Here is a 57,671-nt window from a genome sequence, read left to right on the forward strand (position 1 = left end):
TGGAAGAGGTTAAACTCGGACCCATGCGCGTGTACCTCGGCTCGGATCATGCCGGCTACGAACTCAAGAACCACCTCGCCGAATGGCTCAAGGCCCATGGGCACGAGCCCGTGGACTGCGGCCCCCACATCTACGACGCCCAGGACGACTACCCGCCGTTCTGCCTCCGCGCCGCCGAGCGGACGGCCGCGGACCCGGACGCCCTCGGCATCGTGATCGGCGGCTCCGGCAACGGCGAGCAGATCGCCGCGAACAAGGTCAAGGGCGTCCGCTGCGCCCTCGCCTGGAGCGAGCAGACCGCTGCGCTCGGCCGTGAGCACAACAACGCGAACGTGGTGTCGATCGGCGGCCGCATGCACACCCTCGACGAGGCGACGAAGTTCGTGGAGATCTTCCTGTCGACGCCGTACTCGGACGAGGAGCGGCACACGCGCCGCATCGAGATGCTGTCGGCGTACGAGACGACGGGCGAGCTGCCGCCGATTCCGGCCCACCACCCGCAGTCGTAAGTCCGAGGTCGCCTCGGGCACCGTCGATCGCCCTCCGGGCTCGTCCTCAAGCGCCGGACGGGCTGGATTTGCCGGCCGGGCCCGCGAATTTCAGCCCCTCCGGCGTTTGAGGAGGCCCGTCCGGCAGGACTTTCGGGAAGGGGCGGGGAGGGGGTCGAACCCGCGCCACGGAGCCGCACCCGTACACGAACGTGCAAGGAGACCGCCGTGCCCGAGGGGCACACCATCCACCGCCTGGCGGCCGACCACCGAGACCGCTTCCTCGACCGGCAGGTCCGGGCATCCAGCCCCCAGGGCAAGTTCAGCGACGCGGCAGCCCTCCTCGACAACCAGCTGATGGACACCGCCGACGCCCACGGCAAACACCTCTTCCTCGGCTTCGGCCCGGCCGGCCACGTCCACATCCACCTCGGCCTCTTCGGCAAGCTGAACTTCGGCGCCGTACCCGCCCCGCCGCCCACCGACACCGTCCGCCTCCGCCTCGTCGGCCCCACCGCGTACGCGGACCTGCGCGGGCCCACGACCTGCGCGCTCATCACGGACGCCGAGAAGCAGGCGATACACGAACGCCTCGGCCCCGACCCGCTGCGCCCCGTCGACGGCACCACGAACGACCCGGACAGGGCCTGGCGGCGGATCTCCCGCTCCCGTACCACCGTCGCCGCGCTCCTCATGGACCAGAAGGTCATCGCGGGCGTCGGCAACGTCTACCGCGCCGAGGTCCTGTTCCGGCACGGCATCGACCCGTACCGCCCGGGCCGGGACCTCGCGTACGCGGAGTGGACCGCGGTCTGGGACGATCTCGTCGGGCTGATGCGGGAGGGCGTGCGCCACAACCGCATCGACACCGTCCGCCCCGCGCACACCCCGGAGGCGATGGGCCGCCCGCCGAGGGTGGACGACCACGGCGGCGAGGTGTACGTCTACCGCAGGGCGAACCAGCCCTGCCACATCTGTGGCGGCGAGATCCGCACCGCCGATCTCGCCGCCCGCAACCTGTTCTGGTGCCCGGACTGCCAGCGGACGTAGCAACTCCGCGTGAGCGAGGGGATGTTCGCCCGTCATATCCGGGCCCGCCACCCGCTCGACCGAGGGACAACCGGGACCTCCCGTGCGCATCTCCACCCAGGCTGTATAGAGTCCGCGAGCAATGGCGGTACGACATCGGAGCCGCCGCGACCCCGAGCGGCGCGCGGCGGCGGAGACGTTCCCGGCCCGGTTGCGCAAGCGTCTGCACCGGGCCCGCATCGGGCTGCGCAGATCCGGTGTCGACTACTTCCGCGGCGACGGCTCCGACTGGATCGCCCTGGCCGGGCTGCTCCTCACCGTCCCGGTGATCGCCTTCGGCACGCTCGCCGTGCCGGTCTGGTTCTCGCCCGCCCTGCTCGTCCTGCCGATCGTCGCGGGCGGCCTGCTGCTCCGCCCGGCCAGCCTGCTCGGCCTGTACGCGGCGGCCGCCGGCGCGCTGATCGTCGAGTCGGTGTGGCTCGGCCCGTACACCGAAGGGCCCTCGCGGGTCACCCCCGGCATCATCCTGACCGTCGCGGCCTGCGGGTTCTTCGGGCTTGTCATCGCCCAGTTCCGCAGCCGGGTCGGGGTGCCGTGGCGGCGCGGCGGCACGATGCTGTTCGACCTGCGTGAACGCATCAAGACCCAGAGCAAGCTGCCCAAGCTGCCGCCCGGGTGGCACCGCGAGATGGCGCTGCGCCCGGCCGGCGGCCAGTCGTTCTCCGGTGACTTCGTGGTGGCGGCGCGTACGAGCGGCGGGCGCACCCTCGAAGTCGTCCTCACCGACGTGTCCGGCAAGGGCATGGACGCGGGCTCCCGTGCGCTGCTGCTGTCCGGCGCGTTCGGCGGGCTGCTCGGCTCGCTGCCGCCGCACCGCTTCCTGCCCGCGGCCAACGGCTACCTGCTCCGCCAGGACTGGGACGAGGGTTTCGCGACGTCGATCCACCTCGCGCTCGACCTGGACTCCGGGGACTACGAACTCCTCTCCGCCGGCCACCCGCCCGCCGTCCAGCTGCACGCCGGTACCGGCCGCTGGGAGGAGAAGTCCGCCGAGGGGCCGCTGCTCGGGGTGTACGACGGGGCGCAGTTCGACCCCGTGAAGGGGTGCCTGCGCCCCGGCGACGTGCTGATGCTGTTCACCGACGGCCTGGTGGAGACGGCCGAGCGGGATCTCTCCGAGGGGATCGACCGGCTGACCGGCGAGGCCGACCGCTACGTTGCCGGGGGCTTTCACGGGGCGGCGTGGCACCTCATCGAGGCCGTGGCGAAGGATGTCAACGACGACCGGGCGTTGCTGCTGATCTGCCGGGACGCGTAGGCGGATTGCCGTCCGCGGGGCGCTGTTCCGTCGCCGGGAGGGGGGGGCGGATTGCCGTCCGCGGGGCGCTGTTCCGTCGCCGGGTGCGGGCCTTCCCGGGCGGGCGGGACTCACACCCCGGCGCCGACCCGCTCCTCGGCCGGCCTCGCAGGAACCCCGCGCCGGCCGGGCAGAACCCGCGCAAGCAACGGCGACCGCCCCGCCGCAAGGGGCCCGAGAACCGCGAGCAGCAACACGTACCCCGCGATGAACGGCGACAGCCGCTCGTCCAGACCCGCGGCAGCGGCCATCGTGGCGAGGATCAGCGCGAACTCCCCACGCGCGAGGAGCGTCGTCGAGATGTTCGCCGCGGGCCCGGGCCCGAAGTCGTACACCTTCGCCGCGGCGAGCCCCGCGAGGATGTTCATGACCAGCGTCAGCACCACCGCGGCCAGCACCGGCCACAGCACCGTCGGCAGGTCGCCGGGGTCGATGGAGAGGCCGAAGGCGAAGAAGAAGATCGCACCGAAGGCGTCCCGCAGCGGGTGCACCAGCTTCAGGATGCGCTCGCCGGACGTCGTGGAGCCGAGCATCAGGCCGACCATGAACGCCCCGATCGCGTCCGCGACCCCGAACCACTCGGAGACCCCGGCGACGAACACGGCCGCGCCCAGGAAGGAGATGACAAGGAGCTCGTCGTCCCGGGTGTTGATGAACCGGCCGACCACCCGCGTGCCGAACCGCGCGGCGAGCGCGAGCAGCAGCAGGAAGCCGAAGGCCTTGCCCCCGTCCATCAGCGCCGAGGCGAGGCTGTCGGCGCCGGACAGGATGGGCTGGAGCGCGGCCAGGTAGAGGGCGAGGAACACGTCCTCGACCACGATGATCCCGAGGATCGGCTTGGTCTCCGGGTTGCCGAGCCGGCCCGTGTCCACCAGGACCTTGGTGACGATCGCCGACGACGAGATGCCGAGTACCCCGGCGAGGACCAGCGCCTCGGAGGTGCCCCAGCCGAGGGCGAATCCGAAGCCCAGGCCCGCGCCGACGTTCAGCACGAGGTACGCCCCGCCCGCCAGGGCCATCTTGCGGCCGCCCGCCTTGAGGTCGTCCAGGTGGAATTCGAGGCCGAGGTAGAAGAGCAGCAGCACCAGGCCGAGCGCCGAGAGCATTTCCAGGTCGTGCGGGTCGGAGAGCAGCACCACGCCGGGTGTGTGCGGGCCGAGGAGGATCCCGGCCAGGATGAACAGCGGGATGGTGGGCAGTCCGATCCGGCCGCCGAGCCGGGCGAGGACTGCGGCGGCGAGGAAGGCGCCGCCCATGGCTATCAAGGTGTCTGCGTGTCCGATGGGCCGTACCTCCGTGTCGGGTCGTGCGCGGTCGGGTCGCCGCATGCGAGACGCCCCCTCGGCATGGCAAAGGGAGCGTCAAGAACGCGTCAATATTTAGGTTACCAAACGATCGAGGGGAAACTGTTTGAAGGTGAAACTGAGGGACCGGTGCCGGGCCGCTCCGCCGCGTACGGGAGAATGCCCGGCAGGGATGCGCAGCAGGGCCTGCGCGGGAGGGGGACGGGGATGGAGCGGCAGCAGCGGCGGCTGAGCCTCGCCGAGGTCGAAGCCCTCGCCCGGGACGCCCACGCCACCCAGACCGACAAGGCAGGCCGCCCCTACACCGAACACCTCGCCGCGGTCGCCGAGGGGGTCCGCGCCCGGGGCGGCGACGACGAACAGATCGCCGCGGCCTGGCTGCACGATGCGATCGAGGACGCCGCCCTCACCGAGCAGTGGCTGGCCGACGCCCCGCTCGCGGCCCGTACGAAGCAGATCGTCCTGGCCCTCACCAAGCGCCCCGGCGAGACCCCGCAGCGCTACGCCGACCGCATCCTCGCGACCCCCGGCGCCACCCTCGTCAAAACCGCCGATCTCGCGCACAACGCCGATCCGGCCCGGCTCGCCGCCCTGGACGAGCCGACACGGGCCCGGCTCACTCGCAAGTACGCGGACATGCGCGGCCTGCTCGGCCTCCGGGACGACGTATGACATTCCCGGAGAGGTTCCCGCGCGTGGTGAACGTGGTGGGTGGGGTGGACGCCTCGGCGGAGCCGCACGACGACATGACCGCGGCGGCCGGGCGGCTCGACCTGCGGTCCTGGCGCTGGCGCCCCGCCGCGCGCCGTCCGGTCGCGGCCGTCGCCGGCGTCCTGTTCGCCGCCGTCGCGGCCCTGTTCGCCCGCGCCGCCTACCCGGCGGGCCCGGTGGCGTACGGACTGCTCGGCGCCGCCCTCGTCATCGCCGCCGTCGGCGCGCTCACCGCCCGGCTCGGGCCCGGCCCGGTCGACGGGGCCGTCGCCGCGCGCGGCAACCGCGCGCTCGCCGCCGTACTGCTGCTGATCGCGGGCCTGTTCGCCGTGGCGGGCGCCTGGACCGCGGCCGACGCGCACGCGCTGCCCGGCCCGGCCCGGCTCGCCGTCACCTCGGCCGCCCTCGCGCTCGGCCTGCTGCTGCTCGGGCTCTGCACGCCGTTCGCGCGCGCCGGACTCGTCGGCGCGGGCGCCGCCGCCGGGCTCACCGCGCTGTGGGAACTGGCCGCGCTCGTCGTCGGCGGCGACCCGGCCCTGCTCGGCGCGCTGCTCGCGCCCGCCTCGCTCGTCCTGCTCGGCCTGCTGCCCCGCCTCGCGCTGCGCGCCACCGGCCTGACGGCCATCGACGACCGGCGCGCGGCGGGCAGTTCGGTCAGCCGCCACCACGTCGCCGACGCGCTCGCCGACACCCACCGCGGCCTCGTCGCCGCCACCGTCCTCACGGCGGCCTCCGCGGCGGCAGCTGGCTGGCTGCTCACCTCGGCCGCGCCCACGCCGTGGACGGTCCTGACCACCGCGGTCACCGCCGTCGTCCTGCTCGCCAGGGCCCGGGCGTTCCCGCTGGCCGTCGAGGTCGTCGCGGTGTTCGCGGCCGCCGCCGTGCTCGTCGTACGGCTCGCGCAGCTGTGGCTGCGCGGCACGGACGGGGCAGGGCCGCTGCTGCTCCTCGGCCTGGCCGCGGCCCTGCCGCTGCTCGCCCTCGTGCTGCAGCCCGCGCCGCCGCTCGCGCAGCGGCTGCGGCGCGCGGCCGACCTGGTCGAGTCGATCGGAGTGGTCGGCCTGTTGCCGCTCACGGTCGGAGTGTTCGGTGTGTACGCGCACCTGCTCGGCGGATCCTGAACGGGCAGCAGGGGAGAGGGACATGATGCCGAACGGAGACCAGGACCGGCCCGAACTGGGCACGGGTACGGAGACGGGTACGGGTACGGAGACAGTGCGCGGGCGCGGGCCGTCCTTGGCGAAGGCCACGGACCGCCCGGGCGCCGCCCCGCCCGTACTGGACGACTTCGCCGAGCCCGCACCCGAGCCTGCACCCGCGCCCGAGGCCGCGCCCGAGCCCGCGCTGGCTCCTGCTCCTGCTCCTGCTCCTGCTCCGGTGTCCGCCGCGCTGCCGCCCGTGCGGGCCGTCGGCTCGGAGGAGGTGACGGCGGTCATCCCGTCCGTCCCGATGCCGCCCCCGGCCCCGTCCCCCGCGCCGGACGTCTCGCCCACGCCCCCGCTCGGCCGCCCCACGGAACCCCTGCCCGCACCGGCACCGCCCCAGCCCGCACGGCCCCAGCCCGCACCGCCCGAGCCCGCAGCCCCACAGCCCCAGGCGCCGACCCCGTACGCCACGCCCGGCAGCACCCCCGCGTCCGGCACCTTCAGTTCGCTGCCGGTCGTGGACGACTCGCTCGCCGGGACCCGGCGCAAGCCGCGGCACGGCGAACCGCTGGTCGGCCGCGCCCTGCGCGCCGTGCGCCGCACCGTCTCGTCCTCGGCGGCGCGCGAGGTCGCCGAGGCGTCCCGTACCGCCGAAGTGCTGCAGCAGCCGGTGGCCACGGGGCGGCAGATCGCCGTCACCTCGATCCGCGGCGGCGCGGGCAAGTCCACGGTCGCCGCGCTGCTCGGCCGTACGTATGCGCACTACCGGCACGACCCGGTGCTCCTCGTCGAGGCCGACCCGGCGCTGGGCACGCTGCCGTTCCGGCTCGGGGCGCCCTCGCTGCGCTGGACGGTGCGCGACCTCGCCGGGATGCTCGAACCGTCCATGTCCCTGCTCGACGTCACCGGCTATCTCGTCCAACTCCCCGACAACGCCTGGCTGTTGCCCGGCAGCAAGGGCGAGGTCGGCGCGATGCTCGACACCAAGGCGTACGAGAAGGCCATGGTGGCGCTGCGCCGCTACTTCGGCGTGACCGTGGTGGACTGCGAGACGCTGCCCGCCGAGGTGGCCCGCACGGCGCTCTCCGCCTCGCACTCCCGGGTCCTGGTCGCGCCCGCCACGTTCGAGGGCGTGGCCAGCACGCACTCCGTACTGAAGTGGATGTCGGGCCTGCCCCGGCAGGTCGTCGCGGGCACGGTCGTCGTCCTCACGGAGGCGGTGCCGCACGGGGGCCTCGACGTGGACAAGGCGGTCCAGAAACTGCGCGCCACGGGAGCGGCCGTACATCTCCTGTCGTACGACCGACACCTCGCGGCCGGCGGCGAGATCAGCACGGAACTGCTCGCCCACACGACCCGGGAATCGGTCACGCAGATCGCGGCGGAGGCGCTGGCGCTGTCGCTCAGGCGCCCGTGAACATCTAGCGCGTCGGGCCGCAGTCGACGGTGCGGGCCGTCCTCCGCAAGACCTACCGACGCGACCGCGCCACCGCCGCCGCGTCCCGCTTGAACGCCCACTCCATCTTCGGCTCCATCGCGAACCGGAACGCCCGCTGCACCGGCGGCGTGCACAGCACCGTGACGACGGACGCCGCGACCAGCGTCACGAAGATCTCGCCGAGCGGCGTGTGCAGCCACTCGTAGTCGTCGAACCAGCCCCAGAAGCGCGAGCCCTTGGCGAGGAAGCCGTGCAGCAGGTAGCCGTAAAGGGTGCCCGCGCCCAGGATCGTGAACCACATCTTCCGCTTGGGCACCCAGGCGAAGAAGCAGGCCACGAGGGCCAGGGAGCAGACGAGCAGTACCAGCGTCATCACGGCACCGCTCCACCACGGCGCGCCCAACTCCTGCGCGCTGTCGCGGTGGTAGAACCACGCCGACGTCATCCGGGGCGCGGCCCAGTACGCGAGCACCAGCGCGCACACGAACACCGGGATCGAGAGCAGCTTCACCTCACGGCGCCGCGCGAGCTGGAAGTGCTCCGGCTTCATGAACAGGCCGATGACGAAGAACGGCAGGAACTGCAGGACGCGCTGCAGGTCGAGGTCATTGCCGATCTCCGGCGAGACCGAGGCGAGCACCGCGATCGCGATAGACAGCGGAATCGGCCAACGCACCAGCTTCCACAGCGGAGTGGTCATTCGCCACACGAACAGCGCGGCCAGGAACCAGGTGAGATACCAGGGGTCGAGCAGGCTGATCGGCTGCGTCGGATCGTCGTCCGCCCACCTCTTGAAGAAGGTGTACGCGACCTCGAAGATCACGAATGGCACGAGCACGCCCGTCACCAGGCGCTTGATCCGGTCCGCGCGCATGTCGAAACTGCGCGAGAAATAGCCGGAGATCAGGATGAACGCCGGCATGTGGAACGTGTAGACGGTCATGTACAGCGCCTCGGCGGCGCGACTTCCGTCCGTCAGCGGCTCCCACGCGTGCCCCATCGCGACCAGGACAATGGCCAGATACTTCGCGTTGTCGAAGAAGGCGTCACGCTGTTTCGCCGGCTTCGCGCCGGACGCGTTCTGCGTGTTCGCGGCGGTGGGGGTGTCCGTTCCGCCCTGCGACGGCCGCGGGCCGGGCATCGAGTGCGCCGATTCGCGCGCCGGGGGCAGCGGAGTGGAGGAGGCAGCGTGGAACATCTGAGGCACCCTAGCGGCGGATGAGTGTTTTCGTAAAACCCTCTGAGGACTCCCGGCGCAATTTCCGCTTATGCCTGTCCGAGTATCCGCACTTGAGGTGACGTACGGTCGACGGTGACGAAGTCGCCTTGGTGATCGGTCTCACCAATACGGCCTCAAATGGCGCCCGTTGCGACCCATACATCCCGTTTAATTGGGGCATAACGCCCGCAGGTGACTCTGGGGAAATGTCGTGGCCTTGTACGCGCAATTCCAATTACCTGTGAACGCGCTGTGCGCCCCGCGCCCCGCGCCCCGCGCCCCGAACTCCGAAACGATCAAGCCGAAATCCGTAACCGGCACACAGGTCGAATTCCGGCCAGGGAGTGGACTTTTGGCCCTTGCCGTCCCGCGCGCCCCGGCCGTTCCCATACGCCCCGGGGGTGCGCCGGTGCCGCGCAGGGCCGTGCGGGCGTGCGTGTCATTGGCCAACGATGTGTCACCCGCCGCATAGCAAGGGCCCGTTGGTGGCACCATGGTTCTGGCGGGGGTGTGCGGGGTGCGTGCCTCCGAGCGGGAGTGCGGACCGACCTAGGGTGTGATCAGTGTGGCGATTTCGCTGTCTGTGGTGCTTCTGTTGGCGATCATTCTTGTAGTGATGATCCGTGCGGGCTCACTCAAGGCGGGCCCGGCGGTCGTCGCCGCACTCTTCGGCTTCTTCCTGGCCTCGACCGGCATGGCCGACGACATCCAGCGCTTCCTCAGCTCGATAGCGGAGACCATCAACTCCATCCAGTTCTGACGGCCCGCTCCACCCGGTTCTCACGGCACCCGGTTCTCACGGCACCCGGTTCTCGCAGCACCCGGTTCTCACGGCCGGGCCGCGCCACCCGCGCAAAAGCCTCCGGCCCGGTCCACGCCCCGCGCACGCACGCGAAGAAGGACCGGGCCGGAGGCCACAGAGCGGGCGACGGGAATCGAACCCGCGTAGCTAGTTTGGAAGACTAGGGCTCTACCATTGAGCTACGCCCGCAAGCACCGCACCGCAGGTCACACCTACGGCGGCACGAAGAGCATCGTAGCGGGTCGGGCCCCCGCGGCGCACACCCCCGTCCGTTCCCGGTCTCGTCCCCGGTCCGCCCCCGGCCCGTACCCGGTCCGTCCGAGGCCCCCGCGAAGCCCTCCCCGCGCCCCCGCGAAACCCCACCGAACCCTTCGCCGTACCCCCATGAACAACCCGGGAGCCGCATGCTCGGCGGGCATGTACCCTACGTGTCGCACCGACGGGGTGTGGCGCAGCTTGGTAGCGCGTCCGCTTTGGGAGCGGAAGGCCGTGGGTTCAAATCCCGCCACCCCGACCAGCACTGATTCCCTCCGCGTCTCTCCCGTGGCCCGCCATGGAGCCCGGTGGCTCTCCGCTGTCGCACGGGTACGGGCGCCGCTCGGCGTGGTCCGCCAAGATCGCCTTTTGGGGCGCGTACCTGCTGCGGTTACTATGCAAGCTGCGCGCCCGTGTGTCTCACGTCTGATGAAGTTCTCCCGGGCGACCAATCCGCTGAAGCCCTCTCCACCGCCCAGTCGCGGCGGGGACCGGCCGAGGCAGAACCCCAGAAGTCAGCCACCAAGGAGACCGAACCGTGAAGAGCGCCGTGGAGACCCTGAACCCGACCCGGGTTCGGCTCACTGTCGAGGTGCCCTTCGAGGAGCTCAAGGACAGCCTCGACGCGGCGTACAAGAAGATCAACCAGCAGGTCACGGTCAAGGGCTTCCGCAAGGGCAAGATTCCCGCGCGCGTCATCGACCAGCGCTTCGGCCGCGGTGCGGTCCTCGAAGAGGCGGTCAACGACGCGCTGCCGAAGTTCTACACCGAGGCGGTCAACGAGGCCGAGCTCAACGTCCTCGGCCAGCCCGAGGTCGACATCACGGAGCTGAAGGACGGCGAGACGCTGAACTTCACCGCCGAGGTCGACATCCGCCCCGAGATCGAGATCCCGGACTACTCCGGCATCGAGGTCGAGGTCGACGCGGTCGAGGTCACCGACGAGGACGTCGAGAAGTCCGTGGAGCAGCTCCGCGAGCGCTTCGCCTCGACCTCCCCGGTCGAGCGCGCCGCCGCCGAGGGTGACGTGCTGACCATCGACCTGGAGGCCAAGGTCGAGGGCGAGGTCCTGGAGGACGGCGTGGCCAGCGGTGTCTCGTACACCGTCGGCTCCGGCGAGCTCCTCGACGGCATCGACGAGGCCGTCACCGGTCTTGAGGCCGACGGCGAGGCCACCTTCACCTCGCAGCTCAAGGGCGGCTCCGCCGAGGGCAAGGACGCCGAGGTCACCGTCAAGGTCACGCAGGTCGCCGCGCGCGAACTGCCCGAGCTCGACGACGAGTTCGCGCAGCTGGCCTCCGAGTTCGACACCCTGGACGAGCTCAAGGCGGACAGCCGCAAGCGCCTGGAGAACATGAAGCAGTACGACCAGGCCACGCAGGCCCAGGAGCGCGTCCTGGAGAAGCTGCTCGAACTGGTCGAGGTGCCCGTCCCCGAGAAGCTGCTTGAGGACGAGGTCCAGACCCGCAAGCACAACCTTGAGAACCACCAGCTCGCGCAGATGGGCCTCGACCTGGCGAAGTACCTGGAGATCCAGGGCAAGTCCGCCGAGGAGTTCGACGAGGAGACCCGCGAGCAGGCGGTCAAGGGCATCAAGACGCAGTTCGTCCTCGACGAGCTCGTCAACAAGGAGAAGCTGAACGTCAACCAGGAGGAGCTCACCGAGCACCTCATGCGGCGTGCGCAGTCCTCCGGCATGTCCCCCGACCAGTTCGCCCAGGCCGTCGTCGAAGGCGGCCAGGTCCCGATGCTGGTCGGCGAGGTCGCCCGCGGCAAGGCCCTCGCGGTCGTCGTCGAGGCCGCCACCGTCAAGGACACGAACGGCGAGGTCGTCGACCTCTCGGACGAGGACGAGACGGAGGCCGCCGCCGAGACGGTCGAGGCGGCCGTTGAGGGCGCCGAGGCCGAGGCCGAGGAGAAGCCGGAGGCCTGAGCCTCCGACCCGCGTAGCGGTACTGAGCCCCCGGGACCTTGCGGGTCCCGGGGGCTCAGTCGTGCCCCCGACGGGGCACCCGGCGCGTACCCCCGACCGCCCCTGACGGGGCACCCGGCGCGTACCCCCGACCGCCCCTGACGGGGCACCCGGCGCGTACCCCCGACCGCCCCTGACGGGGCACCCGGCGCGTACCCCTGACCGCCCCTGCGAGGAACCTGCGCTCACAGCGAACAGTTCCCTCTCCGGGATTCCCCGAAGGGACCCGCGCGTTAGGGTCCATAACTACGAGGGCAGGGGAGTCCCCGAAAGAGGCTCCTGGCCCGCAGAAGACGTGAGACGGCCCGGCGCCGTCGCAAGACGAGCAGGTGGATACGTGACGAATCTGATGCCCTCCGCCGCCGGCGAGCCTTCCATCGGTGGTGGCCTCGGCGACCAGGTCTACAACCGGCTGCTCAACGAGCGGATCATCTTCCTCGGTCAGCCGGTCGACGACGACATTGCCAACAAGATCACCGCGCAGCTGCTGCTCCTGGCCGCCGACCCGGAAAAGGACATCTTCCTTTACATCAACAGCCCCGGCGGCTCGATCACGGCCGGCATGGCCATCTACGACACCATGCAGTACATCAAGAACGACGTGGTGACGATCGCCATGGGCATGGCCGCTTCCATGGGCCAGTTCCTGCTCAGCGCGGGCACCCCCGGCAAGCGCTTCGCCCTGCCGAACGCCGAGATCCTGATCCACCAGCCGTCCGCGGGCCTCGCCGGCTCCGCGTCGGACATCAAGATCCACGCCGAGCGGCTGCTGCTCACCAAGAAGAAGATGGCCGAGCTGACGGCCTTCCACACCGGCCAGACCGTCGAGCAGGTCACCCGCGACTCGGACCGCGACCGCTGGTTCGACCCGCAGGAGGCCAAGGAGTACGGCCTCATCGACGACATCATGCCCACGGCCGCCGGAATGCCGGGCGGCGGCGGCACCGGGGCCTGAGCCCCGACCAGCCCCAGCCGACCCAGCTCACTCCAGGAGAACCCCAGTGAACGAATTCCCCGGCAGCGGCCTCTACGACCGCATGCGCGCCGAGCAGGCCGCCGGCCAGTACACCGGCCCCAGCGCCGAGTCCCGCTACGTCATCCCGCGCTTCGTCGAGCGCACCTCGCAGGGAGTGCGCGAGTACGACCCGTACGCGAAGCTCTTCGAGGAGCGCGTGATCTTCCTCGGCGTGCAGATCGACGACGCCTCCGCCAACGACGTCATGGCGCAGCTGCTGTGCCTGGAGTCGATGGACCCGGACCGGGACATCTCGGTCTACATCAACAGCCCCGGCGGCTCCTTCACGGCGCTCACCGCGATCTACGACACGATGCAGTTCGTGAAGCCGGACATCCAGACGGTCTGCATGGGCCAGGCCGCCTCGGCCGCCGCGGTCCTGCTCGCCGCCGGTACGCCCGGCAAGCGCATGGCCCTGCCGAACGCGCGTGTCCTGATCCACCAGCCGTACAGCGAGACCGGCCGCGGTCAGGTCTCCGACCTGGAGATCGCCGCCAACGAAATCCTCCGCATGCGTTCGCAGCTGGAGGAGATGCTGGCCAAGCACTCCACGACGCCGATCGACAAGATCCGCGACGACATCGAGCGCGACAAGATCCTCACGGCCGAGGACGCCCTGTCGTACGGCCTGATCGACCAGATCATCTCGACGCGCAAGATGAACAACGCGTCGGTCGCCTGACCCGAGCGCAGCAGTATCTGCAGCCCCTTGGCGCGGTAGCCGGAAGAAGCGAACCGCGCCAAGGGGGGCCCGAACGGGGGGCCCGGCAAGGTACCGTCGGATATGAGGCACCAGGAGCCGTCCGTCACGGGCGTCTCCCAGGCGAAGGGGAAGCACCTCGTGGCACGCATCGGTGACGGCGGCGATCTGCTCAAGTGCTCGTTCTGCGGAAAGAGTCAGAAGCAGGTCAAGAAGCTCATCGCAGGCCCCGGTGTGTACATCTGCGACGAGTGCATCGACCTCTGCAACGAGATCATCGAGGAAGAGCTGGCGGAGACCAGCGAGGTCCGGTGGGAGGAACTCCCCAAGCCTCGCGAGATCTACGAGTTCCTTGAGGGTTACGTCGTAGGTCAGGAATCGGCCAAGAAGGCCCTCTCGGTCGCGGTGTACAACCACTACAAGCGGGTCCAGGCCGGTGAGAACGGCGGGGCCCAAGGGCGCGACGACGCCATCGAGTTGGCGAAGTCCAACATCCTGCTGCTCGGCCCCACCGGCTCGGGCAAGACACTCCTCGCCCAGACCCTGGCCCGGATGCTGAACGTCCCGTTCGCGATCGCGGACGCCACGGCGCTCACCGAGGCCGGCTATGTCGGCGAGGATGTCGAGAACATCCTCCTGAAGCTGATCCAGGCCGCGGACTACGACGTCAAGAAGGCCGAGACCGGCATCATCTACATCGACGAGATCGACAAGGTGGCTCGCAAGTCCGAGAACCCGTCGATCACGCGTGACGTCTCCGGCGAGGGCGTGCAGCAGGCCCTGTTGAAGATCCTGGAGGGCACCACCGCCTCCGTACCGCCGCAGGGCGGACGCAAGCACCCGCACCAGGAGTTCATCCAGATCGACACGACGAACGTGCTGTTCATCGTGGGCGGCGCCTTCGCCGGTCTGGAGAAGATCATCGAGGGCCGGGCGGGCGCCAAGGGCATCGGCTTCGGGGCGACGATCCACTCCAAGCGGGAGCTGGAGGAGAAGGACCAGTTCGAGGACGTCATGCCGGAGGACCTGGTGAAGTTCGGGATGATCCCCGAGTTCATCGGCCGCCTCCCGGTCATCACGTCCGTGCACAACCTCGACCGCGAGGCCCTGCTGCAGATCCTGGTCGAGCCGCGCAACGCGCTGGTCAAGCAGTACCAGCGGCTGTTCGAACTCGACGGCGTGGAGCTGGAATTCGAGCGCGAGGCCCTGGAGGCCATCGCCGACCAGGCGATCCTCCGCCAGACCGGCGCCCGCGGCCTGCGCGCCATCATGGAGGAGGTCCTCCAGTCGGTGATGTACGAAGTCCCGTCCCGCAAGGACGTGGCCCGCGTCGTCATCACCCCGGACGTCGTCCACTCCAACGTCAACCCGACGCTGGTCCCGCGCATCGTCGGCAAGAACGACGGACGGCACGAGAAGAGCGCGTAACGCGACGCGGTTCGTACGCGAAGCCGCGGTTCGTACGCGAAGCCGCAGTTCGTACGCGAAAGGGCCCGGCCGGAGCGATCCGGCCGGGCCCTTCTTCGTGCGTGGTCGTTGCGACTCTTCGTGCGTGGTCAGTGCGACCGAGGCGTCACTTGGCCTCGACGCGGACCTCGTCGCGGACCTTGGCGGCCGTGGCGGCCGCCTCGTCCAGCGAGGGGCTCTCGCCCGAGAGCATGGCCTTCGCGTCCGAGGTGATGACCACGGCGAAGGTGCTGTGGTCGCTCCACATGCAGATCGGCATCTTCATCACCTGCTTGCTGGAGCCGCCCGTGTCGCCGCCCAGGCTCGCACCCAGATCGACCTCGGTCTCCTGGCACTTCATGGCGCCGCCCTCGAAGCCCGCGGGGCTCATCTCCTGCGGCTCACCGATCAGCTTGCCCTGCGACGGGTTCTTGCCGGCCTCCTCCTCCATGCCGGTGAAGGCCGCGTCGAGGAAGGCCTCGGGGTCCTCGATCTCCCCGTAGGCGCCGTTGAACTGGATCAGCTTCTGCGACATCCCGCTGCCGGCCATGTACTGCGAGCCGACCTCCTTGCCGTTCTTCAGGCCCCACTTCTCGGCGTCGCGGATCTGGCCGGAGGACTCGGTGCCTTCCTTCTTCTTGTACTCACCCAGCAGCGTCGCCGGAGTCGTCAACTCGTACGTCTTCCCGTCGTCCGCGACCGTGCTGCCACCGCCACCGCCGGACGTGAAGAACCACACGCCGCCCGCGACCAGCGCGACCGCCACGACCGCCGCGACGATGATGCCGGTCTTCTTGCCGCCGCCACCGCCCGGCGGCGGCGGCGGAACCTGGCCGTAAGGCGCCTGCTGCTGGCCGTACGGGCCGGGCTGCTGCTGTTGCGGATAGCCGTACCCCTGCTGCGGCGGGACGCCCTGGGGGGCCTGCTGCGGATAGCCGTAGCCGGGCTGCTGAGGCTGCGGCTGCTGGCCGTAGGGGCCGGGCTGCTGCGGCTGCTGACCGTACGGTCCGGGCTGCTGGGGCTGGCCGCCGTACGGGCCCGGCTGGTTGTAGCTCATTCCTTGGTCCCCTCCAGAACTTATGCGTACCGAACATCCTGACCGAAGCCGTCGCGGAGCGGGGCGCCGGGGGTCACACCGTTACCAAGGAATCTGGTTTCGGTACGGGACCGTGACGGCTCTAAACTGTCCGTCGTGACCGAGAACACTCAGCATCAGAACAGCAGCGTCCCCGAGCCCGAACTGCCGAAGACCTACGCTCCGGCCGAGGTAGAGGGGCCGTTGTACGAGCGCTGGGTAGACCGCGGTTACTTCGCCGCCGACGCCAAGAGCGAGAAGCCGCCGTACACCGTCGTCATCCCCCCGCCGAACGTCACGGGCAGCCTGCACCTGGGTCACGCCTTCGAGCACACGCTCATCGACGCGTTGACGCGCCGCAAGCGCATGCAGGGCTTCGAGACGCTGTGGCAGCCCGGCATGGACCACGCGGGCATCGCCACGCAGAACGTCGTGGAGCGCGAACTCGCCAAGGAGGGCAAGTCCCGCCACGACCTGGGCCGCGAGGCGTTCGTCGAGCGCGTCTGGCAGTGGAAGAACGAGTCCGGCGGCCAGATCTCCGGCCAGATGCGCCGCCTCGGCGACGGCGTCGACTGGGACCGTGAGCGCTTCACCATGGACGAGGGCCTGTCCCAGGCGGTCAAGACCCTCTTCAAGAAGCTGTACGACGACGAGCTGATCTACCGCGCCGAGCGCATCATCAACTGGTGCCCGCGCTGTCTGACGGCCATCTCGGACATCGAGGTGGAGTACTCGGAGGACGAGGGCGAGCTCGTCTCGATCAAGTACGGCGAGGGCGAGGAGACGCTCGTCGTCGCCACCACGCGGGCCGAGACGATGCTCGGTGACACCGCGGTCGCGGTCCACCCCGACGACGAGCGGTACGCGCACCTCATCGGCAAGCGGATCAAGCTGCCGCTGACCGACCGCTCCATCCCGGTCGTCGCGGACACGCACGTCGACCCGGAGTTCGGCACGGGCGCCGTCAAGGTCACCCCGGCCCACGACCCGAACGACTTCGAGATCGGCCAGCGCCACGACCTGCCGAACATCGCGGTCATGGACGAGCACGCCGTCATCACGGCGCACGGCCCGTTCCAGGGCCTGGACCGCCTGGAGGCCCGCTCCGCGATCGTCGGCGCGCTGCGCGCCGAGGGCCGGATCGTCGCCGAGAAGCGGCCGTACACCCACTCCGTGGGCCACTGCTCGCGCTGCAAGACGACCGTCGAGCCGCGCCTGTCGATGCAGTGGTGGGTCAAGGTCGGCCCGCTCGCGAAGGCCGCCGGTGACGCGGTCCGCGACGGCAAGGTCAAGGTCCACCCGCAGGAGATGGAGAAGCGGTACTTCGACTGGGTCGACAACCTCCACGACTGGTGCATCTCGCGCCAGCTGTGGTGGGGCCACCGCATCCCCGTCTGGTACGGGCCGAACGGCGAGGTCGTCTGCCTCGGCCCGGACGACGAGGAGCCGACGGGCGAGGGCTGGACGCAGGACACCGACGTCCTGGACACCTGGTTCTCGTCCGGCCTGTGGCCGTTCTCCACGCTCGGCTGGCCCGAGCAGACCGAGAGCCTGGAGAAGTTCTATCCGAACTCCGTCCTGGTCACCGGATACGACATCCTGTTCTTCTGGGTCGCCCGGATGATGATGTTCGGCCTGTACGCGATGGACGGCACCCCGCCGTTCCACACGATCGTGCTGCACGGCATGGTCCGCGACCAGTTCGGCAAGAAGATGTCCAAGTCCTTCGGCAACGCGGTCAACCCGCTCGACTGGATGGACAAGTACGGCTCGGACGCCCTGCGGTTCACGCTGGCCCGCGGCGCCAACCCGGGTACGGACGTGCCGATCGGCGAGGACTGGGTCCAGGGCTCGCGGAACTTCGCCAACAAGATCTGGAACGCCACGCGCTTCGCGCTGATGAACGGCGCCACGGTCAAGGGTGAACTCCCGCCCGCCGAGCGCCTGTCGGCGACGGACCGGTGGATTCTGTCGCGGCTGGGCTCGGTCGTCGCCGAGGTGGACGCGTACTACGAGGACTACCAGTTCGCGAAGCTCTCGGACGCGCTGTTCCACTTCGCCTGGGACGAAGTCTTCGACTGGTACGTCGAGTTGACGAAGACCACGTTCCAGGAGGGCGGTCAGGCGGCCGAGGACACCAAGCGCGTCCTCGGCGAGGTCCTGGACGTCACGCTGAAGCTGCTGCACCCGGTCGTCCCGTTCGTCACGGAGACGCTGTGGACGACGCTCACGGGCAACGAGTCCCTGGTGATCGCCGAGTGGCCCGCGGACAGTGGTTTCCGGGACGAGGCCGCCGAGCGGGAGATCGAGACGCTTCAGCAGGTCATCACCGAGGTCCGCCGGTTCCGCTCCGACCAGGGCCTGCAGCCCGGCCAGAAGGTCCCGGCCAGGCTCACGCTCGACGGCACCGCACTCGCGCCGCACGAGGCGGCCATCCGCCAGCTGCTTCGCCTGCAGCCGGAGGGCGAGGGCTTCGCCGCGACGGCGACGCTGCCGGTCTCCGGTGCCACGGTCGCGCTCGACCTCTCCGGCACGATCGACGTCGCCGCCGAGCGCAAGCGCCTCGCGAAGGACCTGGCGGCGGCCGAGAAGGAGATCACGGCCGCGGACGCCAAGCTCACCAACGAGGCGTTCCTGGCCAAGGCCCCCGACCACGTCGTGGACAAGATCCGCGGCCGCCTCACCAAGGCCGAGGCCGACATCGAGCGCATCAAGGGCCAGCTGGACGCGCTGCCCGCGGCGTAAGGCCTGGGACACCACGCGAAGGCCCCGGAACCGTCACGTCACGGTTCCGGGGCCTTCGCGCGTACGGGCCTTCCGGCGGGCGCGCGGGGTTCTGACGACCGCGGCGCGGGATTTCTGACGGCCGCGAGGACCGGGGTCAGGCGGCCGACATCAGCCGCTGCAGCGCGTCGAAGTCCTCCACGCACCTGCCGCAGCCCAGGGCCACCGAGTCCAGCGGGTCGTCCGCCAGGACGACCGGGATGCCGGTGGCCGCCGCGAGCCGCAGGTCCAGGCCGGGCAGCAGGGCGCCGCCGCCGGTCAGGACGATGCCGTGCTCCATGACGTCGCCGGACAGCTCGGGCGGACAGTCCTCCAGGGTGGTGCGTACGGCGGCGATGACCGCCTCGACCGGCTCGTCGAGGGCGGCCCGCACCTCCTTCACCGTCAGGTCGACGGTCTTCGGCAGGCCGCGGATCTTCTCCCGGCCGCGGACCGGATACGACCGCATCTCGAACGCCTCCCTGCCCGGCACCGGCCACGCCGAGCCGATCGCGACCTTGATGTCCTCGGCGGTGCGATCGCCGATGAGCAGGCCGTGTTCCTTGCGTACGAAGTCGGCGATCGCGGCGTCCAGGCGGTGGCCGCCGACCCGCAGCGACTGGGCGGTGACGATCCCGCCGAGGGAGATCACGGCGACCTCCGCGGTGCCGCCGCCGATGTCCACGACCATCGAGCCGCGCGGCTCGGACACCGGCAGGCCCGCCCCGATCGCCGCCGCCATCGGCTCCTCGATCAGGTGCACGGCCCGCGCCCCGGCCCGCCGCGCGGCGTGCACGATCGCGCGCCGCTCGACCGGCGTGACCCCGCTGGGCACGCAGACGACCAGGCGAATCCGGGGGCGCCTGCCCGGCACGGCCTTGCGGACGAAGTGCCGGATCATCTCCTCGGCCGCCTCGAAGTCGCTGATCACGCCGTCCTGCAAGGGGCGGATCGCGGTGATCGAACCCGGCGTGCGGCCGATGGTCTCCTTGGCCTCCGTGCCGACGGCGAGGGCTCCGCGTACGCCCTCGCGGACGGCCACGACGGAGGGTTCGTTGAGCACGATGCCCTGGCCGCGGGCGTAGAGCAGGGTGTTGGCGGTGCCGAGGTCGATGCCTATGTCCATGATCGCCAAGTTTGCCCGCCGGATGCGGAGACCGGGGGGCCGAAGGTCCCGAACCGGGCGGGTCGAACGTCCTGTCACACCCGCTCCGTAGACTGGACGGCGTGAGTGACCTCCCCCCGGCCGGCGGCCCGAACGACGACAGCGAACCCGACTCCTTCGACGACCAGGAGCGCGAGCCCGACGCGTTCGACGGCATCGTCGAAGCCGAGACAGACCGAGACCCCGACCTCGCGGTGATCGAGGCCGGCAGCCGCACCCTGCGCGCCCAGACGGCCCCTCCGCAGGCCGAGGTCCCGGCGCGCCCCGAGGACCCCGAGGTGGACCGGGCGCTGCGCGAGGTGGAGGGCGAGCTCGCCACCCGCTGGGGCGAGACCAAGCTCGACCCGTCGGTCACCCGCATCCAGGCCCTGATGGACGTCCTCGGCGACCCGCAGCGGGCGTACCCGTCGATCCACCTGACCGGCACCAACGGCAAGACGTCCACGGCCCGCATGATCGAGGCCCTGCTCGGCGCCTTCGAGCTCCGCACCGGGCGGTACACCTCGCCCCACGTCCAGTCGATCACCGAGCGCATCAGCCTGGACGGCGCCCCGATGTCCGCCGAGCGCTTCATCGAGACGTACCAGGACATCAAGCCGTACGTCGAAATGGTCGACGCCAAGGAGGAGTTCCGCCTCTCCTTCTTCGAGGTCCTGACCGGCATGGCGTACGCCGCGTTCGCGGACGCCCCGGTGGACGTCGCGGTGGTCGAGGTCGGCATGGGCGGCACCTGGGACGCGACGAACGTCATCGACGCCGACGTCGCCGTGATCACCCCGATCGACCTGGACCACACGGACCGCCTGGGCGAGACGCCCGGCGCGATCGCCGCGGAGAAGTCCGGCGTCATCAAGCAGGACGCCACGGTGATCCTGGCCCAGCAGCCGGTGGACGCCGCGCAGGTGCTGCTCAAGAAGGCCGTCGAGGTCAACGCCACGGTGGCCCGCGAGGGCATGGAGTTCGGCGTGGCCTCCCGGCAGATCGCCGTCGGCGGCCAGCTGCTGACGCTGCGCGGCCTCGGCGGTGCGGCCACCGAGTACACCGAGGTCTTCCTGCCGCTGCACGGCGCGCACCAGGCGCACAACGCGGCGGTGGCGCTCGCGGCGGTCGAGGCGTTCTTCGGCGTCGGCGCGCAGCGCGCCGAGCCGCTGGACATCGAGGTGGTCCGGCGCGCCTTCGCCTCGGTCGTCTCGCCGGGCCGCCTGGAGGTCGTCCGCACGTCGCCGACGGTCGTCCTGGACGCCGCCCACAACCCGGCGGGCGCGCGCGCCGCGTCGGAGGCGATCAGCGAGGCCTTCGACTTCAGCCGGCTGATCGGCGTGGTCGGCGCGAGCGGCGACAAGGACGTACGCGGGCTCCTTGAGGCCTTCGAGCCGATCTTCGCGGAGATCGTCGTCACGCAGAACTCCAGCCACCGCGCGATGGACACGGACGCCCTGGCCGCGGTCGCCGTCGAGGTCTTCGGGGACGAGCGCGTGCAGGTCGAGCCGCGCCTGGACGACGCCATCGAGGCCGCGATCACCCTCGCCGAGGAAGAGGGGGAGTACGCGGGCGGCGGGGTCCTCGTCACCGGTTCCGTCATCACCGTCGGCGAGGCCCGACTGCTCCTGGGGAGGGGCTGAACTTCATGCGCACGCTCTGTTCGTCCACGTTGATCGGCGAGTTCTTCATCATCGGCTTCGCCGGTCTCGTCGCCATGAAGGACCCGGAACTGACGATGGGCACGGTCTGGACGACCTGCGGCATCCTCATGGCCCTGTCGGTGCTGCTGTGCGGCATGGTCACGCGCCCCGGCGGGGTGCAGCTTGGCTGGGCCCTGCAGCTCGGCCTGGTCCTCGCCGGGTTCGTCGTACCGACGATGTTCTTCCTCGGCGCCTGCTTCGCGGCCCTGTGGTGGTGCTCGGTGCACTTCGGCCGCAAGGTCGACGAGGCGAAGGCGCGGTTCGCGGCGCAGCAGGAGGCGGGCGCGGACCCGGCGTAGCCCGTCGGAGGGTGGGCCATGCGGCGGGCTTGACGCTGAGTAACCGATGCTGCTCGTGGCCCTGTAGCCTCTGCGTACCGCCCTCCCGTATTTGCACTTGAAGGAGCCGACACCGTGAGCCAGCGCACCCTCGTCCTGCTCAAGCCCGACGCCGTACGCCGTGGTCTGATCGGCGAGATCATCGGCCGCATCGAGCGCAAGGCGGACTGGACCATCAGTGCGCTGGAGCTGCGCACCCTGGACCGCCAGATCCTGGAACAGCACTACGCCGAACACGTCGGCCGCCCGTTCTACGAGCCCCTGGTCGAGTTCATGTCCTCCGGCCCCGTCGTCGCCCTCGTCGTCGAGGGTGAGCGGGTCATCGAGGGCGTGCGCGCGCTCACCGGTCCGACCGACCCGATCGCCGCCGCGCCCGGTTCGATCCGCGGTGACTTCGGCACGATCGTGCGCGAGAACCTGATCCACGCCTCGGACTCGGAGGAGTCCGCGGAGCGCGAGTTGAAGATTTTCTTCCCCTCGTTCGCCTGAGGCTGCACCTGAGTTTTCGCCTGTCAGGGCCCGGCGCACCTGCACTGACGCGCCGTCAGAAAGAAATACGTCCAAGGGGCGGCCGAGAATTCCCGGTCGCCCCTTGACATATGCAAGCCAATCGGGGGAACGCATCCTTCCGTCGGCTCGTCCCCATTAGCGGGGCGGCGAGTCATCTGCTGACAATGGGCGGAGACCCTCGCGCCGTGTCCGTGCAGGCGAGACTACGATGTAAGCCTTCACGCCACGCCACCCACCTCGCCGACCTGACAAAGCCATTGACGCTCGACTTTGGGAAGGCCAGACGCATCCTGATGGGAACCAACATGTCGTTCATCGGCCGTGACATGGCTGTCGACCTCGGGACCGCCAACACGCTGGTGTACGTCAGGGGCCGCGGCATCGTACTCAACGAACCGTCCGTCGTTGCCATCAACACGAACACGGGTGGCATCCTCGCGGTCGGCGCTGAGGCGAAGAAGATGATCGGCCGCACCCCTGGCAACATCGTCGCGGTCCGCCCGCTGAAGGACGGCGTGATCGCCGACTTCGAGATCACCGAGCGGATGCTCCGCTACTTCATCCTCAAGATTCACAAGCGCCGCTATCTGGCCCGGCCGCGCGTCGTGGTCTGTGTCCCCTCCGGCATCACCGGCGTCGAGCGCCGCGCGGTCATCGAGGCCTCCACGCAGGCCGGTGCCCGTCAGGTGCACATCATCGAGGAGCCCATGGCCGCGGCCATCGGCTCCGGCCTCCCGGTCCACGAGGCCACGGGCAACATGGTGGTGGACATCGGCGGCGGCACCACCGAGGTCGCCGTGATCTCCCTCGGGGGAATCGTCACGGCGCAGTCGATCCGCGTCGCGGGGGACGAGCTGGACAACGCGGTCATCCAGCACATCAAGAAGGAGTACAGCCTCCTCCTCGGCGAGCGCACCGCCGAGCAGATCAAGATCACCATCGGTTCGGCATACGACATGGACGCCGACGAGCACACCGAGATCCGCGGCCGCGACCTGGTCAGCGGCCTGCCCAAGACCGTGGTGATCTCCGCGGCCGAGGTCCGCAAGGCCATCGAGGAGCCGGTCAACGCGATCGTGGACGCGGTCAAGACCACCCTCGACAAGTGCCCGCCGGAGCTCTCCGGAGACGTCATGGACCGCGGCATCGTCCTCACCGGCGGCGGCGCCCTGCTCCGCGGCCTCGACGAGCGGCTGCGCCGCGAGACCGGCATGCCGATCCACATCGCCGAGGACCCGCTGGACTCCGTGGCGCTCGGATCCGGCAAGTGCGTGGAGGAGTTCGAGGCCCTGCAGCAGGTCCTCGACGCCTCGCCGCGCAGATGAACCAGTTCAACGATCCGCCGTACAGAGTTTCGTTCCGTACGGCGGATCGTTGACATAGAGGCATAAACCCGAGCCGTAGGGCAGGTTCGGCCGACAACAAGAGCGCCCCCGCAGGCGCTACATAAGCAAGAGGCACAACCATTCCGACGAGGAAGGCACGGCCGCCGCACGTGAGGGACACACGAGAGAGCCGGCTGCTCCTGGTGCTGCTGATCGCCATCGCGTTCGCTTTGATCACGGTGGACATCCGCGGCGGGGAGGACTCCCCGGTCGACGGTGCCCGACAGGCCGCCGCGACGGTCTTCGGCCCCGTGGAAAAGGGCGTATCGGCCGCGGTGAACCCGCTCGGCAACGCGATCGAAGCGGTCCGCGACTCGGGCGAGCGGCACAGCCGCATCAGCGAACTGGAGCGGGAGAACGCCGCGCTCAAGGCGAAGCTGGGCAGCGACGAGCGCAACCGCAGCCGGGTCCGCCAGCTCGACGAGCTGCTGAAGAAGGCCGGCGCCGGCCAGTACGGCATCAAGGGCGCCGAGGTCATCGCCATCGGAGCCGCACAGGGCTTCTCCTGGACCGTCACCATCGACGCGGGCGCCAAGGACGGCCTGCAGCGCGACATGACCGTAATCAACGGCGACGGCCTGGTCGGCCGCGTCACCACCGTCGGCCCCGGCACCTCGACCGTACTGCTCGCCACCGACCCGGACTTCACCGTCGGCACCCGCATGGAGAAGACCGACGAGCTGGGCTTCGCCACCGGCCGCGGCGACCGGAACCTCGCCGTGCAGATGCTCAACGGCAAGGCCAAGGTCAAGAAGGGCGACCGCATGGTCACCTTCGGCTCGCACGCCGACAAGCCGTTCGTGCCCGGCGTCCCGATCGGCGAGGTCGTCAAGGTCGACCCCTCGGGCGGCGACCTGACCCGCACGGTCCACGTCAAGCCGTACGTCAGCTTCTCCAAGCTCGACATCGTCGGCGTCGTCGTCCAGCCTCCCCGCACCGACCCCCGCGACAAGGTGCTGCCCGAACCCGTGAAGCCCGAGCCCACGCCGACCGTCACCGTCACCGTCACCCCGCCGGGCCCCGGCCAGGAGGGCGAGGCCCAGCCCGGCGAGGACGGCCAGGCCCCGCCCGCCGACGGAGACGGAGCCGCGCAGAACGGAGCCGCACAGGACGGGGCCGCGCAGAACGGAGCCGCACAGGACGGAGCCGATCCAGGCGCCGGTGACGGCCGGCCCCAGAACGACCAGGAGTAAGGCCCATGCGTTTCAACCGGATGCTCCTGGCCACCACGCTGGTGGTCGTCGCCCTCGTCCTCCAGGTCAGCGTGCTCGCCCGGCTCCATCTGCCCGGCGCCGTACCGGACTTGATGCTCCTGACCGTCCTCGGCCTCGCCCTCGTCTACGGGCACACCGGCGGCGCCCTCGTCGGCTTCGGCGCCGGGCTCCTCGCCGACCTGGCGCCGCCCGCCGACCACGCGGCCGGCCGGTACGCCCTCGTGCTGTGCGTCATCGGCTATCTCGCGGGCCTCGTGAAGCCCGACTCCGGCCAACTGCGCTCCGCCACCGGTCCGATGGCCGTCGTGGTCGCCGCCGCCCTCGGCTCCACGCTCCTGTACGCGGGCGTCGGCGCGCTCGTCGGCGACACCGCCGCCGCCCACGTCGGCCTCGGCAGCCTGCTGTTCACCGCCACGCTCTACGACCTGCTGCTCGCGCCGTTCGTCGTCCCCGCGATCATGGCCCTGGCCAGACGCGCCGAGCACGACCCGCTCTCCGAGAGCAGCAGCGGCTCCGGCAAGAGCAGCGAGGTCTCCACCGGCTGGCTCTCCGCGGGCACCTCCCTGCGCACCGGTTCCCTGCGCATCGGCAGCCAGCGCGGCGGCGGGCTGCGCAGCGGGGGCGGCATGCGCATCAAGTCGGCCAAGGCGCGCGTCGCCCGCTCCGGACGCCTCAAGGGGGTCAAGCGCCTGTGACCAATATTCCTGAGACCGGACGCACTCCGCGTGTCCGGATCCGGCTCGTCGTCATCCAGGTCCTCGTCTTCTCCCTCCTCCTCACCCTCGGCGGCCGCCTCTGGTACCTCCAGGTGCGCAACGGCGACGAGTACGCCGACGAGGCCAACGGCAACCACGTGCAGCGCGTCGTCGACCCCGCCGTCCGCGGATCGATCCTCGACGCCCGGGGCGTGCCGCTCGCCGACAACGAGACCCGGCTCGTGGTCTCCGCGTCCCGCACCGAGCTGATGAAGATGGACGACGACGGGGACGCCGTCCTCGCCCGGCTCGCCGGAGTGCTCGGCATGACGCCCAAGGAGGTCGGCAACAAGGTCCGGCTCTGCAACGACGAGACCCCGCAGCCCTGCTGGAACGGCTCCCCGTACCAGCCCATCCCGATCACCGACGAGGCCACGCCGCGGCAGGCCCTGCAGATCCGGGAGCGCGCCGAGAAGTTCCCCGGCATCACCGCCGAACCCACCGCCGTCCGCCGGTACGCGGCCCCGGGCGGCGCCCGGACCTCGCAGGTGCTCGGCTACCTCTCGCCGGTCACGGACGAGGAGATCAAGGCCGCCGAGAACACCTCCTCGCCGTTCCTCCGCTCCGACCAGGTGGGCCGCTCCGGCCTGGAGCGGACGTACGACAAATACCTGCGCGGCAAGGCCGGCGTCACCTCGTACGAGGTCGACAAGCTCGGCCGCGTCATGGGCAAGACCCAGGCGGACCCCGGGACTCCCGGCTCCAACGTCGTGACGAGCATCGACGCCCGGGTCCAGCGCGTCGTCGAGTACCAGCTCGACAAGGCGATGAAGGAGGCCCGCAAGAAGTTCGACGACAACACCGGCGAGAACTACAAGGCCGACGCGGGCGCCGTCGTCGTCATGGAGTCCAAGACCGGCCGCATCGTCTCCATGGCCTCCCAGCCGGACTACGACCCGAACGCCTGGGTCGGCGGCATCTCCGGCAAGGACTACGCCAAGCTCACCGGCAAGGGCTCCAACTACCCGCTGCTCAACCGCGCCACCCAGGGCCAGGCGGCCCCCGGCTCCATCTTCAAGGTCGTCTCGGCCTCCGCCGCCGTCAACGCGGGCAACGACTTCAACGGCAGCTACCCGTGCCCGAGTTCGTACTCGATCGGCGGCCAGGTCTTCAAGAACTACGAGTCCAAGGGGTACGGCTCGATCTCCCTCGGCCAGGCCCTGGAGGTGTCCTGCGACACCGTCTTCTACAAGCTCGCCCACGACCAGTGGCGCAAGGACGGCGGCAACAAGCCGAAGGACCCCAAGGACTGGTTCTACAAGACGGCCCACCAGTTCGGCCTCGGCAAGAAGACCGGCATCGACCTCCCCAACGAGGTCACCGGCCGCGTCCCCGACCGCCAGTGGAAGAAGGACTACTGGAAGGCCAACAAGGACGTCTGGTGCAAGCAGGGCAAGAAGAACGGCGACTACGTCGAGCGCATCGCGTACGAGAACTGCCTCGAAGGCATGAAGATGCGCGCCGGTGACGCCGTCAACTACTCCATCGGCCAGGGCGACACCCTCGTCACACCCATCCAGATGGCCACGATCTACGCGGCGATCTCCAACGGCGGCACCCTCTACGACCCCACCGTCGGCAAGGCGATCATCAGCCCCGACGGCAAGAAGGTCGAGATGATCGAGCCCGAGTCGCACGGCAAGCTGCCCATCGACAAGAAGACGCGCGACGACATCGACGGCGCCCTCGCGAAGGTCGCCACGCAGGGAACGGCCGCCTGGCGCTTCGGCGGCTGGCCGCAGAAGAAGATCCCCATGCACGCCAAGACCGGTACCGCCGAGGTCTACGGCAAGCAGACCACCTCGTGGTTCGCGACGTACACCGACGACTACACGATCGTCATGACCATCTCCCAGGGCGGCACCGGATCCGGCGCCTCCGGCCCCGCGGTCCGCAACATCTACAACGCGATCTACGGCCTCGACGAGGAAGGCAACCAGGACCTCAAGAAGGCCCTGCTGCCCGAGCCGCAGTCCGAACTGCCCGAGATCCAGCAGGACGGCTCGATCTACGCACCCGAGGTCAAGCCGTACGAGCCGCAGGAGGAGCCGCCCGCCGAGCAGGAACTCGCGGCCGCACTCGGCGGACCGGCCCCGTGGAGGCGTGACTGATGACAGGCGGCTTCTCCGTCTCCGGCTACGGGCCCGACCGGAGCACCTGGTCCAAGCTGTTCGCCCGCGACGCGGTCACCCGGCGGCTCGACTGGCCGCTGCTCCTGGCCGCGGTCGCGCTCTCCCTGATCGGCTCGGGCCTGGTCTGGTCGGCGACCCGCAACCGCACCGAACTCGTCGGCGACGACCCGTACTCGTACCTCCTCAAGCACGTCCTGAACATCGGCATCGGGTTCGCCCTGATGATCGGCACGATCTGGCTCGGGCACCGCACGCTGCGCACGGCCGTGCCGATCCTGTACGGCGTCTCGGTGTTCCTCGTACTGCTCGTCCTGACGCCGCTCGGCGCGACCATCAACGGCGCGCACGCATGGCTCCACATCGGCGGACTCTCGCTCCAGCCCTCCGAGTTCGTGAAGATCACGATCATCCTGGGCATGGCGATGCTGCTCGCCGCGCGCGTCGACGCGGGCGACCGGGACCACCCCGACCACCGCACCGTCGTCCAGGCCCTCGGCCTCGCCGCCGTGCCGATAGTGATCACGATGCTGATGCCGGACCTCGGCTCGGTCATGGTGATGGCGCTGATCGTGCTCGGCGTGCTGCTCGCCTCCGGCGCGTCCAACCGCTGGGTCTTCGGCCTCCTCGGCGCGGGCGCCGCCGGTGCCGTCGCCGTGTGGCAGTTCGGCCTGCTCGACGACTACCAGATCGCCCGCTTCGCGGCCTTCGCCAACCCGGCCCTCGACCCGGCGGGCGTCGGCTACAACACCAACCAGGCCCGGATCGCCATCGGTTCCGGCGGCCTCACCGGCGCCGGCCTCGGCAACGGCTCGCAGACCACCGGCCAGTTCGTGCCCGAGCAGCAGACCGACTTCATCTTCACCGTCGCCGGCGAGGAACTCGGCTTCGTCGGCGCCGGACTGATCATCGCCCTGCTCGGCGTCGTGCTCTGGCGCGCCTGCCGGATCGCACGCGAGACGACCGAGCTGTACGGCACGATCGTCGCCGCCGGCATCATCGCCTGGTTCGCCTTCCAGTCCTTCGAGAACATCGGCATGACCCTCGGCATCATGCCGGTCGCCGGTCTGCCGCTGCCGTTCGTGAGTTACGGCGGTACGTCGATGTTCGCGGTCTGGATCGCCATAGGACTGCTCCAGTCGATCCAGGTGCAACGGCCCATGTCGGCGTGAGCGGTCCGCGGGGGCTGCCGAGCGGCGGGCTGCGCGACTAAATTCGATGCATGGCGGAGACGAAGCGCGAGATCGAGCGAAAGTACGAAGCCACCGAAGCCACCGGTACCGGCGCACCATCCGACGGCCCCGGGCTGCCCGACCTGACGCGGGTGCCCGGGGTCGCCGCCGTCCAGGACCGCGGCGTCCACGACCTCGACGCCACCTACTACGACACCGCCGACCTCCGCCTCGCCGCCTCCGCGCGCACCCTGCGCCGCCGCACCGGCGGGGACGACGCGGGCTGGCACCTCAAGCTCCCGGTCGCCGCGGGCGTACGCGACGAGGTGCAGGCCCCGCTCTCCGACCGCGTCCCCCGCGCCCTGGCCGGCCTCGTCCGCTCCCGGGTCCGCGACGCCGAGCTGATCCCCGTGGTCCGCCTCCGCTCAGCCCGCGCCGTACGCCACCTCGTGGACGCCGACGGGGCGCTGCTCGCCGAGGTCAGCGTGGACTCCGTACGGGCCGACCGGCTGGCCGGGGGCGAAGGCAGCGCCGGGTGGACCGAGATCGAGGTCGAGCTGGCCGAGGGCGGGGACCCGAAGTTCCTCGACCAGGTGGAGAAGCGGCTGCGCAAGGCGGGCGTCGTCCCCGCGGGCTCGGCGTCCAAGCTGGCCCGCGCGCTCGCCGAGACGGGCACGAGCCCGCGCGTCCGGTCGACGGAGCCCGCGCCGCCCGTCACCTCGGGCGATCACGTCCTCGCGTATCTGCGCACCCAGCGCGACGCCGTCGTCGAGCTCGACCCGGCCGTGCGCCGCGATCTGCCCGACGCGGTGCACCAGATGCGCGTCGCCACCCGCCGGATGCGCAGCGCGCTGCGCTCGTACCGCAAGGTCCTGGACCGCGCCGTCACCGACCCGATCGGCGACGAGCTGAAGTGGCTCGCCGGTGAGCTGGGAGTCGACCGGGACCGCGAAGTGCTGACCGAACGCCTCCGGGAGGCCGTCTCGGCGCTGCCGCGCACACTGGTCGACGGGCCCGTGCGGGGACGACTGCGCACCTGGTCGGCGGCGCGCCGCGGCGGGGCGCGGCGCCGGCTGACCACCGTGCTCGACGGCCGGCGCTACCTCGCGCTGCTCGACACCGTCGACGCGCTGCTCGCCGACCCGCCGCTGCGCCCGGCCGCCGCGAAGCCGCCGAAGGCCGTCCTCGCGAAGGCCGTGCTCCGCGAGTTCGCGCGGCTGACCGACGCCGTCGACGCGGCGCTCGCCGCCGACCCGGGCACCGAACGGGACCAGGCTCTGCACGAGGCCCGCAAGAAGGCCAAGCGCACCCGGTACGCGGCGGAGGCCGCGAAGCCCGCGCTCGGCAAGCCCGCGAAGCGCCTCGCCAAGCGCGCGAAGAAGCTGCAGAGCGGGCTCGGCGAGCACCAGGACAGCGTGATGACGCGGGCCGCGCTGCGCGATCTGGCCGGGCAGGCGCACGCGGCGGGGGAGAGCTCCTTCACGTACGGACTGCTGTACGGCAGAGAGGAACGGACCGCCGAACGGTCCGAGGCCGGGCTGCCCGGGTGGTGGGGGCCCGCGGTGAAGGCGGCGGAAGCGTTGCGCCGAACGCGTTAGTCTTGAGGGTCACCCTTCCCTCCGAGCCTTTGGCCGGGGGTGCCCGCAAGCCAGCTCACGAAGGTCGTAGTGATGCCTGCCGAGTCCGTCTTCCCTCAGCTTGAGGCGCTGCTCCCGCACGTGCAGAAGCCCATCCAGTACGTCGGTGGCGAGCTGAACTCCACCGTCAAGTCGTGGGACGAGTGCGACGTCCGCTGGGCGCTCATGTACCCGGACGCGTACGAGGTCGGCCTGCCCAACCAGGGCGTCATGATCCTCTACGAGGTGCTGAACGAGCGCGAGGGTGTCCTCGCCGAGCGCACGTACAGCGTGTGGCCGGACCTGGAAGCGCTGATGCGCGAGCACCAGGTGCCGCAGTTCACGGTCGACAGCCACCGCCCGGTGAAGGCCTTCGACGTGTTCGGGCTGAGCTTCTCCACCGAGCTCGGCTACACCAACATGCTCGCGGCCCTGGAGCTCGCGGACATCCCGCTGGAGTCCAAGGACCGCACGCTCGACGACCCGATCGTGCTCGCGGGCGGGCACGCGGCGTTCAACCCGGAGCCGATCGCCGACTTCATCGACGCCGCGATCATCGGTGACGGCGAGCAGGCCGTGCTCGACATGACGGAGATCATCCGCGCCTGGAAGGCCGAGGGCCGTCCGGGCGGCCGCGAGGAGGTCCTGTTCCGCCTGGCGAAGACCGGCAACGTCTACATCCCGCGGTTCTACGACGTGGAGTACCTGCCGGACGGCCGCATCGGCCGCGTCGTGCCCAACAAGTCGGGCGTCCCGTGGCGTGTGTCGAAGCACACGGTCATGGACCTCGACGAGTGGCCGTACCCGAAGCAGCCGCTGGTCCCGCTCGCGGAGACCGTGCACGAGCGCATGTCGGTGGAGATCTTCCGAGGCTGCACGCGCGGCTGCCGTTTCTGCCAGGCCGGCATGATCACGCGCCCGGTGCGTGAGCGGTCGATCACCGGCATCGGCGACATGGTCGACAAGGGCCTGAAGGCGACGGGCTTCGAGGAGGTAGGTCTCCTCTCCCTCTCCTCCGCGGACCACTCCGAGATCGGCGACATCGCGAAGGGCCTCGCGGACCGGTACGAGGAGGACAAGATCGGCCTGTCCCTCCCCTCCACCCGCGTGGACGCCTTCAACGTCGACCTGGCGAACGAACTCACCCGCAACGGCCGGCGCTCGGGCCTGACCTTCGCGCCGGAGGGCGGCTCCGAGCGCATGCGCAAGGTCATCAACAAGATGGTCTCGGAGGAGGACCTGATCCGGACCGTCGCCACGGCGTACGGCAACGGCTGGCGCCAGGTGAAGCTGTACTTCATGTGCGGCCTGCCGACCGAGACCGACGAGGACGTCCTCCAGATCGCCGACATGGCAACGTCCGTGATCGCCAAGGGCCGTGAGGTCTCCGGCAAGAACGACATCCGCGCGACGGTCTCCATCGGCGGCTTCGTCCCCAAGCCGCACACCCCGTTCCAGTGGGCCCCGCAGCTGTCCGCCGAGGACACGGACGCGCGTCTCGAAAAGCTGCGGGACAAGATCCGCGGCGACAAGAAGTACGGCCGCTCCATCGGCTTCCGCTACCACGACGGCAAGCCCGGCATCGTCGAGGGCCTGCTCTCGCGCGGCGACCGCCGCATCGGCTCGGTCATCCGCGCGGTCTACGAGGACGGCGGCCGCTTCGACGGCTGGCGCGAGCACTTCTCGTACGACCGCTGGATGCAGTGCGCCGAGAAGACGCTCCCGTCGTACGGCGTGGACGTCGACTGGTACACCACCCGCGAGCGCACCTACGAAGAGGTCCTGCCCTGGGACCACCTGGACTCCGGCCTCGACAAGGACTGGCTCTGGGAGGACTGGCAGGACGCCCTCGACGAGACGGAGGTCGAGGACTGCCGCTGGACCCCGTGCTTCGACTGTGGCGTGTGCCCGCAGTTCGATACATGGCCACAACTGAGTCCCACCGTCGGCAAGAACCTGCTCCCGCTGACTCCGGTCAACACCGGCAGGGAGGGTAAGTGAGCAGGTCGGGAAGGCCGTTACCTGCCCCTGAGAGGGCTCGCGAGGCAGTAGCCGAGGCGCTGGCCACCTTGACCGAAACGGAGCGGGAGCAAGCCGTGCAGGCGCTCTCTCGGATGGGTGCTCGACGGCGTCAGCTGACACCCCTGACACCCTCCCCTAACCCTCGTACGCCTCTGCCAACCGAAGTGGACGGGGCGAAAGTGTCCGTCTCGACCTCGGTCGAGTGGGTGTAGGCAGGTATGACGAAGAGCCCCGGCTCAGCCCTCCTCGCGAGGGTTGGGCTGGGGCTCCGTGCGTTCAGAGCTGTGTCGAGTGGTGGTCGGTTGGTTGTTGGGCCGTGATGGACGGCCCAACTCTGCTCGTCGTCCGTCGGCAGGCGAGCCGCGCTCGTCCTGCCTCTCGCTCGCGTCGCCGAGCGGCTGTCTCCCGGCGTGCCGCGAGTCGGCTGGAGTCCTTGGCCTGAGTCGTGCCGTCGTCGCTCCCGCAGTCGCGGGGCTGTGTGCCTGCCCACGTCCGTGGCCGTCCGTGTGCGGCGAGTCGAGCCGTGAGGGTGGGGGATGACCCTCTTGGCGCGCACTCCCTCACCGCCGTGTCTTAGCGGCCAAGATCGTGCCACGGTTTCGAGGTCGATCAAGACCTGACGATCTGCTCCAAGAACTTGCGGTCTAGGCGCTCCAATTCCGCAATCATGGCTGTGCTGGTGGGCCATTTATCCAGGTGGCCGGCCCCCCTATGGTCTGGAGCCCTGCCTGCAAGCCGTGCGAGTGCCACGTTCGCGGCGCCCAAGCCGATGCTGAAGATCGTAAGAATGATCTTCTCGGCTAGCTCTGCCGACGCTTGTGACTTCGACACGGCACGAAACCGGCGCATCTCTGTCCGTAGTTCGGCTAGGAGCGGTCTCGTTTGGTCGTCGATCACCTGCTGGACCGCCCGGGCTCGAGCCTTCTTCGTTACCTCATCGTCATCGCTAGGCTCTGCGGCCTTCCGGAACTCGATGCACTGATCGACAGCCTCGCCCAGCTTCATATACAAGTCGACGGCCATGCGTTGGCCGAGGCGCACTGAGCGGTCGGTCTGGTAGTTCACGGTCACCTGACCGCCCTCGGCGGTGTATTGGTTACTGACCAAATCCCCCGCAAACTCCTGGTGGTCAGCGTTGAACTGATGACCTACGGACTGGCGCTGCTGGTCAAAGCTGCCTTCACCCACCAAGTAGCGCCCCAAGCATTGTGGCGACCTGGCTATCAATGCCCGTGGTTAGGCTGCCGACCTCAAGAAGCTGGCGCAGTCGCCCTTGCGCCTCTGCATTGTCGCCAGACGCTGCGGCGTCGCGGGCTGCTTCCAGCTCCGCCCGCACCTCGGGGGGTAGGGGTGGCTCCATCCGCTGCGCCTGGCCCAGGATGTCGTTCAGCCCAGCTGTCAGATCGGCCATCGAGACTGGCGTTCCGACCATCATGTTCTCAGCATTGTGCTGAACGCCGACCGTTTGGTTGTGCTGGTTGAAGGTAGCCACCCGAACAGATTACAAGCTGGGCACAGCGCACGTTCGGTCAAGTCCCGTACTGTCCAAGGGCGTTCAAAGGAACCGTCGCTATGGCTGCTCCGGCGACTTAATGGGACCGTCAGATCACAGCCAGCCCTTCTCGGCCAACTCGAAGCGCCCCTCGGTCACGGACTCGTACCCGTGCTCGGCGGCGTACGCGAGGATGCGAGCGAGCGGGGTGTCGGGAGCCGGCGGGCTACTCGCCGAGGCTGCTCACCTCATGTCTGCGGCCCACCTCTTTGCGGTGCGCTTGCCCTTACGCCTGTTGCAGCTCTCGCACGCTGGGATGAAGTTCCACCAGATGTCTGCCCCGTTGTCCGCCACCGGCTCCTCATGGTCCAGCGTTGTCGCGGTCTTCCCGCAGTACACGCAGAGCCCTCGGTGCGCGGTCAGGACCATGAGCCACACCCATGTCGGCTGATCCGCTCGGCTCCCCCGTGGAATCGCGTGCTGTGTGGTGACCATGTCCTTCCCCTTCCGTCGTCAGAACGACAGGGGAGGAACGGTAACGGCGACCACTGACAGTGGAGGCCGCGTGAACACCTCTGAGATCAGCGGCGAAACCGGCGGAGGCGTTGCGGTGTGGGGGCCAGCGTCGCTGCTTCGCGCAACGCAGCCGCAAGGCGCTCGTCGGCGGCCTTCGACGACTCGACGGCCTGAGCCGCCTCGGGCGCCGATGAGTTGATGTTCCGCTGCCTCCTCGCCCTGTCGCGCTCTCCGCCGGTTTCGGCGAGGTCGAGCTGCAACCGTTGGATGGCGAGTAGTGACTTCATGAACGCCTCGTTCGAGTCAAGGTCACGGGGAGACCGACACGGGCTCTGTTACCGGCGCGCCTCGGCCCTTGCTTGCCGTCCCGGGGCGCAGGAGCTCTCCCTACTCGTCGCGTACGACGAAGGCGAAGGACGTGCACAGGCGCCGGAAGCCTGCGTGTCCTGTCCGGCTGGTGTGGCTCATGCAGTCGACGTCAACGGCCGCGCCGTCCGTCGACGGAGTTGCCTTCCACCCGCACTCATGCGCGAGGCACTCGGCCTCGTACGTGACGTCAGTGTCCGGGTGCTTCGTGATCCGGTACGTCGCGAACCGGAGGACGGCGGGCGTCACTGCCGCCTCCTCGTCTTGTGCGGGTGGCAACGGATCTCTACGTCTGCTCCCGTCGCCGCCGACAAGTCCCCTCGGCCGCGCGCGTCTTGGCGCTGCCTGACGAGCTCGGCGCAGATGTCGCAGCCTGGCTCAGGCTCGGGAGGCGAGAGCGGTAGTGCCAGGCTCATCGGTCCCGCCATCGTGGTCTTCGGTGTGCTCATCCTGTGCGACCTCCCCGTCTTCGTCTCTGTCGAATGAGCATCGCTTGAGATCCAGGTGGAGTGACGCTTCATGCGCGTTGTGGCAAGAACTCAGGTGCGGCAAGCGGCGGCCCACTCGGCGAGCCTCGCTCTCGCTTCCTCGCCGAAGAGTGCGCATCCCTCGTATCCGGCGAACTCCTCGATGTAGGTCCGTACGTCCCTCTGGTCGCGGAACACCATCACGCCCGTGGACATCTCTGCCGTAGCCAAGCGGTCGTCATAGATGGTGAAGGTGTTCAACGGGCACCCCGGAACCGCGGTGCCTATCGGGATCACTCCGAGGCGCACGTTCGGCTGGTGCGTGAGGGAGGACAGACGGTCAAGCTGCATGGCCATCGCGTCGGGAGCCAGGAACGGCGACCGTGCCGCTTGCTCGGTCAGGATGAACGTGAACCGCTTCGATCGGTCGTACAGGACTTCCTGACGCTCCAGCTTCCGCGCGATGGTCTTGCTGTGGTCTCCGGGGATGTGGGCCAGGCTCGCCCTGATGTACTCCGGAGTTGAGAGCAGGCCGGTAATCATCGAGAGCAGGAAGAAGCGGAACTCCACCGAGGATGATTCGAGCCCTGCCAACTCCCGTTGCTTCTTGTCGAGTCCCTTCCTGCGGAGCGCTCGCGCGTCCTGCCACTCGGTGTTCGCCGTGCGAGCGAGCGCGGACACTTCCGCCACCACGTCGGGCGGAGCTTCGAGCGCCGTCAGAAGAGCCTCGATGTCGATGAGTGTCGGCTTCGTCTGGCCGTTCTCGATGCGGCTCACCTTCGACTGCGACATCGCGCAGCGCGCGGCGAGCCGGTCCCCGGAGAGACCGGCAGCCTTGCGTAGATCTCGGAGCGCGGCGCCCAGCTCTTGCTGGGACTTGCCGAGCTCCTCGGGCTCGAACGTCACGCGCTCTTCACGTACTCCAGGAAGGGAACCGACTCCGCTACGGCGACTCGCTGGTACTCGATGAACGGTGCAGGATCGCCCTCGAAGAGCTCTCGGCTGATCTGCGTCCCGTCCTCTTGGTAGTGCATGAGGACAACCATCGACTTGTCGAACATCCAGAAGTCGCCCAAGTCGTCCGGCAGCGGGTTGGGCCGGTCCGTCAGGTCAAGGATGCGGATGTCTTCCCCTGCCGGGGCCTGGTGCTGGTAGTACCGCTCGAACTCGAAGCGCAGGTACTCGCTCAACGGCTGCCGGACGATGTGCACGCGTCCCACGTTCCGAGTCCGCACCATGTCCATCCAGGAGCCCCCGTACGGGCCGGGGAACCGAGCCCCCTGCTTGAACGCTGCGAACTCCTCGGCCTCCTGCGATACGAGGTACTGAGGCAGGGTCTCCAGCCTCCACGCCTCCGTCTGGAAGTCGCGGAACTTGGCCTGCCAGTTGTCACCATCCAAGAACACGGACAGCCTCCCGAAGAACGCTCTCGGGGATCTCTACAAGCCCTTCCCCTTGCGGCGGAGTGAAGGCGCTGGACACGTCGCCCTGCACGACGAACGTCCCCTTCTCTGTGCGGTAGACATTCGGGCAGTCCCCTTGCCCACACTCGCCGTTCCCGTTCCCGTTCCCGTTCCCGCTGCCGGTGAGTCGGGTAAGCCCTGCACGCTCAGACATGCGTAACCCCCTGGTCTGCGGCCCCGGTTGAGGGCCGTCGAGAACGACCGTACGGAGACCACCCACGACCGTCTACCCACGAACGCGGGTATGCACGTCCTTGCATGAACTGAGCGGAGAGAGGGGCGCACGGAGCCGCGAGAGCCTCCCCCGGAGACGGCGAGAGCCCCGCCCCTCGAAGTGAGGGAGCGGGGCTCAGTGCCGGTCGCTCTCCGGAAGGCCGACGAGCACACTCCGTCGTCAGGCTCGGCGCCTTAGAGCTCGACGGCGAACGCGTCCTCCTTGATGACGAGTCGGTCTTGCGCGTCCGTAGGGAAGAGGACTCGAAGGCTCACGTCCGGGGCGCGCTGCCCCTTCACCTTCGTACGGGTCACCTCGCACTTGATGCCGACTCGGAAGGCGTCCGCCTCCAGAGCTTCGAGCCCTCCCGACTCCCACCGCTCGCGCCAGGTCTCCCCGTTGTGGACGCTCTCCCAACGGTCCTGAACGCTTGCAGGGTCGACGGCATCCAAGTCCTTCAGGAGCTTGTCGAGCGTCGCCTGAGCTTGATCCCGAGCGAACGGCGAAGAGGCGTACCGCCCTCCTGGCTCCAGCTCCTTCATGTAGTACGTCGCCGACTCCTTCAGTCGCTTCACTTCCGCCCGCACGTCGGAGGCCTCGGCGTACTCCCGCACCTGTACCGGGTACGCCCCGAGGGTCTTCAAGATGCGCTGCGAGAGCGCGAGGTACAGAGCATCGGGGGTAGGGATGCCGAGCCCCCCGCTCTTGCAGTCGGTGCACCGCATGTAGGAGTAGGTGCGCCCCTTGTTCGAGGTCTTGTTCACTCGCATGTTGCCGCCGCAGTCGACACAGACGATGACGTTCAGGAAGCGCGTCACTCCTCCCGGCTGTCGAGCCGGTTGCTTCCTCGACCGTTGGTCGAGCACTGCCTGAAGGGAGTCGAACTCCTCTTGCGTGAAGATCTCGGGAGCAACCCTGATCGGCTTGCCCTCTCGGTCGAGCACGAAGCGGGAGCGGCGCACCCCTCCGTTCTTGTGCTCCTCGGTGCGGCAGCCGAGGAGAGCAGGGTTACGCAGGCGGCGGAGAAGAGTCGTCGTCGTGAGCCCTTCGCTCATGAGCCCCGAGCGGATCATGCAGCGGACCATGAAGCGGGCTGAGCGCCCCCGGAGCGCCATGCGCCGAGCCCAGTGCAGAGCCTTGTGCGCGTCGGGGTCGACGGCCAGCCGAGGACGACCGTCCTCTCCTTCTGCCGTGATGTAGCCATACGCAGGCTTACCGACGAGCCATGCGTCCTGCGTCTTGGTGTACTCCCAGAGAGAGGCGACACGGGTCGACGTGTTGCCCGCCTCGATCTCGGCGATGCCGCCGATGACCGTCACCAGAACCTTGCCGATGGTCGTGCTCAGGTCGATCGGGTCGTTCTTCGATACGAGGTTCTTCCCGTACCTGTCCGCCCACTGGATCATGACTGAGAGGTCCGACAGGTTCCGGATGAACCGATCCAGCTTCCAGAACAGAAGAGAGTCGAACTCGGGAGCTCGGTCGTTCAGCCACTCACCGAGGCTCTTCCGCTTCCACGGCGGAACCTTCGTCGCCGACACGTTCAGGTCTGACGCAACACCGATGACTCGATGCCCCTTCTCTCTGGCGAGTAGGCGAAGGTCGAGCTCCTGCCGCACGGGCGACGTGGTGTCGTCAGTGAACACGGACAAGCGCACCGAGAGCAGGGCCCGAGGAGCGTCCTCGGGAAGCAGGGCCTCGGCCCTCTTCAGCTCCTCCAGGAGCGCCAGGTCTGCCGGTGTCCACTCGGCCTCTACGTCGTACGCCGCCCTGTCGGCGGCCTTCGATGCCTTCGCTTTCGGTGCCATGGCCAGCAGTTTACCAGTTGTGTGCTCGTGCCACTCTGCCTCCAAATAGACACCCAGATCCAGATCGGCCCCACGGGAAAGAAGCTGCTCCCGCTCACGGTGAAGTGACATACCGTTGCCGCGGCGACCGTCATGCTCCCCGCCGACGCGGGGATGTTCCGCTGCTCCCGCTCACGGTCGTCAAGTAGCCCGTACCGCCGGGGCGTTCTGACGCCCCGGCGGCACAATGGCGCGATGCCTCAGCTCATCGCGCCCGATGCCCGCTTCCACGCCTCGTTCCTGGAGGCGATGCGCGAGTTCGCCGCCGAGGCGTTCCTCGGCCGGACACTCGCTCGGGAACTTGCCGAACACGCCCGGACCTGGCACGACCCGGCCGGCTTCGCCCGCTACGTCGAAACCGTCCTGGCCGACGACTCCGCCGACACCTACTGGTACGTCGACGGCGCCGCCTTCCTCGGCCGCATCCGGATCCGGCACCGGCGCCTCCTGCCACCGGACGACCTGGCCGGGCACATCGGGTACGGCGTCCGGCCCTCTGCCCGGCGGCAGGGGCACGCGACCGGGATGCTGCGGGGCGTCCTGCCCCACGCCTTCGATCTCGGGATCGACCCCGTGCTCGTCACCTGCGACACCGTCAACACCGGCTCCCGCAAAGTGATCGAGGCCGTCGGGGGTGTGCTGGAGGGGGAGCGGGGCGGGAAGTTGCGGTTCTGGGTGGCCGGAGGTGGATCCAAAACGGGTGGTGGTGCGTCGTCGCTGGCATGGAAGAACCGGAGAAGCGCCCCATGAGCCCCACCCCGCCGCCGGCCCCCGCGTCGTTCGAGGGGTGTCTGGTCACGGCGATCCGGCTGCCGGTGCGGATCGTGGTGCTCGTGCTGGTCGTGCCGGTGCGGATGGCCTGGGACGCGCTGGTCGTCTGCGGGCGTTTTCTCGACCGTGCGCTGTTGCGTCCCCTCGGCCGTGCGCTCGCCTGGCTCGGGCGGGCGCTGTTCGTCGTGCCGTGGGTGTGGGCGTACCGGAATCTCCTCACCCCGTTCGGCCACGGCCTCGTGTGGACGCTGCGCACCCTGGTCGTACGGCCCGCGCAGTGGCTGTACGCGCACGTGCTCACGCCGCTCGGTCAACTCCTCGCCGTCGTCGCCAAGTTCATCGGCGACGTGCTCGGCTGGACCCTGCTCGCGGTGTGCGTGTGGCCGTGGGTGGGGCTGTGGCGGTACGTGCTCGTACCGGTCGGGCGCGGGCTCGCCTGGCTGGGGCGGGTGCTGTGCGTGGTGCCCGCGGTGTGGCTGTACCGGCGGCTGCTCACTCCGCTCGGGCACGGCATCGCCTGGGTCGTACGCGGGATCGGCGCCGGCATCGCTCGGACCCTGCGGGCGCTCGGCACGGCGCTGGCGTTCCTGTGGCGGTGGGGTGTTGTCGTGCCGGTCGGGTTCGTATGGCGGTGGGTCGTCGTCGTGCCCGTCGTGTTCGTGTGGCGGTGGCTGGTCGTCGTGCCGGTCCGCTGCCTGTGGACGTGGCTCGTCGTCGTGCCCGCGGGGTTCCTGTGGCGGCGGGTGCTCGTGCCCGTCGGGCGGGAGGTCGGGGCCGCGTTCGGGCACGCGTGGCGGATCGCCGGGTACGTGTCGCGTGCCGTCGGCCGCTTCCTCGGCGCACTGCTGCGGTGGGTGTTCGTGGAACCCGTGCGGTGGACGTACCGCACCGTCCTCACCCCCGTCGGACACCTGCTCCGCGACGGCCTGTGGCGGCCCGTCGCCCGCACCGTGCGGCAGGCCGCCGCCACGGCCCGCAGCACCGCCCGCCAGGTACGGGCCGACCTCCGCCGCGCCCTGTTCGGAGCCCCGCGCCCCGCCCCCGAGGCGGTCGTGCCCGCGGCCCACGGGGAACCGGCGACGCCCGAGGCACGTACTCTAGGCAGCAGTACGACCGCAAACACGAAGCTCACGAAGGACTGACGACACTGGGCAAGCGACAGCCCGAAGGCCCGCCGCCCGCACCGGCGGTGCAGCGCATCCGACTGCGCTACACCAAGCGCGGCCGCCTCCGGTTCACCAGCCACCGCGACTTCCAGCGCGCCTTCGAGCGCGCCCTGCGTCGCGCCGAGGTCCCCATGGCGTACTCGGCGGGCTTCACCCCGCACCCGAAGGTGTCGTACGCCAACGCCGCACCGACCGGCACCGGCAGCGAGGCCGAGTACCTGGAGATCGCCCTCACCGAGCACCGCGACCCCGCGAAGCTCAAGGATCTGCTCGACACGTCACTGCCCGCCGGGCTCGACGTCACCGACATCGTCGAGGCCCGCACCTCCGGCCTCGCCGACCGGCTGCAGGCCTCCGTGTGGGAGCTGCGGCTCGACGGCGTGACCGTCGAGGACGCCGAGCGCGCCGCCGCGGCCTTCCTCGCGGCCGAAGCGGTCGAGGTCCAGCGGCGTACGAAGAACGGCATGCGCAGCTTTGACGCCCGTGGAGCCGTAGCAGCTCTTGAGGCGTCCCGTCCATCAGCTGATAGGCCGGTGGACAACCCCTGTGCGATACTGCGGCTGGTTGTTCGGCACGTGACGCCTGCCGTTCGACCCGACGACGTCCTGTCCGGTCTCCGAGCTGTGGCCGACCTGGCGCCGCCGGTCCCCGTCGCGGTGACCAGGCTGGCGCAGGGGCCATTCGATGAGGAGAGCGGCACGGTGACCGACCCGCTCGCGCCCGACCGCGAGGCAGTCACGGCCGCCCCGGCCGATCGCTCAGGGGCCGCCGGACCGCCCGCCGCGGCAGCGCAGGTGCCGGAAGGCTCCGCGTAGGGACGTCCGTCGTAGCGCAGCCCTCGTACTCGGGAGCCACCTGGGTCGGGCCGCGCGCCACCGACCAAGACTTTCGCCAGGCCGTGCGTACCTCGCGTACGGAACCGGCGAGACAGACAAAGAGAGCTCCCGTGCGGCGCCCGCGCCTACCGGACGGCGGCCCCGCGCATCGCGCGCTCGGCCGCGGACGTCACCGGTGCAAGGCGCGGCGCCCGGGAGCCTGACGGGAGAACCGCCCGCATGCTTGAGCCGAACGAATCCGGTGTGACCGGAGAGGCCGGAGAAACCAACAACGCCCCTGGGGACAAGCTGCCGCCGCGCCGTCGGCGCCGCGCCGCTTCCCGCCCGGCGGGACCGCCCACGGCGGCTGCCGAGACCACCCCGGCCGCGGCCGTGACCGTATCCGCCGTGGACCCCGTGGACCCCGTGGACCCCGTGGATCCTGAGGACGGCGCCGAGGAGACCGAAGAGGTCGGGGCCGCCGCCGAGGCCGCCGCGGCTCAGCCCGAGCCGGCCGAGAGCGCCGCCCCGCCGCGCGCCCGGCGCCGTGCCACCCGCCGCGCCTCCGCGCCCGCCGGTGCGCCGAAGGCCGCCGACGAGAGCGCGCCGGCCGCCGCTGAGCCGGTTGCCGCTGAGCCGGTTGCCGCTGAGGCCCAGGTTGCCGCCGAGGCGCCGGTCGCCGCTGAGGCGCCCGCCGAGGCCGCCGCCGTCGAGGAGGCCCCGCGCCGCACCCGGCGCCGCGCCACCCGCAAGGCGACCGCACCGGCCGGTGCCCCCAAGACCACCGACGAGGGCACGACGGCCGTCGCCGCGGAGCCCGCGCAGGCCGCCGAGTCCGCCGAGCCCGCCCAGGCCCCTGCCGTCGAAGCCCCCGCCGAGGTGCCCGCCTTGGACGAGGCCGCCGAGGCCGCGCCCCGCCGTACCCGGCGCCGTGCCACCCGCAAGGTGAGCGCGCCGGTCGCCGAGGCGCCCGCCCAGGCCGAGCCCGTCGCCGCCGCCGACGTGCCGGTGGAGGTCGCGTCCGCCGAGTCGGGCGAGTCCGTGGCCGGGCCCGCCGCCGAGGTGCCCGCCGAGGTGCCCGCCGAGGCAGCCGCCGAAGCGCCGAAGCGTGGCCGCCGCCGTGCCGCCCGTAAGGCGTCGTCGATCTTCTCCGAGCCGCGGGGCGCAGGCCGTGCCGCCGAGCGGGAGGGCGAGGAGTCCGGCTCGCGCAAGCCGAAGCGGCCCGCGGTCGCCGTGTTCCAGCAGCCGGTGTTCACCGAGCCGATGTTCCAGACGCCCGAGCGCGCCGCCGCCGCGGCCGCCGCCGAGGCGGCCGAGGAGGCCGTCGAGGCGCCCGCCCCGGTCGAGGAGGAGCCCGCCGCCGGTGGCCGCCGTCGGCGCCGTCGCCGTGGCGAGCCCGCCGAGGTGACGCCTGCCGCCGAGCGGGCCGAGGAGACGGCCGAGCCCGCAGCGCCCGCCGCCGAGGAGGAGCCGGCCGAGGCCGCCGAGGAGCCCGCCGAGCCCGCCGAGGGCGACGAGGGTGACGAGCAGGGTGGCCGTCAGGGCCGTCGCCGCCGCCGGGGCGGCCGCCGCCGTCGCCGTGGCGAGTCCGCGGAGCAGGAGCACGACGACGAGGCTGGAGACGAAGGCGCCGGGGCCGTCGCCGCCGAGCAGGCCGCGCAGGACGCCGAGGACACCGCCGAGCAGGCCGAGGAGGACGCCGAGGACGAGCGTGCGGAGCGCGCCGAGTCCGGTGGCTCCTCCAGCAGCCGTCGCCGCCGTCGCCGTCGCCGTCGCGCCGGTGACTCGGGCACGGACGGCGAGCCGGGCGAGGGCGACCCGGAGCGTACGGTCGTCAAGGTCCGCGAGCCGCGGCCCAAGAAGGAGACCGAGCCGTCGGACTTCCAGGACGCCGTGCAGTCCATCAAGGGCTCGACCCGTCTGGAGGCCAAGAAGCAGCGCCGCCGCGAGGGCCGCGAGCAGGGCCGCCGCCGCGTGCCGATCATCACCGAGGCCGAGTTCCTGGCCCGCCGTGAGGCGGTCAACCGGGAGATGATCGTCCGGCAGTACGGCGACCGCACCCAGATCGGCGTGCTTGAGGACAACATCCTCGTCGAGCACTACGTCAACAAGGAGCAGTCGACCTCGTACGTCGGCAATGTCTACCTGGGCAAGGTGCAGAACGTCCTGCCGTCGATGGAGGCCGCCTTCATCGACATCGGCAAGGGCCGCAACGCCGTGCTCTACGCGGGCGAGGTCAACTTCGAGGCGCTCGGCCTGGCGGGCGGTCCGCGCCGCATCGAGACCGCCCTCAAGTCCGGCCAGTCCGTGCTCGTGCAGGTCACCAAGGACCCGATCGGCCACAAGGGCGCCCGCCTGACCAGCCAGGTCTCGCTGCCCGGCCGGTACCTGGTGTACGTGCCCGAGGGCTCGATGACCGGCATCAGCCGGAAGCTGCCCGACACCGAGCGCGCCCGTCTGAAGACCATCCTCAAGAAGATCGTCCCCGAGGACGCGGGCGTCATCGTGCGCACCGCCGCCGAGGGCGCGAGCGAGGACGAGCTGCGCCGTGACGTCGAGCGGCTGCAGGCGCAGTGGGAGGAGATCCAGAAGAAGTCGAAGCAGGTCTCGACGAGCTCGCCGAGCCTCCTGTACGGCGAGCCGGACATGACCGTCCGCGTCGTCCGCGACATCTTCAACGAGGACTTCTCGAAGGTCGTCGTCAGCGGTGACGAGGCCTGGGAGACCATCCACGGATACGTCGACCATGTCGCGCCCGACCTCGCGGACCGGCTGCAGAAGTGGACGTCCGAGGTCGACGTCTTCGCGACGTACCGGATCGACGAGCAGCTCGCCAAGGCGCTCGACCGCAAGGTGTGGCTGCCCTCCGGCGGCTCCCTCGTGATCGACAAGACCGAGGCGATGGTCGTCATCGACGTCAACACCGGCAAGTTCACCGGTCAGGGCGGCAACCTCGAAGAGACCGTCACCAGGAACAACCTGGAGGCGGCCGAGGAGATCGTGCGCCAGCTGCGCCTGCGCGACCTGGGCGGCATCGTCGTCGTCGACTTCATCGACATGGTCCTGGAGTCCAACCGGGACCTGGTCATGCGGCGCCTCCTCGAATGCCTGGGCCGGGACCGTACGAAGCACCAGGTCGCCGAGGTGACCTCGCTCGGGCTCGTGCAGATGACCCGTAAGCGCGTCGGGCAGGGGCTCCTGGAGTCCTTCTCCGAGACCTGCGTGCACTGCAACGGCCGTGGCGTGATCGTGCACATGGAGCAGCCGACCTCCGCCGGTGGCGGCGGCAAGCGCTCCAAGAAGCGCGGCCGCAAGGAAGGCCAGGAGCCCGTGCACGAGGCGCCGGCCGCCGAGACGGAGGCGGAGGTCGCCGCCGAGGCGGCCGCTCCGGTGAAGCTCGCCGAGCCCGAGTTCGTGCCGGACGAGGAGCTGTACAGCAGCGCGGCGGAGGCCGAGGCGGCCGCGTCCCGTGGCCGTTCGCGGCGCCGGGCCACGCGGAAGGCGTCGGCGCCGGCGGGTTCGCCGAGGCCGGCTGAGCAGGCCGAGCCGTTCGAGACGGCGGAGCGGGGCGTGAAGGCGGAGAAGGCCGGGAAGGCCGAGAAGGCCGGGAAGTCGAAGAGGGCCGAGCGGGCCGAGCGGGCCGAGCGCAGGGCGGCGGAGGCTGCCGAGGCTGAGGCCGAGGCCGCTGCCGAGGCCGTGGTCGCGCAGGCGGAGCCGGTTGCGGTCACGCCGGTCGTGGAGCCGGTCGTTGAGCCGGTCGTGGAGGAGGCGGCTCCGGTCGCCGAGCCCGCTCCGGTCGCCGAGCCCGTCGCCGAGGAGGCGGCCGCGCCGAAGGGCCGTACGCGTCGTCGGGTCACCCGGAAGGCGTCGGCGCCCGCCGGGTCGCCCAAGCCAGCCGAGCCCGTGGCCGTGGTCGAGCCCGTCGTGGTGGAGCCCGCCGTGGTCGAGGCCCCGGTGGCCGAGCCGCAGCCGGAGCCCGAGGCCGCCGCTCCCGTCGAGGCCGCGCCCGCGCGGCCGCGGCGCCGTGCGGTGCGCAAGGCCTCGGCGCCGACCGCTTCGGCGGAGGCGGCCGTCGTGGTCGTCCCCGCGGAGCAGCCGGCCGTCGCCGAGGGCGAGGCGAAGCCCGAGCCCGAGCCGGAGGCGGAGGCGGAAGTCGCACCGGCCAAGGCCAAGAAGGCGGCGAAGAAGACCACCGCCAAGAAGGCCGCGGCCAAGAAGGCGCCCGCCAAGAAGACCGCCGCGAAGAAGACGGCGGCCAAGACGGCGACGGCGGCCAAGACGGCGACGGCGAAGAAGACCGCGGCCAAGAAGACGACGGCCAAGACGACGACGGCCAAGACGACGGCCAAGAAGACGGCCGCGAAGAAGACGGCGAAGAAGACCGCCGCGGCGGAGCAGCAGACGCTGCCCTCCGTCTCGGCGTCCGCTTCGACCGCTGCGACCGACGCAGGCTGACGGGCACCCGCCCGCCCGAGAGCCCGCCCGAGACGGCGCCCCCGCACCCGGTGAACCCCGGGGCGGGGGCGCCGTCGTCGCCGGGCGCGCAAGGGCCGCGCCCGGAACGGGCCGTACGAACCGGAACGGGCCGTACGAAACCGTCGTCGACGCGGCTCGGTTTGACCCTTCCGGGTGGGCCCCGTAATCTTGAGCGTCGGCGTGTCCATAGACGTGCCGCACCCCTGTAAACCTTCTCCTCCCGGATCTCTGTCCGGGAGCCCCCCGTGCCTCGTGCCGGGGGAGGCCGACCGCCTTCGCGAGCGGCTGGACTGCGGGGGTCCCGTTTCGAGTCGTAGAGAGTGAGATCCGCGTGTACGCCATCGTGCGCAGCGGTGGCCGCCAGCACAAGGTTGCTGTCGGTGACATCGTTGAGGTTGACAAGATTTCCACCGCCAATGTCGGCGACACGGTCGAGCTCTCGACCCTGCTGCTCGTCGACGGCGAGTCCGTGACCAGCGACCCGTGGGTTCTGGCCGGCATCAAGGTCCAGGCTGAGATCGTGGACCACCACAAGGGCGCGAAGATCGACATCCTGCGCTACAAGAACAAGACCGGTTACCGGCGTCGTCAGGGCCACCGCCAGCAGTACACGGCGATCAAGGTCACTGAGATCCCCACGGCTGCGAAGTAAGGGACTGAGGAGAGATGGCACACAAGAAGGGCGCATCGTCCACTCGGAACGGTCGCGATTCCAACGCTCAGCGGCTCGGCGTGAAGCGCTTCGGCGGTCAGGTCGTCAACGCCGGTGAGATCCTGGTCCGCCAGCGCGGCACCCACTTCCACCCGGGCAACGGCGTGGGCCGCGGCAAGGACGACACCCTGTTCGCGCTCGACGCGGGTTCGGTGGAGTTCGGTACGCACCGTGGCCGCAAGGTCGTGAACATCGTTCCGGTCGCCTGAACCCAGGCACCGTAGAGCGAGTTCTCTCGCGGTTTCTCCGAGGGCGGACCTCACTTTCCGTACGGCTTTCGTACGGGAAGCGGGTCCGCCCTCGGCGTGTTACTAGATAGACAGACCCAGCCGGAACGACAGACCAGTCGGCTGGGCAGCACCCCCGCAGCACCCCCCTGGAGGCACCGAACCATGACCACCTTCGTGGACCGCGTCGAGCTGCATATCGCCGCGGGTAACGGAGGTCACGGCTGTGCCTCCGTACACCGGGAGAAGTTCAAGCCGCTCGGCGGCCCCGACGGCGGCAACGGCGGCCGGGGCGGCGACATCACGCTCGTCGTCGACCAGTCCGTGACCACCCTGCTCGACTACCACCACAGCCCGCACCGCAAGGCCACCAACGGCAAGCCCGGCGAGGGCGGCAACCGCTCCGGCAAGGACGGCCAGGACCTGGTCCTGCCCGTGCCGGACGGCACCGTGATCCTCGACAAGGAGGGCAACGTCCTCGCCGACCTCGTCGGCCAGGGCACCTCGTACGTCGCCGCGCAGGGCGGCCGGGGCGGGCTCGGCAACGCGGCCCTCGCCTCCGCGCGGCGCAAGGCGCCCGGCTTCGCGCTGCTCGGTGAGCCCGGGCAGACCGGCGAGATCGTCCTGGAGCTGAAGACCGTCGCGGACGTGGCGCTCGTCGGCTACCCGAGCGCCGGCAAGTCCTCGCTGATCTCCGTGCTCTCCGCCGCCAAGCCGAAGATCGCGGACTATCCGTTCACGACGCTCGTGCCCAACCTCGGTGTGGTGACGGCCGGTTCGACCGTCTACACCATCGCGGACGTCCCCGGACTCATCCCCGGCGCCAGCCAGGGCAAGGGCCTCGGCCTGGAGTTCCTGCGGCACGTCGAGCGCTGCTCGGTGCTGGTGCACGTACTCGACACGGCGACGCTTGAGTCCGAGCGCGACCCGGTCTCCGACCTGGACGTGATCGAGGCCGAGCTGAAGGAGTACGGCGCGGGCCTGGAGAACCGGCCCCGCCTCGTCGTCCTCAACAAGATCGACGTGCCCGACGGCAAGGACCTCGCCGAGATGGTCCGGCCCGACCTGGAGGAGCGCGGCTACCGCGTCTTCGAGGTGTCCGCGGTCGCGCACACCGGGCTCAAGGAGCTGTCGTACGCGCTCGCCGAGCTGGTCGGCGCCGCGCGTGCCGCCAAGCCGAAGGAGGAGGCGACCCGGATCGTCATCCGCCCGAAGGCCGTGGACGAGACCGGCTTCACCGTCGTACGGGAAGAGGACGGGCTCTACCGCGTGCGCGGCGAGAAGCCGGAGCGCTGGGTGCGGCAGACCGACTTCAACAACGACGAGGCCGTCGGCTACCTCGCCGACCGGCTCGAACGCCTCGGCGTCGAGGCCGAGTTGATGAAGGCGGGCGCGCGCACCGGGGACGGCGTGGCGATCGGGCCCGAGGAGAACGCGGTCGTCTTCGACTGGGAGCCGACGGTGGCCTCCGGCGCGGAGATGCTCGGCCGCCGCGGCGAGGACCACCGCTTCGAGGCGCCGCGTCCGGCTGCGCAGCGGCGACGGGACAAGCAGGCGGAGCGGGACGAGGCGGAGCAGGAGTTCGACGAGTTCAAGCCGTTCTAGTCCGCTGACGCAGGAGGGCGGCACCCTAGTCCGCTGACGCAGGAGGGCGGCACCGGAACAACTCCGGTGCCGCCCTCCTGCGTCAGGCGTTACGCGTCAGGTGTTACGCGGTGACCTCTTCGGAGTCCGCGTCCTCCTCCGTCGCCACCTCTGCCGTGCGCTGCGCCGGGATCTCCGAGACGAGGCGGGCCTCCGCGCGGGTGCGGCGGGCGTCGGACGCGGCGCACAGGGCGCGGATCGCGTCGTTGAAGCGGTCGATGGACGGCGGGTCGGACGGGCCGAGCAGGTGCTCCTTGAGCTCGGCGCGGGACTCGGCGTACGGGTCCTGCTCCGGGTTGCGCACCGACTCCATCAGCGCGGCCACGCCGTCCGCCTCGGGGTTGAGGATCGTCGCGGCGCGGACCGTCGGGAAGCCCGAGCGGAACTCGGCCTCGGAGATCCCCGAGGTGTTGGCGACCGCGTACGGCTTCTCGCTGCTCAGCCAGTCCGAGACCACCGAGGAGACATCGCTGATCAGCAGGTCGGCCTGGTTGAAGCAGGAGAAGATCGCCGGGCGTGCGGTGGTGACGATCTGGTGTTCCCACTCGGGGAACGAGCCCCAGTACGCCGCCTCCCAGGCCGCCGTCGCCGCGGCCACGGCCGCCTCGCGGTCCTCGGCGGGCGCGGTCTGCAGCATCATGCGCTCCAGTTCGTCGGCCCCGGTGCGGAACGACGACGAGGTGAGCGCGTCCAGCTCGGCGGTGCGCAGGGCGAGGTCCCGGTCGGCCTCCGGGCCGGGGCGGGCGCCGGTGCGCTGGGCGGCGGCCTCGCGGATCATCGCCTTGATGCGCTCGTTGGCGGCGCCGGCGCGCGGGTCCTGCGAACCGGTCATCGGGTGCGGCTTGTAGAGCAGCCGGACCTTCGGGTCGGCGAGCAGCTCGCGGACGATGTTCTCACCGGCGAGGACCACCGAGGTGTTGCCGGGGTTGCCGTCCCAGCCCTCCCAGGTGGGGGCGTACAGGACGGTCGTGTACTCGCCGGTCGGGGCGCCCGCGTACGGGCGGATCGGGGAGAGCTGCGGGCGGCCGACCTCCACGACGTCCTTGTCGTCGACGCCGATGTCCGCGAGCTGGTAGCGGTCGCGGGCGGCCGGGCCCGCGACCCAGACCTCGTCGTAGGCCTTCGCGTACGGGTTGCAGGAGGACAGCTTGTCGCTCTCGCCGTGGTTGATGAACGCGTGCTTCAGCGTGGGGATGCGCAGCACCTGCGAGGTCTTCGCGGCGTTCGCCGGGTGCAGCATCATCTTCAGCGTCGAGTCCTCAAGGGCGAACATGTTCGCGACCTTGGGGACGCACAGGATCGGCACGTCGGTGGCGTCGATCTTCTGCACCATGAACCGCTCACGCAGCACGATCAGCGGCTTGCCGTCGACCTTGGCGAGCGTGGAGAGCCACATGTTCGCCTGGTACGCGGAGGTGGTGCCGCCGGAGAAGTACATGGCGACGGTCGGCTTGTACGCGTCCAGCCAGGCCGACAGCCACTCCATGACCTTCGCGTCGTGCACGGCGCGCTTCTTCGGCAGCATCCAGGTGGCCAGGTACGCGGTGCCGCCGGCCATCAGGGCGAGGGAGACGCCGACGCCGACCGCGCCCGCGTACACCGTCTTGGTGAGTGCCGAGACCATCAGGCCGACCGTCGCCGGGGCCGAGAAGACGAGCAGGCGGTGGGCCTGGCGGCGGGCCAGGAGGCGCGGCGGGGCGGCGCTCAGGTGCAGCGCCGACGCGTCGATGTTGCGCGTGACGATGGGCAGCTGGCGGCTGCGCCGGACCAGTACGGCCAGGGCCTGGCAGACGAAGTGCGCCAGGTAGAAGGCGAGCAGTGCGATGGTGAGCGGCGCCTGCTCGGCGAGCGGGTTGATGCCGGGCAGCCGGAGCAGGCCGACCACGATCAGCATGTCGCGCAGGAGCTGCCGTACCGTCACGTCGAAACGGATCTTGGCGAGCAGGGCGAGCAGACCCGGACGCTTGTACTGCAGATAGGTGTCGAGGGCCAGACCGCCGGCGCTCGCGACGATGAAGACGGGCAGGCTCGGCAGCAGAGCGCCGGCGAGTTGCGCCGTGAAGAGCGCGAACATCGTGAGCAGCGTGAGCAGCTGCACGACGCGGCGGGGGGCGAGTCCGGCGGAGGGCACGGGCTGGGCTCCTGGCAAAGTTCGGATGGGGGGATGCGGTGAGATCGGCCCCGTGACGGACCCGTGGGGGAGGACCGTGGGGAAGGCTGACCCCTGACCGTATGACCATCCGCGCTGCCTGGGCAATCTTCCGTGACAACTATCACCGGATACCGGGGCAAAGCGACCGAACCCGAGGCAACCCCGAGGCAACCCCGAGGCAACCCCGAGGCAACCCCGAGGCGCCTTCGGCCGTCGGCCGGAACGCGCGCCTGTGCCTGCGCCGACCACGGGTCGGAATGCGAAGCCGCCCACGGGTCGGAATGCGAAGGCGGGCTCTGGCGCCTCTCACGTAGATTGCGACGTACACACATCGGGAGCACAGGGGATCGCAGGTGTCAGGCGTAGCGGTGTCAGGCGTAGCAAGGAAGAGCGTGGCCGAGGCCCGTCGCATCGTGGTGAAGGTGGGCTCCTCCTCGCTCACCACCGCGTCCGGCGGCCTGGACGCGGACCGGGTGGACGCCCTCGTCGACGTCCTCGCGAAGTCCCGCAGCGGCGGTGAGAAGGAGATCGTCCTGGTCTCCTCCGGTGCCATCGCCGCCGGGCTCGCCCCGCTCGGCCTGCGCCGCCGGCCGCGCGACCTCGCCCGGCAGCAGGCCGCGGCCAGCGTCGGCCAGGGCCTGCTCGTCGCCCGCTACACCGCCTCGTTCGCGCGGTACGGCGTACGCGTCGGCCAGGTCCTGCTCACCAGCGACGACATGGCCCGCCGCGCCCACCACCGCAACGCCTCGCGCACCCTCGACCAGCTCCTCGCCATGGGCGCGCTGCCCGTCGTCAACGAGAACGACACGGTCGCGACGGACGAGATCCGCTTCGGCGACAACGACCGCCTCGCCGCCCTCGTCGCCCACCTGGTCCGCGCGGACCTGCTCGTCCTGCTGTCCGACGTGGACGGCCTGTACGACGGGGACCCGGCCAGGCCCGAGAGCTCGCGGATAGCGGAGGTGCGCGGGCCGGACGACATCGCGCATGTGCAGATCGGCAGCGCGGGCAAGGCGGGCGTCGGCACCGGCGGCATGGTCACCAAGGTCGAGGCGGCCCGGATCGCGGCCGCCGCCGGCATCCCTGTCGTCCTCACCTCCGCGGTGCACGCGGCCGACGCGCTCGCCGGGCGCGCCACCGGCACCCACTTCCACAGCACCGGCCGCCGCTCCGCCGACCGCCTGCTCTGGCTGCAGCACGCCTCGACCCCGCAGGGCGCGCTCACCCTGGACGACGGCGCAGTGCGGGCGGTCACCGAGCGGCGTACGTCGCTGCTGCCCGCCGGGATCCGGGCCGTCGAGGGCGAGTTCAGCGCGGGCGACCCGGTCGAGCTGCGGGACGCGGAGGGCCGCGCCGTCGCCCGTGGGCTGGTCAACTTCGACGCCAAGGAGATCCCCCAGCTCATCGGCCGCTCCACCCGCGAGCTCGCCAAGGAGCTGGGCCCGGCGTACGAGCGGGAGGTCGTGCACCGGGACGACCTGGTGCTGCTGCACGAGTGAGGGCCTGAGCTGTCCGGTGCCTGCTGTGTCGTAGGGGTGCGGCCTTGTGTTGTCGTACGGGTGCGGCCCTGTGTTGTCGTACGGGTGCGGTCCTGTGCTGTCGTACGAGGGTGGCCCTGTGCTGTCGTACGGGGGTGGCCCTGTGCTGTCGTACGGGGGGTGGCGGTGCAACATCTTGTTGACGGCGTTCCTGCAGCTCGGGCGCCGATCCGGCCGAAACAGGGCGCCCTGGGCGGGGGACCTTCCGGAAAACCCCCACGCGAAGCGTCCCGGCCTGTTCAACTTTGTTGCGGGGCAATTGTTTACGGGGCAGTGATGGCGGGCGGGGCAGGTCCGCACGACGAAGGCAGAGCAGGAGGCCGCCGGTGAGACGAGCGCGCCCCGGGGCGGCGTCCCGAGGCGGGGAGCGGGCCCTGACCAGCGTCAGGACCGGCAACGGCCCCGCGGACCGGGACGACGAGCGCACCGAGTCGACGAGTGAGCGTGCGGAGCCGGAACAGCGGGCGCCCACCGACGAGCCACGCCTGTGGCACGTGACCCTGAGCGTCTCGGGCCCCGCGACCCCGCTCCCGGACATCAGGCGGGGCCTCGAACAGCTCGCCCACGACCACGCGTTCCTGCTGACCAGCCGATACGCCGACGACCACGCCGAGATCCGGTACTGGGAGGAGGCCCGCGACCTGCACGACGCCGCCGCCGTCGCCCTGCGGCTCTGGGGCGAGCACCGGCAGAGCGCACAGCTGCCGCCGTGGGAGATCGTCGGCCTGGAGGTGATCGACCGGGACACGTACCACCAGCGCATCGCCGAGGGGTACGGCCCACCGCCGGCGGCACCCGTGGGCGTGCACCCGTTCTGAGGCGGGGTGCCGCCCGCGCAGCCCCTGGCACCGCGCCCGCAAGCGCCCCCGCGACAGGTTCCGGCCATGTCTCGGAGTGCGGGACACCGTTCGGACGCCCCGAGCGCCCCCGTTACGCTGCGGGTATGACCTCGCTCTCCCCGTACGCCGACATGTCCCCGGTCGCCCAGGCCGCCTACCGCGCCCGCGCCGCGGCCGCCGACATCGCGCCGCTGCCACGGGCCGCCAAGGACGACGCGCTGCTCGCCATCGCGGACGCCCTCGAAGTGCGGACCAAGGAGATCGTCGAGGCCAACGCCGAGGACATCGCCAAGGCCCGCGCCGCCGGCACCAGCGAGTCGATCATCGACCGCCTCACCCTCACCCCGGAGCGCGTCCGCGCCATCGCCTCCGACGTACGGGACGTCGTGGCCCTGCCCGACCCGGTCGGCGAGGTCGTCCGCGGCTCGACCCTGCCCAACGGCATCGACCTGCGCCAGGTCCGCGTCCCGCTCGGCGTCGTCGGGATCATCTACGAGGCCCGCCCCAACGTCACCGTCGACGCCGCCGCCCTCTGCCTCAAGTCCGGCAACGCGGTCCTGCTGCGCGGCTCGTCCTCCGCGTACCACTCCAACACCGCGCTGGTCCGCGTGCTGCGCGACGCCGTCGGCGGGGCCGGGCTCCCGGCCGACGCGATCCAGCTGGTCCCCGGCGAATCCCGGGACTCCGTACGGGAGTTGATGCGTGCCCGCGGCCTCGTCGACGTGCTGATCCCGCGCGGCGGCGCCTCCCTCATCCGTACCGTCGTCGAGGAGTCCACCGTCCCCGTCATCGAGACCGGCACCGGCAACTGCCACGTCTACGTGGACGCCGACGCCGACCTCGACATGGCCGTCGAGATCCTGATCAACTCCAAGGCCCAGCGCCCCAGCGTCTGCAACGCCGCCGAGACCCTCCTCGTACACGCGGACATCGCCGAGGCCTTCCTGCCGCGCGCCCTCGACGCTCTCGCCGAGGCCGGCGTGACCGTGCACGGCGACGAGCACGTGCAGACGTACGGCGAGAAGTCCCACGCCACCGTGCTGCCCGCGACGCCCGAGGACTGGGAGACCGAGTACCTCTCGTACGACATCGCCGCCGCCGTCGTCGACTCCCTCGACAAGGCCGTCGAGCACATCCGGCTGTGGACCTCCGGGCACACCGAGGCCATCGTCACCACCTCGCAGCAGGCCGCCCGCCGCTTCACCCAGCTGGTCGACTCGACCACGGTCGCCGTGAACGCCTCCACCCGGTTCACCGACGGCGGCCAGTTCGGCTTCGGCGCCGAGATCGGCATCTCCACGCAGAAGCTGCACGCCCGCGGCCCGATGGGGCTGCCCGAGCTGACCTCCACGAAGTACATCGTCACCGGCGACGGCCACACCCGCTGAGCCCTGCGGTCACGCGGACGGCCTGCACGACGGCCTACGCGACGGCTTACGCGTACGAAGCGGCGAATTTCCTTACGCCCTGCCCAAAATGACCCCCCAGGTCTACTCTGGACCCGTGCCGGAGGACGTGGGGGGCACGCCGTCTGCGGACGGCCGGGAGCCCGACGACGACCGCGACCACGGACGTGCGGACGAGGAGTTCGCCGCCGTGGTCTTCGACGAGGACTTCGTCCGCTCCGCCGCCATCCACGAGCCCAGCGCCGTCGAACGCCTGCTCGCCCAGGCCCAGGACCGCGCCGAGGCCGAACACCGCCGCCGCGGCCACCCCGAGGACCGCGCCGACGACCGCTACGACGACCGTTACGACCTCGACGCCTACGACGACGATCACGACGATCACGACGGCCACGACGGGTACGCGGACCGCAACCCGGAGTGGGGCGACGCGTACGGCCCGTACGGACCCGACGGCCCGCTGGACCTCGACTCCGCCGGGCGCCGCACCCCGGGGCGCTGGCACCGGCCCGTCGCCTGGGTGCTCGCCCTGGTCATGGGCATCGGCATGGTCGCCCTCGCCTTCACCGCCGTCTACCGGGGCAACTCCGGCCACCGCGAGGACCCGGTCCCGGCGCCCACCACGACCGGGGTCGACAGCAGCCCGTCCACGCCGGTCGGCCCGTCGGTCCCGGTCGGCCCGTCCACGCCGGTCGGCCCGTCGGTCCCGGTCGGCCGCTCCGCGCCCGGCCTGTGACTTCGTTTGCCTGCCGCCGAGTTCTCTGTCGCCGAGTTCTCTGTCGCCAAGTTCCCTGTCGCCAAGTTCCCTGCCGCTAAGTTCTTTGTTGCTACGGGAAGTTGACTCGTACCAGCGCGTTTACCCGAGCCGCCCCCGACCTACCCTGAAAGTATGGCCGGGCCGGGAGACCCACCTGAGGGCACGCCCGAAGGCACACCAGAGGGCGTCCCCGGTGGAGGCGAGGAAGAGTACCGATCCGTCGTCTTCGACGAGTCGTTCGTACGCGCTGCCCGCCTCCAGGAGTTCTCCGCGCGCGAGCGCGCAGGCGAGCACGCGCCCGCCGTGCGCCGCCGCCCCGCGCCCGTCGTCACCGCGTCCCGCTCGCTCTCCCGGCAGGCGCTGGTCCTCTTCCTGCTGATCACCGTCGCCTTCGCCACGGCGATCTTCATGGGCCTGCGCAATCCGGCCCCGCCCCCTCGCCACCGGCCCGCCGACCCGCTGCGCACCACCGTCGTCCCGCTCGCGCCGCGCGGGCCCGTGCCCGGCGCCCAGGACGTCGCCGAGCTGCTGGCCCGCAGTCCCGCCGCGCAGTTCAAGGCCGGGGCCGCCGGGATCGGGCTGCCCGCCGCGCGCCGCACCGCACACTTCTCCGACAGCCAGGTGCTCACCGCGCTGACCACAGCCAAGGACTACCTGGTGGCGTCCTCCCTCGACCCCGACGCGCTCACCGGCGACGAGGTGCGCTCCGTGCGGATCCTGCTCGACCCGGACCAGCTGGACCAGTTCGACCGCAGCCTGCACCGCCCCGCCGCCGACGGCCGCCATGCCGCCACCGGCTGGCTCATCCGGTTCGACCCGCGCCACGCCGAGCTCGCCGACCCGCGCGTCCGCGTCCAGGGCACCCTGCACGCCGCCGAGGTGAACTCCGACCTCATCGACGTGATCTCCGAGCACACCTTCGTCTACGCCGTACGCCCCGCGGGCGGGGACGACGAGCGGGCCAGCCTCTTCACCGTCCGCCGTGAGCTGCACTTCCGCTTCGACCGCGAGGACCTCCAGCGCCGGCGCACCGAACTGCTCACCTCGCACGCCCAGGCCGGACCGCTGTCCTGCGGCACGGAGTCCGCGGACCGGCTGCGGCCGCTGCTCGCCGGACAGAAGGCGAAGCCGGGCGGCCCCGCGGGCACCGACCCGTACGCGCGCGGGCCGCACGACACGGCGCTGTGCGGGTCCCTCGCGGGGTCGGCACAGCCGTCGCCGTCACCGTAGCTGTGGGCGTGGCCGTAGCTGTGTGTGGTTGCCGTCGGTGGTTGCCGTCGGTGGTTGCCGTCGGTGGTTGCCGTCTGTGGTTGCCGTGTGTGGTTGCTGTGTGTGGTTGGGGGCGCTGTCGGCTGGTCCGCGGGGGCTGCTGTCGGCCGGTCAGGGGAGGCCGACGCCGGAGGTCAGCGGGCGTCGTCGCCGTCGTCTCTCCGGTCCCGGTCGCCGCGGCCGTCCCCGTAGCCCGCGCCGCCGTCCGCGCCGCCGTCCGCGTCGTTCTCGTGGCCGGGTCCGCCGCCGCTCTGGCCGCCTGCGCCCGTGAACCGGTCCCGCAGCTTGCCGCCCAGGTCGCCCGCGCCGCCCGCAATGTCCGAGACGAGCTTCATCAGCGGGTCCTTGGACGTACGCACGTCACTGGCGTAGCTGGAGGCGGACTGGCGGAAGGAGTCGGAGACCGAGGTGTCCTTGTCCTCCTCGCGCCTCGGGTAGTGGCCGTCCATGATCCGCTGATAGTCGCGGGACTCGGACCAGCGCTTCAGCTCGGCCGCGCGGACCGTGGTGAAGGGGTGCGAACGGGGCAGGACGTTGAGGATCTTGAGGACCGAGTCGCGCAGGTCGCCGCCCCTCTCGTACTCCTCGGCCTGCTCCAGGAACGCGTCCACGTTCATCTCGTGCAGGTGGTTGCCGCCCGCGATCTTCATCAGGCCGCGCATCGACGCCTGCAGGTCCTGGCCGACGAGCAGACCCGCGCGGTCCGCCGACAGCTCCGACTTGCGGAACCACTCGCGCAGCGCCGTCACGATCGCCATGATCGCGACGTTGCCCAGCGGGATCCACGCCACCTTCAGGGCGAGGTTCGTGAGGAACAGCAGGATCGTGCG

General features: G+C 70.6%; 49 protein-coding genes and 2 tRNA genes (1 of these 51 running past the window's edge). 35 read left to right on the top strand and 16 right to left on the bottom strand.

What is annotated here, in order from left to right; translation table 11 throughout:
- Positions 1-23 precede the first annotated feature (23 nt).
- The 3 genes from QIS99_RS20395 to QIS99_RS20405 all read left to right on the top strand — a co-directional run bounded on the left by QIS99_RS20395 (position 24) and on the right by QIS99_RS20405 (position 2,835).
- Entirely contained in the window at positions 24-509 is a 486-nt protein-coding gene (locus tag QIS99_RS20395; RefSeq protein WP_282515004.1) for a ribose-5-phosphate isomerase, read from the top strand.
- Positions 510-716: 207 nt separating this feature from the next.
- A complete protein-coding gene (locus tag QIS99_RS20400) occupies positions 717-1,538 on the top strand; it encodes an Fpg/Nei family DNA glycosylase (protein WP_282515005.1) in 822 nt (273 codons plus the stop codon).
- Between the two features lie 121 nt (positions 1,539-1,659).
- Positions 1,660-2,835: a PP2C family protein-serine/threonine phosphatase gene (locus QIS99_RS20405; protein WP_282515006.1), complete on the top strand. Its 1,176-nt coding sequence runs from the start codon at positions 1,660-1,662 to the stop codon at positions 2,833-2,835.
- A gap of 110 nt (positions 2,836-2,945) precedes the next feature.
- Here the strand turns inward: QIS99_RS20405 and QIS99_RS20410 are convergent, their stop codons facing one another.
- On the bottom strand, positions 2,946-4,130 hold the full coding sequence (locus QIS99_RS20410; protein WP_282515112.1) for a cation:proton antiporter: 1,185 nt from the start codon (positions 4,128-4,130) through the stop codon (positions 2,946-2,948).
- A gap of 255 nt (positions 4,131-4,385) precedes the next feature.
- On the opposite strand from QIS99_RS20410, the gene QIS99_RS20415 reads away from it, so the two are divergent.
- Genes QIS99_RS20415 through QIS99_RS20425 form a run of 3 tightly spaced genes read left to right on the top strand, consistent with a single transcriptional unit; the run spans position 4,386 to position 7,451 of the window.
- Positions 4,386-4,850 carry an HD domain-containing protein gene (locus QIS99_RS20415; RefSeq protein WP_282515007.1) on the top strand — a complete coding sequence of 155 codons (465 nt, stop codon included), beginning with the start codon at positions 4,386-4,388 and terminating at the stop codon, positions 4,848-4,850.
- Positions 4,847-6,010 carry a type VII secretion integral membrane protein EccD gene (locus QIS99_RS20420; RefSeq protein WP_282515008.1) on the top strand — a complete coding sequence of 388 codons (1,164 nt, stop codon included), beginning with the start codon at positions 4,847-4,849 and terminating at the stop codon, positions 6,008-6,010. Before QIS99_RS20415 ends, QIS99_RS20420 begins: the two co-directional genes overlap by 4 nt.
- A 22-nt stretch (positions 6,011-6,032) precedes the next feature.
- Complete coding sequence (locus tag QIS99_RS20425) at positions 6,033-7,451, top strand: MinD/ParA family ATP-binding protein (protein ID WP_282515009.1); 1,419 nt, start codon at positions 6,033-6,035, stop codon at positions 7,449-7,451.
- A 52-nt stretch (positions 7,452-7,503) separates the two neighbouring features.
- Here the strand turns inward: QIS99_RS20425 and QIS99_RS20430 are convergent, their stop codons facing one another.
- Positions 7,504-8,670, bottom strand: coding sequence for an acyltransferase family protein (locus QIS99_RS20430; protein WP_282515010.1), 1,167 nt, complete (start codon positions 8,668-8,670; stop codon positions 7,504-7,506).
- Positions 8,671-9,256: 586 nt separating this feature from the next.
- On the opposite strand from QIS99_RS20430, the gene QIS99_RS20435 reads away from it, so the two are divergent.
- Positions 9,257-9,451, top strand: a complete 195-nt coding sequence (locus QIS99_RS20435) for a hypothetical protein (RefSeq protein ID WP_282515011.1) — start codon at positions 9,257-9,259, stop codon at positions 9,449-9,451.
- Between the two features lie 160 nt (positions 9,452-9,611).
- On the opposite strand, the gene QIS99_RS20440 is transcribed toward QIS99_RS20435, so the two are convergent.
- Positions 9,612-9,682: transfer RNA gene (locus QIS99_RS20440), tRNA-Gly, on the bottom strand.
- Positions 9,683-9,933: 251 nt separating this feature from the next.
- Here QIS99_RS20440 and QIS99_RS20445 point away from each other — a divergent pair.
- The 5 genes from QIS99_RS20445 (at position 9,934) to clpX (ending at position 14,863) form a co-directional block, all read left to right on the top strand.
- Positions 9,934-10,010: transfer RNA gene (locus QIS99_RS20445), tRNA-Pro, on the top strand.
- Between the two features lie 276 nt (positions 10,011-10,286).
- Positions 10,287-11,681 carry a trigger factor gene (gene tig / locus QIS99_RS20450; protein WP_282515012.1) on the top strand — a complete coding sequence of 465 codons (1,395 nt, stop codon included), beginning with the start codon at positions 10,287-10,289 and terminating at the stop codon, positions 11,679-11,681.
- A 388-nt stretch (positions 11,682-12,069) separates the two neighbouring features.
- On the top strand, positions 12,070-12,675 hold the full coding sequence (locus QIS99_RS20455) for an ATP-dependent Clp protease proteolytic subunit (RefSeq protein ID WP_282515113.1): 606 nt from the start codon (positions 12,070-12,072) through the stop codon (positions 12,673-12,675).
- A gap of 46 nt (positions 12,676-12,721) precedes the next feature.
- Entirely contained in the window at positions 12,722-13,417 is a 696-nt protein-coding gene (locus QIS99_RS20460; RefSeq protein ID WP_282515013.1) for an ATP-dependent Clp protease proteolytic subunit, read from the top strand.
- Between the two features lie 159 nt (positions 13,418-13,576).
- Complete coding sequence (gene clpX, locus QIS99_RS20465; RefSeq protein ID WP_282515114.1) at positions 13,577-14,863, top strand: ATP-dependent Clp protease ATP-binding subunit ClpX; 1,287 nt, start codon at positions 13,577-13,579, stop codon at positions 14,861-14,863.
- Between the two features lie 145 nt (positions 14,864-15,008).
- Here clpX and QIS99_RS20470 read toward each other — a convergent pair whose 3' ends face one another.
- Positions 15,009-15,938, bottom strand: a complete 930-nt coding sequence (locus QIS99_RS20470) for a hypothetical protein (RefSeq protein ID WP_282515014.1) — start codon at positions 15,936-15,938, stop codon at positions 15,009-15,011.
- A gap of 135 nt (positions 15,939-16,073) precedes the next feature.
- Between QIS99_RS20470 and QIS99_RS20475 the strand changes: the two genes are divergently transcribed.
- Positions 16,074-18,701 (top strand): valine--tRNA ligase, encoded by a 2,628-nt coding sequence (locus tag QIS99_RS20475; protein ID WP_282515015.1) that lies wholly within the window; start codon positions 16,074-16,076, stop codon positions 18,699-18,701.
- Positions 18,702-18,837: 136 nt separating this feature from the next.
- Here the strand turns inward: QIS99_RS20475 and QIS99_RS20480 are convergent, their stop codons facing one another.
- Entirely contained in the window at positions 18,838-19,845 is a 1,008-nt protein-coding gene (locus tag QIS99_RS20480; RefSeq protein WP_282515016.1) for a rod shape-determining protein, read from the bottom strand.
- Between the two features lie 101 nt (positions 19,846-19,946).
- Here QIS99_RS20480 and folC point away from each other — a divergent pair, with 101 nt between their 5' ends.
- The 10 genes from folC to QIS99_RS20530 all read left to right on the top strand — a co-directional run bounded on the left by folC (position 19,947) and on the right by QIS99_RS20530 (position 32,686).
- Complete coding sequence (gene folC, locus QIS99_RS20485; RefSeq protein ID WP_282515017.1) at positions 19,947-21,506, top strand: bifunctional tetrahydrofolate synthase/dihydrofolate synthase; 1,560 nt, start codon at positions 19,947-19,949, stop codon at positions 21,504-21,506.
- 5 nt (positions 21,507-21,511) lie between these two features.
- Positions 21,512-21,865, top strand: a complete 354-nt coding sequence (locus tag QIS99_RS20490; protein ID WP_282515018.1) for a DUF4233 domain-containing protein — start codon at positions 21,512-21,514, stop codon at positions 21,863-21,865.
- A gap of 114 nt (positions 21,866-21,979) precedes the next feature.
- Complete coding sequence (ndk, locus tag QIS99_RS20495; protein WP_282515019.1) at positions 21,980-22,393, top strand: nucleoside-diphosphate kinase; 414 nt, start codon at positions 21,980-21,982, stop codon at positions 22,391-22,393.
- A 326-nt stretch (positions 22,394-22,719) separates the two neighbouring features.
- Positions 22,720-23,739 carry a rod shape-determining protein gene (locus QIS99_RS20500; protein WP_282515115.1) on the top strand — a complete coding sequence of 340 codons (1,020 nt, stop codon included), beginning with the start codon at positions 22,720-22,722 and terminating at the stop codon, positions 23,737-23,739.
- Between the two features lie 170 nt (positions 23,740-23,909).
- Positions 23,910-24,992: a rod shape-determining protein MreC gene (mreC, locus tag QIS99_RS20505; RefSeq protein WP_282515020.1), complete on the top strand. Its 1,083-nt coding sequence runs from the start codon at positions 23,910-23,912 to the stop codon at positions 24,990-24,992.
- 5 nt (positions 24,993-24,997) lie between these two features.
- Positions 24,998-25,708 carry a rod shape-determining protein MreD gene (gene mreD / locus QIS99_RS20510; RefSeq protein ID WP_282515021.1) on the top strand — a complete coding sequence of 237 codons (711 nt, stop codon included), beginning with the start codon at positions 24,998-25,000 and terminating at the stop codon, positions 25,706-25,708.
- Positions 25,705-27,879: a penicillin-binding protein 2 gene (gene mrdA / locus QIS99_RS20515; RefSeq protein ID WP_282515022.1), complete on the top strand. Its 2,175-nt coding sequence runs from the start codon at positions 25,705-25,707 to the stop codon at positions 27,877-27,879. The genes mreD and mrdA overlap by 4 nt, the downstream gene beginning before the upstream one ends.
- Positions 27,879-29,069, top strand: coding sequence for a rod shape-determining protein RodA (gene rodA, locus QIS99_RS20520; protein WP_282515023.1), 1,191 nt, complete (start codon positions 27,879-27,881; stop codon positions 29,067-29,069). The genes mrdA and rodA overlap by 1 nt, the downstream gene beginning before the upstream one ends.
- 50 nt (positions 29,070-29,119) lie before the next feature.
- A complete protein-coding gene (locus tag QIS99_RS20525) occupies positions 29,120-30,667 on the top strand; it encodes a CYTH and CHAD domain-containing protein (protein WP_282515024.1) in 1,548 nt (515 codons plus the stop codon).
- Positions 30,668-30,739: 72 nt separating this feature from the next.
- Positions 30,740-32,686, top strand: a complete 1,947-nt coding sequence (locus QIS99_RS20530) for a TIGR03960 family B12-binding radical SAM protein (RefSeq protein ID WP_282515025.1) — start codon at positions 30,740-30,742, stop codon at positions 32,684-32,686.
- 630 nt (positions 32,687-33,316) lie between these two features.
- Here QIS99_RS20530 and QIS99_RS20535 read toward each other — a convergent pair.
- The 9 genes from QIS99_RS20535 to QIS99_RS20570 all read right to left on the bottom strand — a co-directional run bounded on the left by QIS99_RS20535 (position 33,317) and on the right by QIS99_RS20570 (position 39,033).
- On the bottom strand, positions 33,317-33,895 hold the full coding sequence (locus QIS99_RS20535) for a hypothetical protein (protein ID WP_282515026.1): 579 nt from the start codon (positions 33,893-33,895) through the stop codon (positions 33,317-33,319).
- Positions 33,888-34,199, bottom strand: a complete 312-nt coding sequence (locus QIS99_RS20540) for a hypothetical protein (RefSeq protein ID WP_282515027.1) — start codon at positions 34,197-34,199, stop codon at positions 33,888-33,890. Before QIS99_RS20540 ends, QIS99_RS20535 begins: the two co-directional genes overlap by 8 nt.
- Positions 34,200-34,442: 243 nt before the next feature.
- The gene (locus QIS99_RS32365) at positions 34,443-34,694 is read right to left on the bottom strand and encodes an HNH endonuclease (protein WP_408909594.1); all 252 of its coding nucleotides are present in this window, start codon (positions 34,692-34,694) and stop codon (positions 34,443-34,445) included.
- Between the two features lie 86 nt (positions 34,695-34,780).
- Positions 34,781-35,002: a hypothetical protein gene (locus QIS99_RS20545; protein ID WP_282515028.1), complete on the bottom strand. Its 222-nt coding sequence runs from the start codon at positions 35,000-35,002 to the stop codon at positions 34,781-34,783.
- A gap of 100 nt (positions 35,003-35,102) precedes the next feature.
- Positions 35,103-35,330: a DUF7848 domain-containing protein gene (locus QIS99_RS20550; protein ID WP_282515029.1), complete on the bottom strand. Its 228-nt coding sequence runs from the start codon at positions 35,328-35,330 to the stop codon at positions 35,103-35,105.
- Between the two features lie 290 nt (positions 35,331-35,620).
- Entirely contained in the window at positions 35,621-36,454 is an 834-nt protein-coding gene (locus tag QIS99_RS20555; protein WP_282515030.1) for a helix-turn-helix domain-containing protein, read from the bottom strand.
- Positions 36,451-36,954, bottom strand: coding sequence for a DUF6879 family protein (locus QIS99_RS20560; RefSeq protein WP_282515031.1), 504 nt, complete (start codon positions 36,952-36,954; stop codon positions 36,451-36,453). The genes QIS99_RS20555 and QIS99_RS20560 overlap by 4 nt, the downstream gene beginning before the upstream one ends.
- Positions 36,938-37,165: a hypothetical protein gene (locus QIS99_RS20565; protein ID WP_282515032.1), complete on the bottom strand. Its 228-nt coding sequence runs from the start codon at positions 37,163-37,165 to the stop codon at positions 36,938-36,940. Before QIS99_RS20565 ends, QIS99_RS20560 begins: the two co-directional genes overlap by 17 nt.
- Before the next feature lie 254 nt (positions 37,166-37,419).
- Positions 37,420-39,033 (bottom strand): recombinase family protein, encoded by a 1,614-nt coding sequence (locus QIS99_RS20570; protein ID WP_282515033.1) that lies wholly within the window; start codon positions 39,031-39,033, stop codon positions 37,420-37,422.
- Between the two features lie 234 nt (positions 39,034-39,267).
- Between QIS99_RS20570 and QIS99_RS20575 the strand changes: the two genes are divergently transcribed.
- The 7 genes from QIS99_RS20575 (at position 39,268) to obgE (ending at position 48,844) form a co-directional block, all read left to right on the top strand.
- The gene (locus QIS99_RS20575; RefSeq protein ID WP_282515034.1) at positions 39,268-39,822 is read left to right on the top strand and encodes a GNAT family N-acetyltransferase; all 555 of its coding nucleotides are present in this window, start codon (positions 39,268-39,270) and stop codon (positions 39,820-39,822) included.
- A complete protein-coding gene (locus tag QIS99_RS20580) occupies positions 39,819-40,985 on the top strand; it encodes a hypothetical protein (protein ID WP_282515035.1) in 1,167 nt (388 codons plus the stop codon). Before QIS99_RS20575 ends, QIS99_RS20580 begins: the two co-directional genes overlap by 4 nt.
- A 47-nt stretch (positions 40,986-41,032) precedes the next feature.
- Positions 41,033-41,824 (top strand): TIGR03936 family radical SAM-associated protein, encoded by a 792-nt coding sequence (locus QIS99_RS20585; protein WP_282515036.1) that lies wholly within the window; start codon positions 41,033-41,035, stop codon positions 41,822-41,824.
- A gap of 240 nt (positions 41,825-42,064) precedes the next feature.
- Positions 42,065-46,279: an Rne/Rng family ribonuclease gene (locus QIS99_RS20590; protein WP_282515037.1), complete on the top strand. Its 4,215-nt coding sequence runs from the start codon at positions 42,065-42,067 to the stop codon at positions 46,277-46,279.
- A 352-nt stretch (positions 46,280-46,631) separates the two neighbouring features.
- Positions 46,632-46,952 carry a 50S ribosomal protein L21 gene (rplU, locus tag QIS99_RS20595; protein WP_282515038.1) on the top strand — a complete coding sequence of 107 codons (321 nt, stop codon included), beginning with the start codon at positions 46,632-46,634 and terminating at the stop codon, positions 46,950-46,952.
- A gap of 14 nt (positions 46,953-46,966) precedes the next feature.
- A complete protein-coding gene (rpmA, locus tag QIS99_RS20600) occupies positions 46,967-47,221 on the top strand; it encodes a 50S ribosomal protein L27 (protein WP_282515039.1) in 255 nt (84 codons plus the stop codon).
- A gap of 183 nt (positions 47,222-47,404) precedes the next feature.
- A complete protein-coding gene (gene obgE / locus QIS99_RS20605; RefSeq protein ID WP_282515040.1) occupies positions 47,405-48,844 on the top strand; it encodes a GTPase ObgE in 1,440 nt (479 codons plus the stop codon).
- Positions 48,845-48,947: 103 nt separating this feature from the next.
- Here the strand turns inward: obgE and QIS99_RS20610 are convergent, their stop codons facing one another.
- Entirely contained in the window at positions 48,948-51,014 is a 2,067-nt protein-coding gene (locus tag QIS99_RS20610; protein WP_282515041.1) for a hypothetical protein, read from the bottom strand.
- Positions 51,015-51,427: 413 nt separating this feature from the next.
- On the opposite strand from QIS99_RS20610, the gene proB reads away from it, so the two are divergent.
- The 5 genes from proB (at position 51,428) to QIS99_RS20635 (ending at position 56,802) form a co-directional block, all read left to right on the top strand.
- The gene (gene proB / locus QIS99_RS20615; RefSeq protein WP_282515042.1) at positions 51,428-52,534 is read left to right on the top strand and encodes a glutamate 5-kinase; all 1,107 of its coding nucleotides are present in this window, start codon (positions 51,428-51,430) and stop codon (positions 52,532-52,534) included.
- 365 nt (positions 52,535-52,899) lie between these two features.
- Complete coding sequence (locus tag QIS99_RS20620; RefSeq protein ID WP_282515043.1) at positions 52,900-53,391, top strand: hypothetical protein; 492 nt, start codon at positions 52,900-52,902, stop codon at positions 53,389-53,391.
- A gap of 125 nt (positions 53,392-53,516) precedes the next feature.
- Complete coding sequence (locus tag QIS99_RS20625) at positions 53,517-54,800, top strand: glutamate-5-semialdehyde dehydrogenase (RefSeq protein ID WP_282515044.1); 1,284 nt, start codon at positions 53,517-53,519, stop codon at positions 54,798-54,800.
- Positions 54,801-54,915: 115 nt separating this feature from the next.
- Positions 54,916-55,551: an SCO2584 family spore wall biosynthesis protein gene (locus QIS99_RS20630; RefSeq protein WP_456316498.1), complete on the top strand. Its 636-nt coding sequence runs from the start codon at positions 54,916-54,918 to the stop codon at positions 55,549-55,551.
- 153 nt (positions 55,552-55,704) lie between these two features.
- On the top strand, positions 55,705-56,802 hold the full coding sequence (locus tag QIS99_RS20635) for an SCO2583 family membrane protein (RefSeq protein WP_282515046.1): 1,098 nt from the start codon (positions 55,705-55,707) through the stop codon (positions 56,800-56,802).
- Positions 56,803-56,975: 173 nt separating this feature from the next.
- Here the strand turns inward: QIS99_RS20635 and QIS99_RS20640 are convergent, their stop codons facing one another.
- Positions 56,976-57,671: the 3' portion of a M48 family metallopeptidase gene (locus tag QIS99_RS20640; protein WP_282515047.1), read on the bottom strand. The gene runs 456 nt beyond the window's last position; only the last 696 of its 1,152 coding nucleotides appear in the window; the start codon falls outside the window, past its right edge; it ends in the stop codon at positions 56,976-56,978.

Source organism: Streptomyces solicavernae (genome assembly GCF_029968095.1).
GTDB lineage: Bacteria > Actinomycetota > Actinomycetes > Streptomycetales > Streptomycetaceae > Streptomyces > Streptomyces solicavernae.

Coding starts and splice junctions, on each gene's coding strand:
- mreD (WP_282515021.1), top strand. CDS start 24,998: ATGCGTTTCAACCGGATGCTCCTGGCCACCACGCTGGTGGTCGTCGCC.
- QIS99_RS20580 (WP_282515035.1), top strand. CDS start 39,819: ATGAGCCCCACCCCGCCGCCGGCCCCCGCGTCGTTCGAGGGGTGTCTG.
- QIS99_RS20525 (WP_282515024.1), top strand. CDS start 29,120: ATGGCGGAGACGAAGCGCGAGATCGAGCGAAAGTACGAAGCCACCGAA.
- QIS99_RS32365 (WP_408909594.1), bottom strand. CDS start 34,694: ATGGTCACCACACAGCACGCGATTCCACGGGGGAGCCGAGCGGATCAG.
- QIS99_RS20415 (WP_282515007.1), top strand. CDS start 4,386: ATGGAGCGGCAGCAGCGGCGGCTGAGCCTCGCCGAGGTCGAAGCCCTC.
- QIS99_RS20490 (WP_282515018.1), top strand. CDS start 21,512: ATGCGCACGCTCTGTTCGTCCACGTTGATCGGCGAGTTCTTCATCATC.
- QIS99_RS20430 (WP_282515010.1), bottom strand. CDS start 8,670: ATGTTCCACGCTGCCTCCTCCACTCCGCTGCCCCCGGCGCGCGAATCG.
- QIS99_RS20395 (WP_282515004.1), top strand. CDS start 24: ATGCGCGTGTACCTCGGCTCGGATCATGCCGGCTACGAACTCAAGAAC.
- rodA (WP_282515023.1), top strand. CDS start 27,879: ATGACAGGCGGCTTCTCCGTCTCCGGCTACGGGCCCGACCGGAGCACC.
- obgE (WP_282515040.1), top strand. CDS start 47,405: ATGACCACCTTCGTGGACCGCGTCGAGCTGCATATCGCCGCGGGTAAC.
- QIS99_RS20565 (WP_282515032.1), bottom strand. CDS start 37,165: ATGTCTGAGCGTGCAGGGCTTACCCGACTCACCGGCAGCGGGAACGGG.
- QIS99_RS20625 (WP_282515044.1), top strand. CDS start 53,517: ATGACCTCGCTCTCCCCGTACGCCGACATGTCCCCGGTCGCCCAGGCC.
- QIS99_RS20635 (WP_282515046.1), top strand. CDS start 55,705: ATGGCCGGGCCGGGAGACCCACCTGAGGGCACGCCCGAAGGCACACCA.
- rpmA (WP_282515039.1), top strand. CDS start 46,967: ATGGCACACAAGAAGGGCGCATCGTCCACTCGGAACGGTCGCGATTCC.
- QIS99_RS20570 (WP_282515033.1), bottom strand. CDS start 39,033: ATGGCACCGAAAGCGAAGGCATCGAAGGCCGCCGACAGGGCGGCGTAC.
- QIS99_RS20405 (WP_282515006.1), top strand. CDS start 1,660: ATGGCGGTACGACATCGGAGCCGCCGCGACCCCGAGCGGCGCGCGGCG.
- QIS99_RS20470 (WP_282515014.1), bottom strand. CDS start 15,938: ATGAGCTACAACCAGCCGGGCCCGTACGGCGGCCAGCCCCAGCAGCCC.
- QIS99_RS20500 (WP_282515115.1), top strand. CDS start 22,720: ATGTCGTTCATCGGCCGTGACATGGCTGTCGACCTCGGGACCGCCAAC.
- QIS99_RS20530 (WP_282515025.1), top strand. CDS start 30,740: ATGCCTGCCGAGTCCGTCTTCCCTCAGCTTGAGGCGCTGCTCCCGCAC.
- QIS99_RS20455 (WP_282515113.1), top strand. CDS start 12,070: ATGCCCTCCGCCGCCGGCGAGCCTTCCATCGGTGGTGGCCTCGGCGAC.
- QIS99_RS20425 (WP_282515009.1), top strand. CDS start 6,033: ATGATGCCGAACGGAGACCAGGACCGGCCCGAACTGGGCACGGGTACG.
- QIS99_RS20480 (WP_282515016.1), bottom strand. CDS start 19,845: ATGGACATAGGCATCGACCTCGGCACCGCCAACACCCTGCTCTACGCC.
- QIS99_RS20410 (WP_282515112.1), bottom strand. CDS start 4,130: ATGGGCGGCGCCTTCCTCGCCGCCGCAGTCCTCGCCCGGCTCGGCGGC.
- QIS99_RS20545 (WP_282515028.1), bottom strand. CDS start 35,002: ATGAAGTCACTACTCGCCATCCAACGGTTGCAGCTCGACCTCGCCGAA.
- QIS99_RS20590 (WP_282515037.1), top strand. CDS start 42,065: ATGCTTGAGCCGAACGAATCCGGTGTGACCGGAGAGGCCGGAGAAACC.
- QIS99_RS20420 (WP_282515008.1), top strand. CDS start 4,847: ATGACATTCCCGGAGAGGTTCCCGCGCGTGGTGAACGTGGTGGGTGGG.
- QIS99_RS20575 (WP_282515034.1), top strand. CDS start 39,268: ATGCCTCAGCTCATCGCGCCCGATGCCCGCTTCCACGCCTCGTTCCTG.